The 57671-nt window shown below is 69.1% G+C and carries 48 protein-coding genes and 2 pseudogenes (1 of these 50 only partly in view); 35 read left to right on the top strand and 15 right to left on the bottom strand.

From position 1 onward, the window contains the following. The first annotated feature begins 23 nt into the window (after positions 1-23). The 5 genes and pseudogenes from nirD to ABZ382_RS11450 all read left to right on the top strand — a co-directional run bounded on the left by nirD (position 24) and on the right by ABZ382_RS11450 (position 3824). Entirely contained in the window at positions 24-419 is a 396-nt protein-coding gene (gene nirD / locus ABZ382_RS11470; RefSeq protein WP_357086984.1) for a nitrite reductase small subunit NirD, read from the top strand. Continuing rightward, a pseudogene (locus ABZ382_RS11465) lies at positions 416-1561 on the top strand (uroporphyrinogen-III synthase); the annotation flags it as partial. The gene nirD and the pseudogene ABZ382_RS11465, both read left to right, overlap by 4 nt. A 560-nt stretch (positions 1562-2121) precedes the next feature. Beyond that, positions 2122-2946: a CbiX/SirB N-terminal domain-containing protein gene (locus ABZ382_RS11460; protein WP_357086981.1), complete on the top strand. Its 825-nt coding sequence runs from the start codon at positions 2122-2124 to the stop codon at positions 2944-2946. A gap of 134 nt (positions 2947-3080) precedes the next feature. Further along, the gene (locus ABZ382_RS11455; RefSeq protein WP_357086979.1) at positions 3081-3293 is read left to right on the top strand and encodes a hypothetical protein; all 213 of its coding nucleotides are present in this window, start codon (positions 3081-3083) and stop codon (positions 3291-3293) included. A gap of 123 nt (positions 3294-3416) precedes the next feature. After that, entirely contained in the window at positions 3417-3824 is a 408-nt protein-coding gene (locus tag ABZ382_RS11450) for a nuclear transport factor 2 family protein (RefSeq protein WP_357086976.1), read from the top strand. Here ABZ382_RS11450 and ABZ382_RS11445 read toward each other — a convergent pair. Next, positions 3821-4459: a TetR/AcrR family transcriptional regulator gene (locus tag ABZ382_RS11445; protein WP_357086973.1), complete on the bottom strand. Its 639-nt coding sequence runs from the start codon at positions 4457-4459 to the stop codon at positions 3821-3823. The two genes, ABZ382_RS11450 and ABZ382_RS11445, sit on opposite strands and share 4 nt — an antisense overlap. Before the next feature lie 116 nt (positions 4460-4575). Between ABZ382_RS11445 and ABZ382_RS11440 the strand changes: the two genes are divergently transcribed. Genes ABZ382_RS11440 through ABZ382_RS11415 form a run of 6 tightly spaced genes read left to right on the top strand, consistent with a single transcriptional unit; the run spans position 4576 to position 12296 of the window. Beyond that, positions 4576-5958, top strand: a complete 1383-nt coding sequence (locus ABZ382_RS11440) for an NAD(P)-binding domain-containing protein (RefSeq protein ID WP_357086970.1) — start codon at positions 4576-4578, stop codon at positions 5956-5958. A gap of 16 nt (positions 5959-5974) precedes the next feature. After that, complete coding sequence (locus ABZ382_RS11435) at positions 5975-7123, top strand: serine hydrolase domain-containing protein (RefSeq protein WP_357086968.1); 1149 nt, start codon at positions 5975-5977, stop codon at positions 7121-7123. A gap of 58 nt (positions 7124-7181) precedes the next feature. Beyond that, positions 7182-8843, top strand: a complete 1662-nt coding sequence (locus ABZ382_RS11430) for a class I adenylate-forming enzyme family protein (protein WP_357086966.1) — start codon at positions 7182-7184, stop codon at positions 8841-8843. Positions 8844-8849: 6 nt separating this feature from the next. Next, positions 8850-10595, top strand: coding sequence for an amidohydrolase family protein (locus ABZ382_RS11425; protein WP_357086964.1), 1746 nt, complete (start codon positions 8850-8852; stop codon positions 10593-10595). Next, on the top strand, positions 10592-11371 hold the full coding sequence (locus ABZ382_RS11420; RefSeq protein WP_357086961.1) for an SDR family NAD(P)-dependent oxidoreductase: 780 nt from the start codon (positions 10592-10594) through the stop codon (positions 11369-11371). Before ABZ382_RS11425 ends, ABZ382_RS11420 begins: the two co-directional genes overlap by 4 nt. 10 nt (positions 11372-11381) lie before the next feature. Then, positions 11382-12296 carry an SDR family NAD(P)-dependent oxidoreductase gene (locus ABZ382_RS11415; protein ID WP_357086959.1) on the top strand — a complete coding sequence of 305 codons (915 nt, stop codon included), beginning with the start codon at positions 11382-11384 and terminating at the stop codon, positions 12294-12296. Here ABZ382_RS11415 and ABZ382_RS11410 read toward each other — a convergent pair. Next, positions 12277-12858: a helix-turn-helix domain-containing protein gene (locus tag ABZ382_RS11410; RefSeq protein ID WP_357086957.1), complete on the bottom strand. Its 582-nt coding sequence runs from the start codon at positions 12856-12858 to the stop codon at positions 12277-12279. The two genes, ABZ382_RS11415 and ABZ382_RS11410, sit on opposite strands and share 20 nt — an antisense overlap. Before the next feature lie 188 nt (positions 12859-13046). Between ABZ382_RS11410 and ABZ382_RS11405 the strand changes: the two genes are divergently transcribed. The 8 genes from ABZ382_RS11405 to ABZ382_RS11370 all read left to right on the top strand — a co-directional run bounded on the left by ABZ382_RS11405 (position 13047) and on the right by ABZ382_RS11370 (position 22024). After that, positions 13047-15134, top strand: coding sequence for a CocE/NonD family hydrolase (locus ABZ382_RS11405; RefSeq protein WP_357086954.1), 2088 nt, complete (start codon positions 13047-13049; stop codon positions 15132-15134). Between the two features lie 256 nt (positions 15135-15390). Continuing rightward, positions 15391-15786, top strand: coding sequence for a hypothetical protein (locus tag ABZ382_RS11400; protein WP_357086951.1), 396 nt, complete (start codon positions 15391-15393; stop codon positions 15784-15786). Positions 15787-15870: 84 nt separating this feature from the next. Further along, entirely contained in the window at positions 15871-16722 is an 852-nt protein-coding gene (locus tag ABZ382_RS11395; protein ID WP_357086948.1) for an SGNH/GDSL hydrolase family protein, read from the top strand. A 175-nt stretch (positions 16723-16897) separates the two neighbouring features. Continuing rightward, entirely contained in the window at positions 16898-17290 is a 393-nt protein-coding gene (locus ABZ382_RS11390; protein WP_357086946.1) for a hypothetical protein, read from the top strand. A gap of 38 nt (positions 17291-17328) precedes the next feature. After that, the gene (locus ABZ382_RS11385) at positions 17329-18234 is read left to right on the top strand and encodes an SGNH/GDSL hydrolase family protein (RefSeq protein ID WP_357086943.1); all 906 of its coding nucleotides are present in this window, start codon (positions 17329-17331) and stop codon (positions 18232-18234) included. Continuing rightward, the gene (locus tag ABZ382_RS11380; protein ID WP_357086940.1) at positions 18231-19583 is read left to right on the top strand and encodes an acyltransferase; all 1353 of its coding nucleotides are present in this window, start codon (positions 18231-18233) and stop codon (positions 19581-19583) included. The genes ABZ382_RS11385 and ABZ382_RS11380 overlap by 4 nt, the downstream gene beginning before the upstream one ends. 154 nt (positions 19584-19737) lie before the next feature. After that, a complete protein-coding gene (locus ABZ382_RS11375) occupies positions 19738-21273 on the top strand; it encodes an alkaline phosphatase family protein (protein ID WP_357086937.1) in 1536 nt (511 codons plus the stop codon). Between the two features lie 100 nt (positions 21274-21373). Beyond that, positions 21374-22024: a hypothetical protein gene (locus tag ABZ382_RS11370; protein WP_357086935.1), complete on the top strand. Its 651-nt coding sequence runs from the start codon at positions 21374-21376 to the stop codon at positions 22022-22024. On the opposite strand, the gene ABZ382_RS11365 is transcribed toward ABZ382_RS11370, so the two are convergent. The 7 genes from ABZ382_RS11365 to ABZ382_RS11335 all read right to left on the bottom strand — a co-directional run bounded on the left by ABZ382_RS11365 (position 21970) and on the right by ABZ382_RS11335 (position 29683). After that, a complete protein-coding gene (locus ABZ382_RS11365; RefSeq protein ID WP_357086932.1) occupies positions 21970-22206 on the bottom strand; it encodes a hypothetical protein in 237 nt (78 codons plus the stop codon). The two genes, ABZ382_RS11370 and ABZ382_RS11365, sit on opposite strands and share 55 nt — an antisense overlap. Before the next feature lie 4 nt (positions 22207-22210). Further along, a complete protein-coding gene (locus ABZ382_RS11360; RefSeq protein WP_357086930.1) occupies positions 22211-22516 on the bottom strand; it encodes a hypothetical protein in 306 nt (101 codons plus the stop codon). A 125-nt stretch (positions 22517-22641) separates the two neighbouring features. Beyond that, positions 22642-23376 (bottom strand): respiratory nitrate reductase subunit gamma, encoded by a 735-nt coding sequence (gene narI / locus ABZ382_RS11355; protein ID WP_357086927.1) that lies wholly within the window; start codon positions 23374-23376, stop codon positions 22642-22644. Further along, on the bottom strand, positions 23373-24053 hold the full coding sequence (gene narJ, locus ABZ382_RS11350; RefSeq protein ID WP_357086925.1) for a nitrate reductase molybdenum cofactor assembly chaperone: 681 nt from the start codon (positions 24051-24053) through the stop codon (positions 23373-23375). Before narJ ends, narI begins: the two co-directional genes overlap by 4 nt. After that, positions 24050-24244 carry a hypothetical protein gene (locus ABZ382_RS11345; protein WP_357086923.1) on the bottom strand — a complete coding sequence of 65 codons (195 nt, stop codon included), beginning with the start codon at positions 24242-24244 and terminating at the stop codon, positions 24050-24052. The genes narJ and ABZ382_RS11345 overlap by 4 nt, the downstream gene beginning before the upstream one ends. Then, positions 24241-25941 carry a nitrate reductase subunit beta gene (gene narH, locus ABZ382_RS11340; protein WP_357087337.1) on the bottom strand — a complete coding sequence of 567 codons (1701 nt, stop codon included), beginning with the start codon at positions 25939-25941 and terminating at the stop codon, positions 24241-24243. The genes ABZ382_RS11345 and narH overlap by 4 nt, the downstream gene beginning before the upstream one ends. A gap of 10 nt (positions 25942-25951) precedes the next feature. Beyond that, positions 25952-29683, bottom strand: a complete 3732-nt coding sequence (locus tag ABZ382_RS11335; protein WP_357086920.1) for a nitrate reductase subunit alpha — start codon at positions 29681-29683, stop codon at positions 25952-25954. A gap of 315 nt (positions 29684-29998) precedes the next feature. Here ABZ382_RS11335 and ABZ382_RS11330 point away from each other — a divergent pair, with 315 nt between their 5' ends. Both ABZ382_RS11330 and ABZ382_RS11325 read left to right on the top strand, forming a co-directional pair. Then, complete coding sequence (locus tag ABZ382_RS11330; RefSeq protein WP_357086917.1) at positions 29999-30244, top strand: DUF1905 domain-containing protein; 246 nt, start codon at positions 29999-30001, stop codon at positions 30242-30244. A gap of 209 nt (positions 30245-30453) precedes the next feature. Then, the gene (locus ABZ382_RS11325; RefSeq protein ID WP_357086915.1) at positions 30454-31905 is read left to right on the top strand and encodes a DUF222 domain-containing protein; all 1452 of its coding nucleotides are present in this window, start codon (positions 30454-30456) and stop codon (positions 31903-31905) included. 378 nt (positions 31906-32283) lie between these two features. On the opposite strand, the pseudogene ABZ382_RS11320 reads toward ABZ382_RS11325, so the two are convergent. Next, a pseudogene (locus tag ABZ382_RS11320) lies at positions 32284-34594 on the bottom strand (arylsulfatase). Between the two features lie 138 nt (positions 34595-34732). On the opposite strand from ABZ382_RS11320, the gene ABZ382_RS11315 reads away from it, so the two are divergent. The 5 genes from ABZ382_RS11315 (at position 34733) to ABZ382_RS11295 (ending at position 40852) form a co-directional block, all read left to right on the top strand. Continuing rightward, the gene (locus ABZ382_RS11315) at positions 34733-36319 is read left to right on the top strand and encodes an ABC transporter substrate-binding protein (RefSeq protein WP_357086913.1); all 1587 of its coding nucleotides are present in this window, start codon (positions 34733-34735) and stop codon (positions 36317-36319) included. After that, on the top strand, positions 36316-37275 hold the full coding sequence (locus ABZ382_RS11310) for an ABC transporter permease (RefSeq protein WP_357086911.1): 960 nt from the start codon (positions 36316-36318) through the stop codon (positions 37273-37275). Before ABZ382_RS11315 ends, ABZ382_RS11310 begins: the two co-directional genes overlap by 4 nt. Further along, positions 37272-38183 (top strand): ABC transporter permease, encoded by a 912-nt coding sequence (locus tag ABZ382_RS11305; RefSeq protein WP_357086908.1) that lies wholly within the window; start codon positions 37272-37274, stop codon positions 38181-38183. The genes ABZ382_RS11310 and ABZ382_RS11305 overlap by 4 nt, the downstream gene beginning before the upstream one ends. Further along, complete coding sequence (locus ABZ382_RS11300; RefSeq protein ID WP_357086906.1) at positions 38180-39862, top strand: ABC transporter ATP-binding protein; 1683 nt, start codon at positions 38180-38182, stop codon at positions 39860-39862. Before ABZ382_RS11305 ends, ABZ382_RS11300 begins: the two co-directional genes overlap by 4 nt. Positions 39863-40069: 207 nt before the next feature. After that, positions 40070-40852: a helix-turn-helix transcriptional regulator gene (locus ABZ382_RS11295; protein WP_357086904.1), complete on the top strand. Its 783-nt coding sequence runs from the start codon at positions 40070-40072 to the stop codon at positions 40850-40852. Between the two features lie 26 nt (positions 40853-40878). On the opposite strand, the gene ABZ382_RS11290 is transcribed toward ABZ382_RS11295, so the two are convergent. Continuing rightward, positions 40879-42627, bottom strand: a complete 1749-nt coding sequence (locus ABZ382_RS11290; protein ID WP_357086903.1) for an NTP transferase domain-containing protein — start codon at positions 42625-42627, stop codon at positions 40879-40881. A 342-nt stretch (positions 42628-42969) separates the two neighbouring features. On the opposite strand from ABZ382_RS11290, the gene ABZ382_RS11285 reads away from it, so the two are divergent. Further along, entirely contained in the window at positions 42970-43812 is an 843-nt protein-coding gene (locus ABZ382_RS11285) for a helix-turn-helix domain-containing protein (protein WP_357086901.1), read from the top strand. A 43-nt stretch (positions 43813-43855) separates the two neighbouring features. Here the strand turns inward: ABZ382_RS11285 and ABZ382_RS11280 are convergent, their stop codons facing one another. Further along, on the bottom strand, positions 43856-44725 hold the full coding sequence (locus tag ABZ382_RS11280; RefSeq protein ID WP_357086899.1) for an alpha/beta hydrolase: 870 nt from the start codon (positions 44723-44725) through the stop codon (positions 43856-43858). A gap of 251 nt (positions 44726-44976) precedes the next feature. Between ABZ382_RS11280 and ABZ382_RS11275 the strand changes: the two genes are divergently transcribed. Together ABZ382_RS11275 and ABZ382_RS11270 are read left to right on the top strand one after the other, a co-directional pair. Then, on the top strand, positions 44977-45411 hold the full coding sequence (locus ABZ382_RS11275; protein WP_357086897.1) for a hypothetical protein: 435 nt from the start codon (positions 44977-44979) through the stop codon (positions 45409-45411). A 53-nt stretch (positions 45412-45464) separates the two neighbouring features. After that, positions 45465-45749, top strand: a complete 285-nt coding sequence (locus ABZ382_RS11270) for a WhiB family transcriptional regulator (protein WP_357086894.1) — start codon at positions 45465-45467, stop codon at positions 45747-45749. A 103-nt stretch (positions 45750-45852) separates the two neighbouring features. On the opposite strand, the gene ABZ382_RS11265 is transcribed toward ABZ382_RS11270, so the two are convergent. Next, positions 45853-46152, bottom strand: a complete 300-nt coding sequence (locus ABZ382_RS11265; RefSeq protein WP_357086892.1) for an MGMT family protein — start codon at positions 46150-46152, stop codon at positions 45853-45855. Positions 46153-46170: 18 nt separating this feature from the next. Beyond that, positions 46171-46947, bottom strand: coding sequence for an alpha/beta hydrolase (locus ABZ382_RS11260; protein WP_357086889.1), 777 nt, complete (start codon positions 46945-46947; stop codon positions 46171-46173). Positions 46948-47098: 151 nt separating this feature from the next. Between ABZ382_RS11260 and ABZ382_RS11255 the strand changes: the two genes are divergently transcribed. From ABZ382_RS11255 to nudC, 4 genes are all read left to right on the top strand, one after another. Beyond that, positions 47099-50554: an ATP-dependent DNA helicase gene (locus tag ABZ382_RS11255; protein WP_357087334.1), complete on the top strand. Its 3456-nt coding sequence runs from the start codon at positions 47099-47101 to the stop codon at positions 50552-50554. Beyond that, complete coding sequence (locus tag ABZ382_RS11250) at positions 50551-54543, top strand: UvrD-helicase domain-containing protein (RefSeq protein ID WP_357086886.1); 3993 nt, start codon at positions 50551-50553, stop codon at positions 54541-54543. Before ABZ382_RS11255 ends, ABZ382_RS11250 begins: the two co-directional genes overlap by 4 nt. A gap of 120 nt (positions 54544-54663) precedes the next feature. Continuing rightward, positions 54664-55722 (top strand): potassium channel family protein, encoded by a 1059-nt coding sequence (locus ABZ382_RS11245; RefSeq protein WP_357086884.1) that lies wholly within the window; start codon positions 54664-54666, stop codon positions 55720-55722. Positions 55723-55748: 26 nt separating this feature from the next. Further along, positions 55749-56669: an NAD(+) diphosphatase gene (gene nudC, locus ABZ382_RS11240; protein ID WP_357086881.1), complete on the top strand. Its 921-nt coding sequence runs from the start codon at positions 55749-55751 to the stop codon at positions 56667-56669. 78 nt (positions 56670-56747) lie between these two features. Here the strand turns inward: nudC and ABZ382_RS11235 are convergent, their stop codons facing one another. Continuing rightward, the gene (locus tag ABZ382_RS11235) at positions 56748-56999 is read right to left on the bottom strand and encodes a mycoredoxin (RefSeq protein ID WP_357086879.1); all 252 of its coding nucleotides are present in this window, start codon (positions 56997-56999) and stop codon (positions 56748-56750) included. Between the two features lie 130 nt (positions 57000-57129). On the opposite strand from ABZ382_RS11235, the gene ABZ382_RS11230 reads away from it, so the two are divergent. Further along, entirely contained in the window at positions 57130-57552 is a 423-nt protein-coding gene (locus ABZ382_RS11230) for a hypothetical protein (RefSeq protein ID WP_357086876.1), read from the top strand. Then, positions 57549-57671: the beginning of an EVE domain-containing protein gene (locus tag ABZ382_RS11225; RefSeq protein WP_357086873.1), read on the top strand. 303 nt of this gene lie beyond the right edge of the window; only the first 123 of its 426 coding nucleotides appear in the window; its start codon is at positions 57549-57551; its stop codon lies beyond the right edge, outside the window. The genes ABZ382_RS11230 and ABZ382_RS11225 overlap by 4 nt, the downstream gene beginning before the upstream one ends.

The following is a 57671-nucleotide window of genomic DNA, read 5'->3' as shown; positions in this document are numbered from 1 at the left end:
AGGCGTTCGGAGGAGAGTTACCGATGACCGTGATCGACACACCCGGCACCGCAGTCACCACCACCTCGGGGTGGACCCAGGCCTGCCGGCAGGACTATCTGATTCCCGGCCGCGGCGTGGCGGTGCTGCTGAAGGGCGGCCGCCAGGCGGCCCTGTTCCTCACCACCGACGGCACGCTGTTCGCCGTCGGCAATATCGATCCGTTCGGGCGCGCGGCGGTCATGTCGCGCGGCCTGGTCGGCGACCGCGGCGGCGTGCCCGTCGTGGCGTCCCCGCTGCTCAAGCAGGCGTTCTCGCTGATCGACGGGCGCTGCCTGGACGACGACACCATCTCCCTGCCGGTCTACGCGGTGCGCGTGGAGGACGGCGTGGTCGCGGTGTCGAACGACCCCGTGCAATTCGTCGGCGGTACCGCATGACCGAGGTCGACGGCGGTACTCCGCTGGCCGGTTTCACGGTCGGCATCACGGCTGCCCGGCGTGCCGACGAACTCGGCACCCTGCTGGCCCGCCGGGGCGCGAATGTCGTGTCCGCCCCGGCCATCCGGATCATTCCGCTGGCCGACGACAACGAGCTGGAGCGGGTGACGCGACAGCTGGTCGCCGACCCGCCGCAGATCGCGGTCGCCACCACCGGCATCGGTTTCCGCGGCTGGATGGAGGCCGCGGAGGGCTGGGGCCTGGCCGAGGAGCTGCGCTCCACGCTGGCCTCGACCCGCATGCTGGCCCGCGGCCCCAAGGCCAAGGGCGCCATCCGCGCGGCCGAGCTGCGCGAAGAATGGTCTCCCGCTTCGGAATCCAGTGCCGAGGTGCTCGATCACCTGCTGGCGCAGGGCGTCGAGGGGGTGCGGATCGCGGTGCAGCTGCACGGCGCGACCACCGAATGGGAGCCCGTCCCCGACTTCTGCGAGGTGCTGCGCTGCGCCGGAGCCGACGTGGTTCCGGTGCCCGTCTACCGGTGGATCCCGCCGGACGACCGCACCCCGATGGATCGCCTCATCGAGGGGATCGTCACGGCCGGACTGGACTGTGTGACCTTCACCAGTGCCCCGGCCGTTGCCTCACTTCTCATGCGCGCCAAGGAAACCGGTCTGCTGGAGGCGGTACTGCACGCCTTCCGCACCCGGGTGCTGCCCGCCTGCGTCGGCCCGATCACGGCCGCACCGCTGGAGGAGCTGGGCGTGCCCACCACGAGCCCCGGCCGTGCCCGGCTGGGCGCCCTGGCCCGGCACGTCGCCGAGGAACTGCCCCGGCGCGCCAACCGGATCCAGGCCGCCGGTCACGTTCTGAGCGTCCGCGGCGGCTGTGTCGTGGTGGACGGTCAGGTGCGGCAGCTGGCTCCCGCGCCGATGGCGCTCATGCGTTCGCTGGCCCGTCAGCCGGGCCGTGTGGTCTCGCGCGAGGACCTGCTCGCCGCTCTCCCCGGCGGCGGCGACGACACCCACGCCGTGGAGACCGCCATCGCCCGGCTGCGGGCGGGTCTGGGCACCCCCAAGGCCATCCAGACCGTCGTCAAGCGCGGGTACCGTCTCGCCCTGGACCCGGCCGAGTGCATCGACAATCCGCACGAGGCCGCGAATCCCGTTGCCCGCCAGCCTGGTCCGGCGCGCGGCGCCGGTCCGGTCGCCCGCCGCGAGGTCCCGCCGTCGCGGATCCCGGGCGCTCGGCAGCCGCTGACCGACACCCCGCCCGCCGTGGCTCCCCGCCGCCCGGGCGCCCCGTCGGCCGTCAACGGCACGGCTCACCCGGCCGCGGCTCCGTCGCCCGTGGCCCGGTCCACCGCCGCGCCGCTGCGATCGGCGCCCGCTCCGGCGGGCCCGAGCACCGGGGCGGCGCGACCGGGCGCGGCCCCGGTGCGATCGGCCTCCCCGACGAATGATGTTCGCCCCGTTGGTCTTCCGGTGCAGCCGGGCGGTGCGGCGCCCGCGACCCCGGTCGCGGGTCCGGCGGCCGGTGCTGCCCGGTCGGCGGCCGCCGCTCGCGCCGTGTCGGCGTCGCGCCCGTCGAATCCCAATGCCACACAGTCGAGTTCGGTGTCACGGCAGGCGTTCCCGCCCCGCTCGTACGGCTCTCCCGGCACCCCGCCGGGGTCGGGAGCCGTCCGTCCGCCGCGGGGTGCGTGGTGAGCGCCCCCGCGCTGGTGCTGGTCGCCCACGGCACCCGCAGCGCGCGCGGCGTGGAGATGATCGCCGAGCTGGCCGAGGCGGTCGCGCGGGAGCTGGGCGCCTCGGCGCTCGCGCACGCGGCCCGGCTGTCCGGGACAGGTGCCGGTGCCGATTTCGGGGCCGCATCGGCATCGTTGCGTGAAGTGGCGATCACGGCCGCGCCGCAGGTGCGGACCGCGTTCGTGGATGTGCTGGGCCCGTCCCCGGCCGAGGTGTTGCGGGATCTGGATCCGGTTCCCGCCGTGGTGGTTCCGGCCTTCCTGGCCTCGGGCTACCACGTGTATCAGGATGTGCCGCGAGAGGTGGCCGCGAGTGCGCACGACGCGGTCGCGGTCACCCAGGCCATGGGTCCGGACCCGGCGCTGGCCGAGGTCATGCACCTGCGGCTGCGGGCTGCGGGCTGGCGGCCGGGGGACGCGGTGGTCTTCGCCGCCGCGGGCTCCTCGGACGCCCGGGCACGCCAGGATGTGCAGCGCGCCGCCAACCTGCTCTCCGAGCGGGTCGGCACGCCCGCCCACCTGGCCTACATCGCCACCGGCGAGCCCAAGGTCCCCGAAGTGGTGGCCCGGGTCCGGGCCGCGGGCGCGCGCCGCGTCTTCGTGGCCTCGTACCTGCTCGCGCACGGGCTGTTCCATCAGCGCCTGCACGAGGCGGGCGCGGACGGCGTCGCCGAGCCGATCGGCGTGCACCCGTCCGTGGTGCGCCTGCTCGCCGATCGCTATTACGCGGCCGTCGAATCCTTGACAGCCGGCATCTCCGCGGCCGACGTCCGAGTTGCCTGATCGGTCCCTTCCGTCCGGTGGGGATTAGGGGTTCTGCCCTAATTCCCACGCCGAATTCCCGTACCGCTTGGTGATTTTCGGATTCGCGTGGCAACCTTTACCGCAATTCGGTAAAGACTCTGGAGGATTCCCACGTGAAGAAGCTTGTCGTCGCCGCAGTGATCGCGGGCGGTATCGCCGGCCCGGCCGCCACCGCCGCCGCCGATTTCCCCACGATCTACGACCCGTGGGCGGCCTGCATCCGGTCGGGCCAGACGGTCGAGCAGTGCGAGGCGCTGGTCAACGGCACCCAGCCGTCCGACCAGGGCGCGGGCTTCGGCTGGACCGGCTCCGCCGCCGGCCGCTGATTTCTCAAACAATTCAATTTCAGATTTCGGGCCGACGCCTTATGGCGTCGGCCCGAGGTCTTTTCATCCCGCTCACCGGTATTCGCCGATCCGGCCCGCCGACGGCCCGGTGAGGATGGCGGGATGTCGCCCGAACATCCCGCTCGCCGTGCCGGACTCGCCTCGCAGGCCGCGGTGCGCGGTAAGCGCAAGGCCGAATGGCTGGCATTGTTCGCCGACGACGCCCGCGTGGAGGATCCGGTCGGGATTTCCCCCTACGACCCGGTGGGGGAGGGGCACTCGGGACACGCCGCCATCGCGGCGTTCTGGGATATGGCGATCGAGCCCAGCCGCATCGAATTCACCTGGGCGGATTCCTTCGCCTGCGGCGACGAGGCCGCCTTCACCGGAACCATTCGCAGTACCCGCCCCGAGGTGAGCGTCGAGGTGGATCTGGTGGCCGTCTATCGCGTGAACGCGGACGGGAAAGTCATTGCGCTGCGCGCGTTCTGGGAACTGGATCGCGCCCGCGTCACGCCGGTCTCGGATTAGTCCTTCGGCGTCTGGAGCGCCGGATACCAGATGTCGGTGAGGACGGCCGCGGCCTCGTCGGCCGAGACGTCGATGGTGCCCTGCATGGCCCAGCGGGTGAAGAAGCGTTCCAGCTGGGCGACCAGGAGTTCGACGCGCAGCCGCGCCTCCTCCTGGCGGTCGGCGGGCCAGCGCGACAGGTAGGAGCTCATGACGCTGGGCAGCGACATGATGCCCTCCTTGGCCACTTCGCGGAATTCGGGTTCGAGGGTGGTGGCCTCGTCCCAGGCGGGGAGCAGGTCCTTGTATTCCTGGAACCAGTCGATGGCCCGGCGCATCCACGCCGCGAATTCCTCGCGCGAGCCGGTGTCGAGCACGTGGTCGAGGTCCTCGTAGAAGTTCCGGACGCTGGGCAGCGTGCCCTGTTCGGCGATTGCCCGCAGCACGTCCGGTTTCCCGGTGAAGTGCAGGTAGAAGGTGGCGCGGCTGCAGCCGACGGCGGCGGCGATGTCGTCGACGCGGACCGGCGCGTAGCCCTGCTCGGTGAACAGCTGCTTGGCGGCGTCGATGAGCCGGCTGCGGGTGAGCCGTTTCTGTTCGTCGCGCAGCGAGGTGCGCCGCGGGGTTTCGGGGTGGTCTACATCGGATCGGGTCACGCTTGAATGATAGACGCAAGTTCACTCACTAGACACACTGTCTAGTGAGTGTTAGCGTGTGTGGCACGTCACGTCCGGCAGGGCTCTCAGACCCGTCGCCGAATCAGGAGAGTGAATTGGCTGCGAAATCCGCACAGAACCGCGAGCTACCCCGGGTCGCCATCATCGGCGCGGGCCCGTCGGGCATCACCGCCGCGAAGCGCATGGCCGAATACGGCATCCCCTTCGACTGCTACGAAGCCTCCGACGAGGTGGGCGGCAACTGGTACTACAAGAACCCGAACGGGATGTCGGCCTGCTACCAGAGCCTGCACATCGACACCTCGAAGTTCCGGCTGCAGTTCGAGGACTTCCCGGCGCCCGACGCGTGGCCGGACTTCCCGCACCACAGCCAGCTGCACCAGTACTTCAAGGATTACGTCGAGCACTTCGGCCTCCGCGACCGAATCCGGTTCAACCACAAGGTGACCTCGGCCGATCGTGCCGCCGACGGCCTGTGGACGGTCACCACCGACCAGGGCACCGTCGAGACCTACGACGCCCTGATCGTGGCCAACGGCCACCACTGGGATCCGCGCACCCCCGACTACCCGGGCGAGTTCGACGGCACCCTGATCCACTCGCACTCCTACAACGACCCCTTCGACCCGATCGACATGCGCGGCAAGCGAATCGTCGTGGTGGGCATGGGCAATTCGGGTCTGGACGTCGCCTGCGAGCTGTCGCAGAAGTTCATCGCCGACAAGCTGTGGGTCTCGGCCCGCCGCGGCGTGTGGGTGCTGCCCAAGTACGTCGGCGGCAAGGTCGGCGACACCCAGGTGGTGCCGTCCTGGATGCCACCGAAGCTGGCGCTCAAGCTCAAGCAGCGCTTCGTGGTCAAGAACCGCGGCCGCATGGAGGACTACGGCCTGCCCAAGCCGGATCACCTGCCCTTCGAGGCGCATCCGTCGGCCAGTGAGGAGTTCCTGCACAAGGTCGGTTGCGGCGATATCGATTTCAAGCCCGCCATCACCAAGCTCGACGGCAAGGTCGTGCACTTCGCGGACGGCTCCACCGAAGAGGTGGACGTGGTCGTGTGCGCCACCGGCTATCACATCAGCTTCCCGTTCTTCACCGATCCGGTGCTGGTGCCCGATGCGGCCAACAAGCTGCCGCTGTGGCGTCAGATGGTCAAGCCGGATATCGACAATCTGTTCTATCTCGGTCTGGCCCAGCCGATGCCGACCTTGGTGAACTTCGCCGAGCAGCAGTCCAAGCTGGTCGCTGCCTACCTGACGGGCAACTACCGGCTCCCGTCGCAGGCCGATATGACCGCCGCGGCGGCCAAGGCCGAGGCCGAGCGCGCCGAGCGCTACTACAACTCGCCGCGGCACACGATCCAGATCGACTTCGACGTCTACGTGCGCGAGCTGAAGAAGGAACTCACCGATGGCGCGCGCCGCGCGGCGGCGGTGGGCAACAGCCTGCCGGTCCGCGGTCGCGCGCTGGTCGAAGCGTAGGGAGGGAACGGTCGGGATGAGCAACGTCGCTGGATTCTGCGCCGACGAATTCGAAGCTGTCCGTGCGGCTTTCACCGAGCAGGTGGAGTCGGGCGCGGAGCTGGGCGCCTCGGTCTGCGTGACCGTGGACGGCGAGCCCGTGGTGGATCTCTGGGGCGGATACGCCGACCCGGGCAAGACCACGCCGTGGGCCGCGGACACCGTGGTGAACACCTTCTCCATCACCAAGACCATGGTCGCGCTGAGCGTGCTGCTGCTGGTCGACCGCGGTGAGCTGGACGTGCACCAGAAGGTGGCCCACTACTGGCCCGAGTTCGCCGCCAACGGCAAGGCCGATATCGAGGTGCGGCACCTGCTGTCGCACACCTCGGGCGTCTCCAGCTGGGAGGCCCCGATCGTGCTGTCGGACATCTACGACACCGACGCGGCCACGGATCGCCTTGCGGCGCAGACGCCGTGGTGGGAGCCGGGCACCGCGTCGGGCTATCACGCCATGAACTACGGCCACCTGCTGGGCGCGCTGGTCAAGCGCGTCACGGGTCGCCCGCTGGGCCGCTTCTTCGCCGAGGAGCTGGCGGGCCCGCTGGGCGCGGACTTCCACATCGGCATGGCCACCGAGGATCTGGGCCGCATCGCGACCCTGGTCCCGCCGGAGCTGCCGGACTTCGATCCGTCGCTGCTGCCGCAGGACAGCGTCATGTTCAAGACCCTGTTCCAGCCGCTGCTGGACTTCGCCGAATGCGGGACCCCGCAGTGGCAGCAGGCCGAGCTGGGCGGCATGGGCGGGCACGGCAATGCCCGTTCCATCGCCCGGTTGCAGTCGCTGATCAGCAATGGCGGCGAGCTGAGCGGCCGGAAGCTGTTGTCGGACAAGACCATCGACCTCATCTTCGAGCAGCAGTCCGACGGCGTGGACCTGGCCATCATGGTGCCGCTGAGCTTCGGCATCGGCTACGGCCTGCCGCAGCCGCAGACCGCGCCGCACGTGCCGGACGGCCGGGTGTGCTGGTGGGCCGGGATCGGCGGCTCGATGGTGGTCAACGACCTGGACCACCGGGTCACCTTCGCCTACGCGATGAACCGGATGGAGGCGGGCCTGATCGGTTCTCCTCGTGCCGACACCTACCTGAAAGCGACCTTCGATACAGTCCGGGGGGCGGCGTGACCGGCCTCACTCCGATCACCCGCCACGGTTCGCGCACAAGGATTCGAGGACTTGATTCATGACCAACGCAGTTGACCTCCAGGCGCTCGCCGCGCAGGTCGCCGGAAAGCTGACCGGCCCGGGCGGTCCGTTCGAGATGACGGTCGAGCAGGTGCTGGGCGTGCCGCAGCCGGTGTTCAAGCACCGCCACGCGTCGCTGCTGGAACTGCTGGACGCCTCCCGCGAACTGGGCGAACTCGACTACCTCGTGTCCGCGCGCACCCGCTACACCTTCGCCGAGCACTACGCCGCCGCGGGCGCGCTCGCGGCCGCGCTGGCCGAGCGCTACGGCGTCGGCAAGGGCGACCGGATCGGCATCCTGGCCGCCAACACCCCCGAATGGGTGCTGACCTTCTGGGCCGCGCAGCGCCTGGGCGCGATCCCGGTGGGCTACAACGCCTGGTGGGTGCCGCGCGAGATCGAGTACGGCCTCGAGCACTCCGCCCCGACGGTGGTGATCGCCGACGCCAAGCGGGCCGCGCTGGCCGCCGAGACCGGCACCGACATCCCGGTGCTGACCATGGAGACCGACCTGCCCGCGCTGATCGCGGAGTTCGCGGGCGGCAACCCGGCCGCCGAGGTGACCGAGGACGATCCGGCGATCATCCTCTACACCTCCGGCACCACCGGCCGCCCCAAGGGCGTGGTGCACACCCAGCGGAACATGGTGGCGGTCGCCGACTACCACCGCTTCATGGACGCGCTGGCCGCCGGCTTCCGCGGCCAGGCCTGGGACGGTTCCCCGGCCGGCCGCCGCTACCTGGCCACCATGCCGCTGTTCCACATCGCGAGCCTGCACAACCTGTCGATCCCGCGCCTCACCACCGGTGACGCCGTGGTCTTCCCGACCTCGGGCGAGTTCGACGCGGAATCGCTGCTGCGGCTGGTCGAGACCGAGAAGGTCACCAACTGGGCGGCCGTGCCGACGCTGGCCAGTCGCATTCTGGGCGTGGACATCTCGAAGTACGACCTGTCCTCGCTGACCGCGTTCTCGCTGAACTCCGCGCCGTCCTCCCCGGCGCTGGTGCAGCGTTTGCGCGAGAAGTTCCCGGTGGCGCTGCAGGGTCTGACCACCAGCTACGGCTGCACCGAGTCCGGCACCGCCGCGACCGTGGCCACCCCGCCGGAACTGGCCGCCGACAACGAGACCGTGGGCCGCGCGGTGGTCGGCGTCTCGCTCGAGGTCCGCGACCCCGACGGCAAGCCCGTGGCCGACGGCGAGGAAGGCGAGATCTGCATCCGCAGCCCCTACGTCATGCTCGGCTACTGGAACAACGACGACGCCACCAAGGCGGCCATCGACGAGAACCGCTGGCTGCGCACCGGCGACTTCGGCACGCTGCGCGGCGGCAAGCTCTACATCTCCGGCCGCCGTTCGGATCTCATCCTGCGCGGCGGCGAGAACGTCTACCCGCAGGAGATCGAGAACGTCCTCGACGAGCACCCGCTGGTGCGCGAATCGGCCGTGATCGGCGTCCCGCACGAGGATCTCGGCCAGGAGGTGGCCGCCATCGTCGTGGTCGACGATCCGGAGGCGCTGACCGAGGACGAACTGCGCGACCACGTGGCCAGGCAACTGGCCTACTTCAAGGTGCCCGCCCGCTGGCTGGTCACCGCGGATCCGCTGCCGCGCAACGCCACCGGCAAGGTGCTGCGCCGCGACCTCACACTGGGGAAGTGAATTCCTGTGTACGACACCATCATCAAGAACGGCCGCTGGTTCGACGGAACCGGCGCTCCGTCGGCCATCCGCAATCTCGGCATCCGTGACGGCCGGGTGGCGACGGTCTCGGCCGCGCCGCTGGACGAAACCGATTGCGGGCGCGTGATCGACGCGACCGGCCGCTGGGTCATGCCCGGCATGATCGACATCCACACCCACTACGACGTGGAGGTGCTGCTCGACCCGACGCTGTCGGAGTCGCTGCGGCACGGCGTCACCACCCTGCTGCTGGGCTCGTGCTCGCTGTCCACCGTGCACGTCGGCGGTTCGGACGCGGGCGACCTGTTCGGCCGGGTGGAGGCGATTCCGCGCAAGCACGTGGTGGAGGCGGTCGACGCGCTCAAGACCTGGAACAGCGCGCACAGCTATGTGGCGGCGCTGGAGTCGCTGCCGCTGGGCCCGAATGTGGCCGCGTTCATCGGTCATTCGGACATCCGGGCGGCGCAGCTGGGTCTGACCCGCGCCACCGATCCGAAGGTGAAGCCGACCGAGAACGAGCTGACGGCCATGGAGCACAAGCTGACCGAGGCCCTGGACGCGGGCTTCGTCGGCATGTCCTCGCAGCAGCTGCTGTTCGACAAGCTCGACGGCGAGGTGTGCCGCTCGCGCACCCTGCCCTCGACCTATGCCACCGCCAAGGAGCGGCGTCGCCTGAATCGCATTCTGCGCGACCGCAAGCGGGCGTTGCAGGGCGGTCCGGACGTGGCCAAGCCGCAGAGCCTGATCGGCATGGCGGCCAGCAGCCTCGGCTTCTTCCGGCCGCACCTGAAGGTGAGCCTGCTGTCGGCGGCCGACATCAAGGCGATTCCCGGTGTGGTGAAGGTCTTCCCGCTGCTCGGCAAGATCATCAACAAGCTGGGCGGCGACTTCCGCTGGCAGCACCTGCCGGTGCCGTTCGAGGTGTACTCCGACGGTATCGACCTGCCGGTGTTCGAGGAATTCGGTTCCGGCGCGGCGGCTCTGCACCTGTCCAACCAGATCGAGGAACGCCGCGCGCTGCTGGCCGACGAGGAATACCGGCGCTGGTTCCGCAAGGACTACGACAAGAAGTGGGGCCCGCGAGTCTGGCACCGCGACTTCTTCGACGCCGAGATCACCGAATGCCCCGATGAGAGCGTGATCGGCAAGACCTTCGGTCAGGTCGGCGTGGACCGCGGCGGCGTGCACCCCGTCGACGCCTTCCTGGATCTGGTGGTGGAGTACGGCCCCAAGGTGCGCTGGCGCACCACCATCTCGAACCACCGGCCCGAGGTGCTGAACGTGCTGGCCGCGGATCCCAGTGTGCAGCTGGGCTTCTCGGACGCCGGCGCGCACCTGCGGAACATGGCGTTCTACAACTTCGGGCTGCGGCTGCTCGAGCGGGTGCAGCGGGCGCAGCAGGCGGGCACGCCGTTCATGACGCTCGAGCATGCCGTGCACCGGGTGACCGGTGAGCTGGCCGACTGGTACGACCTCGATGCCGGACATCTGCGCGAGGGTGACCGGGCCGATGTGCTGATCATCGATCCCGAGCGGCTCGACGACAGTCTCACCGCCTACGCCGAGAACCCGGTTCCGGAGTACGACAACCTCTCGCGCATGGTCAACCGCAATGACGAGACCGTCACCGCGGTGCTGGTCAACGGCGAGTTCGTCTTCGGGCTCGGCGAGAAGGCCGAGACGCTCGGCACGGAGCGGACCGGCGAGTTCCTGAAGGCGGGCGCCCGATGAACGCACGCAGATTCGAGGGCCGCACCGCGGTCGTCACCGGCGCCGCCTCCGGCATCGGTTCGGCCATCGCGGCAGCCGTGATCGCCGAGGGCGGGAATGTCGTCGGCCTCGACATCGACGCGGCCGGACTCGAGAAGCGGGCGGCCGAACTCGGCGCCGCCTTCGTCCCGGCGGTCACCGATGTCACCGACGAGGCGCAGGTGGAGGCGGGAATCGCGGTCGCCGCATCGCGATTCGGCGGTCTGCACGCCGCCTTCAACTGCGCGGGCGCGTCCCGCATCGGGGCGGTCACCGACCTCACCGAGGCGGATTGGGACTTCACCATCGACCTGATCCAGAAGAGCGTCTTCCTGTGCACCAAACACGAAGCGCGCCTGATGAAGTCGACCGGTGGCGGCTCGATCGTCAATATCTCGTCCCTGGACGCCCGGGTCCCCATGCCCGGCGGCAGCCCGTACTCCACGGGTAAGGCGGGCGTGGTCATGTTCTCCAAGAACGCGGCCCTGGAACTGGCGCAGCACCGCATCCGGGTGAACGCCGTGCTGCCCGGCCTGGTGGACACCCCGCTGGTGGCGGCGGTCATGGGGTACGAGCCCGCCAAACAGATGTTCCTGGACCGCATTCCGATGGGCGCGCCCGCGACCCCGGAACAGATCGCGGGCCCGTGCCTGTTCCTCGCCTCCGACGAGGCCTCCTATGTCACGGGCATCGACATGGTGGTGGACGGCGGCTGGGAACTGAGCAATTTCCCCAACCTCGCGAAGCTCGCGGGCTGAGCGGTACGCGATGCACACCGATGAGGTCATCGCCGGAATCGACCTCACCGGTCGCGTAGCCCTGGTCACGGGAGCCACGGGCGGTCTCGGAGCCGAGACCGCCCGTGCCCTCGCGGCCGCCGGCGCCACGGTCCTGCTCGCCGCGCGCGACACCGCCGCGGCGGGCACGGTCGCGGCCGGTATCCGTGAGCACTGTCCCGGTGCGACAGTCGATGTCGTCGGGCTGGACCTGAGCGATCTCGGCAGCGTCCGCGCGGCCGTGCGGGCCGTCGCCGAGCGCGCGCCCGCGCTGCACCTGCTGATCAACAACGCGGGGGTGATGTACACGCCGTTCGGCCGCACCGCCGACGGCTTCGAATCGCAGTTCGGCACCAACCATCTCGGCCACTTCGCCCTCACCACCAGCCTGCTGCCCGCGCTGTCGGCGGGTGCGGACCGGTCCGGTGTCGCGAGCCGCGTCGTCACGGTGTCCTCGGCGGCGCATCACGCGTACCCGGCCGACCTCGACGACCCGAACTTCGAGCGCCGCGAGTACGACAAGTTCGCGAGCTACGGGCAATCCAAGTCCGCGAACATCCTGATGACGGTGGAACTCGCGGCTCGCGGCGTGGACCGCGGCATCCACGCCTATGCCGTCCACCCGGGGGTCTGCGCCACCGACCTGTCCCGGCACATGTCCCGCGCCGACTTCGCCGAGATGCGCAAGCTCACCGCCCGCAACCCCTCGGCCGTGACCACCCTGAAGACGATCCCGGAAGCGGCCGCGACCTCGGTCCTGGCGGCGACCGCCCCCGACCTGACCGCGCATTCGGGTGCCTACCTCGCGGATTGCGCTGTCGCCCAGGCCAGTCCGCACGCCACCGACCCGGCCACCGCCGCGACGCTGTGGGAGCTCTCCGAACGCCTCATCGCCCCGTCGTCGTAGGCCGGTCGAAACCGGTTCCGGCCCCGCGTGGTTCGACCGCGCGGGCCGCGTTCCGGACCTGTTGCGGCGTCCGGCCGTACCAGCGCCGCACCGCCCGGGTCAGGGCGGACTGTTCACGCAGCCCGATCAGGGTGGTGATGCGGCTCATCGGCAGATCGGTCTCGCACAGCAGCCGGTGCGCGATATCGCGGCGGGCCGCGTCGAGCAGGGCCGTGAAAGTCGTTCCCTCGGCGGCCAATGCGCGTTGCAGGGTGCGCTCGTGCACGGTGAGCATGCGGGCCACGGTGTCGATGTCGGCCCGGGATTCGAGCAGGGCGCGGTCGATGGCCGACCGGACCCGTGCGGCCATGGTCCGGTCGGGGCCGGGGTAGTTGCGGTCCAGGAACTCCATGGCGACTTTCAGCGCCTGGCCCAGGGATTCGGCGGGGACCAGGGCGTCGCCGTCGGCGAGAGCCTCGGGGGTGATCCCGAATCGCCGGAGCAGGGCCGCGCCGTCGCCGCCCAGTTCGTCGATGAGTTCGCGGTATCCGCGCAGGCTCGCCGCGCGCGCCATGATCGCCATCGGCCGGTCGCCCTCCCGCCGGTTCTTCGTCTGCGCGGGGGATCGTAACCCGGTCCGCCGACTGTCTGGGACGGAATGGCCGAATGGGCTTGTCGCGCTGGGGTAAAACGATGTCGCCCTGGGGCGAGTCGTTATTACCCGCCAGTAGCAACAATCTGTCCCAACAATGGTGCGAGAGGTGGGACTCAATGCTGAAGGCGCGATGGCGAACCCGGAGATCGGCCGGGAAAGTGCTGGTGATCATGGCCGCGGTGGTGGCGGGAACCCAGTTCCTCGCCCCGATGGCCGTGTCGGACACCGCATTCACCGGAATCGACGGCGCCCCCTACGCGGCGGGCTGGACCGACGCGGTGGACGGACCGCAGCCGCACAACGGGATCGTCCCCGATCTCGCCGTGCCGATCACCATGTCCGACGGCGTCGTGCTGAAGGCCGACATCATTCATCCCGCCGACAACGGCCGTGTCCCGGACGGTCGCCGGCCGGTGATCCTCCAGATGCAGGGATACGGCAAGCTGCCGCTGCTGATCGGCGAGGCGGTGCTCAGCGCCGCCGACGGCCTCGGCATCAAACAACCGCTGGAAACGTGGGCGGCGTCGCTGAATCTGCCGGGCGTCGGGGTGGACGGCCTGTTCGACATGACCCGGCAGCTGGATTCCGGTGCGCTGGAGGCGGCCGCGCAGGACTGGGCGCTCGCCCAGGCGGGATACACCCTGGTGCAGGTCGACACCCGGGGCACCGGCACCTCCGAGGGCGCCTGGCAGGTGTTCGGCGACCGGGAGAAGCAGGATGTCGCCGAGGTGGTGGACTGGATCACCCGCCAGTCCTGGAGCGACGGAGCCGTTGGGGCCATGGGGATCTCGTTCACCGCGATCACCGCGCTGGAGGCCACCGACCGGATGCCGCCGGGCCTGAAGGCGGTGTTCGCCTACGAGGGCAGCGCCGACATCTTCACCGATATCGCGGGCCCGGGCGCCGCGGTGGGCGTCGGCTTCCTGGTGCCGTGGCTGCTGGGGGTCAACGCGCTCAAGATGATTCCGGACGTGACCGCGCTGCTGGTCGGAAAGTTCGATCCCGCACAGCAATCCCGCTGGCTGCGCGACCGCCTCGCCGATCCGCTGACCCTGGTCGACATGGTCGTCAACGGCTACACCGCCATGACCCCCGATCAGCTGACCGCGCGGACTCGTGAACTGGTGGACCCGAATTCGGGCTTCCGGCGCGGCCTGAAGACCGACATCGCCCACATCCAGGTCCCGACCTTCATGGTGGGGGCGTGGTTCGACATCTTCGGCACCACGCCCACCGACACCTTCGCCGCCATCCCGCTGCCGCCCGAGCAGAAGAAGCTGATCATGGGCGACGGCTACCACCTGGGTTCCGGAGTCGGCGGTTTCGGCCATCCGGGGATGCCGCCGCGCCTGGATGTGTTGCAGCGGGCCTGGTTCGACCACTGGCTGCGCGGAATCGACAATGGCGTGGACAGATTCACGCCGCTGATCGTGAAGCAGCAGGGCGGTGGCTGGACCGACGCGCCGGAGTTCCCGCGCGCGGACGCCGTCCACCGCCGGATGTATCTGAACGACATCCCGTCCGGCACCGGTCCCGGCTCGCGCTACGACGGCGGCCTGTCCGCCGAACCCCGGCAGCCGGCCGTGCGCGATCTGACGGTCACCCCGGCCCTGTCGAGCCTGTGCGGCCGCGACACCGCCCGCATCACGGCGGGCCTGACCGCGATTCTCGACCTGTGCGCCAACGATTCCCGCGTCTGGGAGAACGACGGCCTGTCCTTCACCAGTAGTCCGGTGTCCGCCCCGACCACGGTGTCGGGCCCGATCAACGTCCACCTGAACGTGGTCGAGGACGCCGCGGACGGGTACTGGGTCGCGACGGTCAACGATGTTGCCCCCGACGGTGTCTCGCACGAGATCGCGACCGGCCAGTTGGTCGCCTCCATGCGTCAGATCGACGAGGACGCCAGCCTCCGCTCCGCCAACGGCGACTACACCGAACCCCACTACTACCTGGACCTGGCCCGGCGGCAGCAGACCGTCCCCGGCGTCCCGGTCACCCTCGATATCGCCCTGACCCCGATCGAGGCCGTCCTGCAGCCCGGCCATCGGCTCCGGATCGACGTCTACGCGAGCAATTTCCCCAAGGCCCTCCCGCCGATGATCTTCCTGGCCGATTCCGGTCTGAAGCCCGAGCATCTGCGGCTGGATCCCGACGCCCCCAGCTGGGTGAACCTCCCGTCGACGGTCGCGATCCCGGACTAGTTCCGCGGCGCGCCGAGGGGTCCGGGGCTCGCTGGGGGGTAGCCCCGGACCACTGGGTGGGATAGTTTCGGGTGCCGACCGACTGGAACCGGTGCTTGCGGGTACGGTTTGCCTGATCAGGGCGGACCGGATCCGATGCCCCCAGTAGTCGGGGCCAGTTTTCCGAATCCGGGCGGGTAGGGGTGGCTGGTTTTGTACACTCCCCGCTGAAGTGAACATCTATCACTTCAGTTTTGAGCTCCGATTCGAGGTACTGATGAAGTCTGCTACACCAGGGGTGTTCGCCGTTCGTGCCGCCGCGGCAGTGCTCGGCGGGGCGTTGTTGTTCGCGGGGGTCACAGGGTGCGGCAGCGACAAGTCCTCAGAGGGCTCACCGACCGGTGGTGCGGTGGTGTCGTCGGCGGTGAAGGCCACGGGCGCGCCCGCGCCCACCACCACGGCCGCCGCTCCCGCGCCCGCCGAGTCTCCCGCGCCCGAGCCCGCGGCCACCGAACCGGCCGCCCCGCAGCCCGTCGCGCCGGAAGCCCCCGCGCCGCAGCCGGTCGCCCCGCAACCGGTGGCGCCCAAGCCCGCTCCGCAGGTCGAGCAGCCCGCGAAGCCCGCCCCGCCCACCCTGGACGCACCGGGCTTCGAACCCCGCGCCGGATACTGAGAGAGCTGGACTAGTCAGTTGCTGGGCAAGAATGGACGGTGGCTGTGTGCTGCCGTCGTCGCGGTGGCGGCCTCGGTCTCCGCGATGAGTACCACCACCGCCGGCGCCGATCCGGGCGCCGGGGGCAGAGAGCTTGTGACCCTGGGCGATTCGTTCTCCGCGAACGCCTGGGACTTCATGGACGCGGACAACTCCTGTAATCGGCACGGGCGCACCGCCTGGCCGGTGCAGCTGGCCGAGCTGATGGGCGTGCACGGCACCGACCGGGTGTCGGACCCGTCGTGCCCCGGTTCGTCGATCGACAGCGGGCCGGGCTGGACCATGGCCCAGCAGGCGCAGAAGGCCGACAAGGAAGGCGCGTTCGGTCCCAAGACCAAGCTGGTGACACTGCAGTTCAGCCTCAACGACAAGTGGGGCAAGAACGATCAGACGCTGTGGGGGTCGTTGCAGAAGTGCGTGTTCAACCTTCCTCTCGGCTGTGACCCCGAGGCCGTCGACGAGGACCGTTTCCCCGACTACAACGGGGTCTCCGGCGCGCTGATGGCCAAGCGCATGAGCAATGCCGTCACCTACATCAAGTACTACGCGCCGAACGCGAAGATCGTCCTGGTCGGTTACCCGGAGCTGTTCACGCCGGGCACCAGCACGGTCTGCCTGAGCATCGGCGGCGTCGCGCCCTTCATCCAGTCGCGCGGTCGCGCGGTGGTCGAGTACTTCGACCGCATCGACAAGGCGGAGCGAGAAGCCGCCCAACTACTCGGGATCGAGTTCCTCGATGCCCGCGGGCTCACCACCGGTCATGGGCTGTGCTCGTCGCAGCCCTGGCTGAACGGTGTGTTCGACCCCCGGACAGATCTCGACGGTCTGTTCTTCCATCCGTCCACCCAGGGTGACACCGTCGTCGCCCGTGCCATCTACGACCGCTACGGTCACTGACCGTGTGCACAGCCGGTTATCGACGGTTTGTCCGTCGGTAGCTACTCGTCGAGTCTGCTGGTTGCGCAGGGGTTTTGCAGTTTGCCGAACCCCTGTCGCGGCTCTCGCAGCCTCTTGTACACTCCGCGCAAAAGTGAAAAATCCGCAGTTCAATTTGCGATACGAGGGTTCCAACATGAACATCCGCATCACCGGCAAGTCGACCGCTCGCGCCACCGTGGCCGCCATCGGTTCCGTCCTGCTCATCGGTGGACTCGCTGCGTGTGGCAGCGACAAGGCCACCGACTCGCCCGCCACCACGACCACCTCCGTGGTCGCCCCGGCGAGCAGCTCGGCCGCTCCCGCGAGCAGCGCGGCCCCCGCGCCCGCCGCCCCGCCGGCCACCACCGAGGCCCCCAAGGCCGAAGCCCCCGCCCCGGCGCCCGCGCCGCAGGTCGAGGCCCCCGCGCCGCAGCAGGTCGCGCCGCAGCCGGTCGCGCCCAAGCCCGCGCCGCAGGTCGAGGCGCCTGCCAAGCCGGCGCCGCCGACGCTGGACGCCCCCGGCTTCGAGCCTCGCGCAGGGTACTGACGCACCAGCGCAGGTTCTGAAAGACGGAGATAGAGCACGTGTCGGGAAACAACGGACGGTGGCTGTGCGCCGCGGTGATGGCAGTCGCCGCGGCCATGGCGGGAACTTCGGGGGCACAGGCGGATTCGACTCCGCAAGGTAGAGAACTGGTCATTCTGGGTGACTCGTTCACCGCGAACGGGTGGGACCCGCTGGGGCAGGACAAGACCTGTCAGCACGGCGCCACCGCCTGGCCGGCGCAGCTGCGGGACCGCTTGGGCCTGCACGGCGACGGACAGGTGTGGAACCAGTCCTGCCCGGGCGCGTCGATCGACACCGGGAACGGCTACATCCTGAAGGTCCAGGCGAGCAACGCCGACAAGGCGGGCGCGTTCGGTCCGAAGACGAAGCTGGTCACCCTGCAGTTCGGTCTCAACGATGTGTGGGGCGGCTCCTCGAAGTCGCCGTGGGACTCGATGCAGGCCTGCTTCTACGACCCCGCGGGCGGCTGTGGGGCCGACGCGGTGGCCGACGGCCGGATGGCCGACCCGAAGAACGTGACCGGCGCCGAGTACGCCGCACGGATCAGCGCGGTCGTCGCCTACGTCCGTTATTACGCCCCGAACGCGCGCATCGTGATCGTCGGGTATCCGGAGTTGTTCACGCCCGGCCAGGACGCGATCTGCTTCGACATCGCCGGTCTCGAGATCGGCCAGCCCAAGGGTCGCACGGTCGTCGACTACCTCGATCGATTCGATCAGGCGCAGCGGGAAGCCGCGGCCCTGTTGAAGATCGAGTACCTCGACAGCCGGGCGCTCACCCGCGGGCACGGGCTGTGCACACCCGACCAGTGGGTCAACGGCGTGTTCGACCCGAAAGTCAATGTCGCCGGTCTGCCGTTCCATCCGGCTCCGCAGGGCGACGCCGTGATTGCCAACGCCCTGCAGGAGAGGTACGCCCGATGACCCGACCACCCGAAGTCGTGCCCGGCACGCGGGAGGATCCCACCGCGCTCGCGGTGGAGTCCTTCTCCACCCGAGTGATCCAACCGGCGCCCGCGGCCCGCCCCGTCGAAACCGCCACGCCCGCCGTCGAATCCGTCATCGAGCGGGCCGCCCGGGTCCGCCCGCCGCTGCCGTCGCTGACCGGCGCGCGCTGGTGGGCGGCGTTCGCGGTGTTCGTGCTGCACGCGCTGGTGTTCCTGCCCGTGTACCCGTTCCAGAAGTCGGAGATGTTCCGGAACATCCACGCCTGGATTCCGATGCAGCTCGGCGCGGCGGGGGTGACCTTCTTCTTCGTGCTGTCGGGCTTCATCATCTACTGGTCGTTCCGGCCGGGCATGGCGAAGGGCGCGTTCTATCGCCGTCGCGTGCTGAAGATCTACCCGTCGCATCTGCTGGCGGCCGCCGCGTTCATCGTGGTGGCGAGCGTGCCGCTGCACCGCGCGGTGGTGTGGGTGCCGAACCTGCTGCTGGTGCACACCTACGTGCCGAAGTGGACCACGGTCGGCGGCCTGAACGTGCCGTCCTGGTCGCTGGCCGCGGAAATGCTGTTCTACCTGAGCTTCCCGCTGGTGCTGCCGCTGATCATGAAGATCCCCACGCGCCGGCTGGTGCTGGCGGCGGCGGTCCTGCTGCTGGGCATCGCCGCCCTGCACACCTCGTACTTCCTGTTCTTCGACGGCCCCAAGGGCATCGCGAACGCCTTCGCGCCGCGGCTGGTCCCGGGCACCACGTCGCCGTACTACGAGCTGCACGCCTCCCCGGCGTGGTTCCAGCAGGCGAACATCCCGGTGTCGCTGTCGTATTGGCTGAGCTACACCTTCCCGCTGTCGCGCCTGCCGGAGTTCTTCCTCGGCGTGCTGGCCGCGCGCATGGTGCTGGAAGGCAAGTGGCGCAACACCAACCTGCTGTGGCCGATGGTCGCCCTGACCATCTCCTACGCGTTGACCTGGGTCGTGCCGGTGAACTACAAGATGTCGGTCCTGATGCTGGCCCCGATGACCGCGGTGGTCGCCACCATGGCGAACCGTGATCTGCACGGCATCGGCAAGGTCAATTCCCATCCGCGCGTGGTGTGGCTGGGCAATATCTCCTTCGCCTTCTATCTGATCCAGTTCCCGGTCATGGTGCTGATCACCCGATACCTGATCGGCGGCAAGGAGTTCGGCGTCGTCGGCTGGGCGGGCTTCGCCGTGCTGAGCCTGGTGGTGTCGACGGTGATCGCGGCGGCGCTCTACCACTGGGTGGACCTGCCGATCATGAACAACTGGGCCCGTTCCAAGAAGAAGAAGCCCGCGAAGGTCGCCGCCTAGCCGGGCAGTGCGTGCCGCACCACCGCTTCCGCCTATTGGTCGAATGACCAATAGGCGGTTCGCGTTCATCACCCGGTCACTGTGGAGCGGGTGGCTCGACATCTGAAACGTGTTCCATTCGGGTCGCATTTGTAACGACCCGTAAGGAACAGCTATGCGCCACAACGGCGTTCGACAACACCTCGGCAAGGTCCTCGCCCTCGCGGCAGCGGCCGCACTGTCCGTCCTGAGCGGCTCGGCCGTCATCCCCACCGTGGCGCAGGCCGCGGTCACCAGCCCGAACCTGATCGTGGACGGCGATGCCGAAGCGGTGGCACAGTGCTCACCGCGCGGGCTCGACGGCATGACGCTGCCCGGCTGGAACGCGGGCAAGGGCGAGCCGAACGCGGTGTGCTACGGCCAATCCGGCTGGCCCGGACCGTCCACGACCGGCCCGTCGAACCGCGGCGCGAAGTTCTTCACCGGCGGCGGCACCGGCAGCTCCGAGATGGATCAGTGGATCGACATCTCCGGCGCCGCCGCGGCCATCGACCAGGGCGGCGTGAGCTTCGACCTCAATGGCTGGCTGGGCGGCTACGGCGCGCAGCTCGACAAGGCCGGCCTGACCGTGACCTTCCTCGACGCGTCGCGTTCCAAGCTCGGTTCGGCCGACGCCGGAAGCGTGAGCAGCATCGACCGCGGCCTCAAAACCGAACTGCTGCAGCGTGATACGAAGGGCACCCTGCCCAAGGGCACCCGCTCGGTGCGGGTCGCGGTGGACTTCACCTGGACCAATGGCGACACCACCGACGGCTACGCCGACAATCTGTCGTTCACCATCGGCGCTTCCCTGCCCGCGCCGTCGCTGAGCCAGTCCACCACCACGGTGCCGGGCTACGACCACGTCTTCATGGTCTACCTGGAGAACCAGGACTACGACGGCATCAGCGGCATCATCGGAAACTCCCAGGCCCCCTACATCAATGGCCTGCGGCCGCAGGGCGCGACCCTGAGCCAGTCCTTCGCCACCACGCATCCGAGCGACCCGAACTACGTCGCGCTGGCGGCGGGCGGACTGTACGGGCTGGTCGACAACAGTGTGACCACCACGACCCTGAACGCGCGCCACATCGGCAACAGCGTCGACGCCGCGGGCAAGACCTGGAAGGGCTACGCCGAGGACGCCAACGGCAACTGCGACCAGACCGCGCACGGCGAGTACTACCAGGACGACCTGCCGTTCCTGTACTTCCAGAACATGAAGTCCGATCCGGCCTACTGCGCGGCGCACCTGCAGCCGCTCACCCAGATGAAGACGGATCTGCAATCCGCCGCCACCACACCGAATTTCGTGTGGTTCGCGGCCAACGAATGCCACAACATGGAGGGCTGCGGCGTCGCCTCGGGCGACCAGTGGCTGAGCGCCACGCTGCCGTCGATTCTCGAGTCGCCGGCGTGGAAGACGCAGCGTTCCCTGCTGATCGTGACCTTCGACGAGGGCACGGTCAAGGCGTTCGGCCCGATGTACCCGAACCGCGTTCCGACCATTGTGCTGGGCTCGCAGAACACGGTGAAGGCCGGGTACACCAGCTCCCAGCGCACCGACCAGTACGGTCTGCTCCGCACCATCGACACCGCTCTGGGTCTGCAACCGCTCACCAATAACGACCGCTACGCGGGCACGGTGAACGACATCTATTCCGGCCACTGACATCTGGCCCCGGGCGCGGCGTGTCCATTGCGACGCGCCGCGTCCTGGGCGGATGACGGAGGTCCGGGATCCTGTCGGCCGCCACCGCTAATCTGCGAGGATGGTGAAACCGGAATCGGCCCTGCGCCGCTTGATGCGCGACACGGGGAAGTTGCTGCAGCCGTACGGTTTCGAGGGGGCCGAACCTACCTGGACGCGGGTGCTGCCCGAGGGCGTGGCCACCATCGCCCGGACCCGCACCTTCCGCACGTTCACCGGCGGGCAGCAGGTGCTGCGCTTCGGATTGGGCGCGTGGGCGACTCCGGCGGGCTGGCAGGAATTCCGCGCGTGGCGCACCGAGCGCTACGGACTGCGGCCCCTCGCCCCCGAGGCGGCCACCGGTCCGGGTCTGCTCCCCGGCGAGGGCCTGCCCGGTGAGTCCGACGACCTGTGGTCGGTGCGGCTGGATCGCTACCAGCATGGCCACGTCCAGTCCGAGGACATCGAGGCCATCCGCGCCGAGCTGCCCCGCCGCGTGCACGCCCACGCCCGGCGGGCGCTGCGCCTGCTCGAACCCGGCAGCTACCTGGAAGAGCTACTGGCCCAGCCGAATCCGCGCATCGAGACCTGGGAGGCGATCGTGGTCCTGCTCGCCGACCAGGGGCCCGACCCGCGGCTCGACGAAGCCCTGGACCAGCTGCGCGACCAGCCCGGCACTCAGGACGTCGTCGACTTCATCGCCGCGCGGACCTTGTCGAGCCGGTCGGCGTAGAAGAACACCCGCCCGCAGCCGATGCACAGCAGGGCGAGCAGATCCGAGAGGGCTCGCCCGCCCTCACGGCGCACCAGGTACATGTCCATGCTGCCGCTCACCAGGACGCGGCGTTCGCCGCAGTCGGGGCAGGGCGTTTCGGGCGGCGTAACCCGCTCGGGCTCGGTCTTTTTCGAGAACACGCGGTTATTGTTGCCCGTTCGACTTCTGGTATTCGCGCCAGGCCTTCTGGGTGTCGGTGAGTTTCGGCTTCGGCGTGCGATTGCGGAAGAAATTGACCACCATCACGACCGGCAGGATGAAGGCCTGGAAGAAGATCAGGTAGGAGTCGCCGTCGAAGAGGAACGCGAGGTAGAAGGCGTAGCCGAGATAGACCAGCCCGAAGACGGCGTCGATGGTGCGCGCGGTGTTGCCCTGCCCCTCCCGGACGGAGGCGAGCACCAGCATGATCACCCCGCTGAGCGCGAGCAGACCGACATACCAATTGAACATGGATTCCCCCGAAGACAATTCAGCCCCGACCAGTCGGTTGGGCCGGGCCGAACGATAGCACCGCACGAAAACGGGCGCCATCGATTAGTCGATGGCGCCCGTTTTCCTGACGTGCGAAATCCGTCTCAGCGGCGCGGAATGGCCGGGGTCTCCCAGGCTTTCGCGTAGCGCTTCTTGTCCGCGGACTTGTCCGGCTTGCTGCGGTAGACCACGTACGGCCGCACCAGGTAGCCGACCGGCGCCGAGAACATGTGCACCAGGCGGGTGTAGGGCCAGAAGGCGATGAGCGCCAGCACGACCAGCCCGTGCAGCTGGAAGGTCCAGGGCGTGCCGACCATCAGCTCCGGCTCCGGGTGCAGGGTGAACAGGCTGCGGAACCACGGCGATACGGTCTCGCGGTAGTTGTAGGTGCCCCACAGCAGGTTGCTGCCCCAGGTGTTGAGCAGTCCGGTGACCAGCGCCGCGGTCAGCAGGACGTACATGACCTTGTCGTTGACCGAGGTGGCCTGCCGGACGGCGGACACGGTCAGGCGGCGGTAGGCCAGGATGGCGACCCCGGCGATGACCGCCAGCCCCGCGACCGAACCCGCGGACACCGCGACCACGTGGTACACCTCCTCGGAGATGCCGAGGGCATTGGTCCACGACTCCGGGATGAGCACGCCGAGCACGTGGCCGCCGATCACGCCGAGCATGCCGAAGTGGAACAGCGGACTGCCCAGCTTCAGCAGCCGCGACTCGTGGATCTGCGACGACCGTGTGGTCCAGCCGAACTGGTCGGTGCGGTAGCGGTACAGGTGGCCCAGCACGAACGAGGTGAAGGCGATGTAGGGGAGCATCAGCCAGAGCGCGGAGCTCATCGGCGGGCCTCCGTTCCGGAGAAGGCGAGCGGGTCCATGGCGAAGGGGTCGAGGCCGACCTCTTCCTCCGGCGGGCCCTGGGCGGCGAGTTCGGCGATGCGCCGGCGGTCGGCGGTGGTGACCGGTGGCAGGGTCGCCACCACCGACGCCAGCACCCCGGCATAGGGAGATCCGCTGTCGGAAAGCGACAACCGCAGCAGTTCCAGGACCGGGACGTGTTCGCCCAGCAGCCGTTCGCCGCCGATCGGGTCGACGGTGGCGGCGAATTCGAGCAGCACAGGCAGGTGGTCGGGCAGTTCCTCGTCGCCGAGTTCGACCCCGGCGTGGCGGTAGGCGTGCTTGAACCGCAGCAGCGCCATCCCGCGTTTACGGGTGTCCCCGTAGGCGTAGAAGGTCAGGTGCAGGCTGGCCCGGCGGCGCATGTCGAAGGTCTCGACGTACTCCTGGGCCAGGGCGATCGGGTCGCCGGTGCGCAGATGGGTGAGGAAGCCGGCCAGCAGCGGGCGCACCGAGTCCGGCAGTTCCGCGGCGGCGGCGTCGAGTTCGTCGAGCAGCGCGAGGGTCTGCGCGTTCGGGTAGTCCAGCAGCAGCGCGCTCAGCCGCCACACCAGCCGCCGGTCCCGGTCGCTCAGGGCGACGGCGGGCTCGGGGCGGCGGCGCAGTTTCAGCAGGCTCATCGCGACGCCCCGGTGGATTCCGATGCGGCGCCACCGGTTTCGGAGGTGGCGTCGAGCTCGTCGAGCAGCGCGCGGGTGCGCGGGTGCGGGTAGTCCAGCGACAGCGCGTCCCGCCGCCACACCTCACGCCGCTCGTTGTCGCTCGCGGTGACGGCGGGTACGGAACGCCGCCGCAGTCTGAGCAGGTTCATCGCGCCGCTCCCGTCGGTTCGGGCTCGATCGATTCGGTGTCGACGGCGGGGGAGTGGTGCCCATTTCCGTTGGCTCCATTGCCATTCCCAGCGGCGCCGTTGCCGTTGGTCGAAGTGGGCACCAGCCCGCTGGTGCTCTTGCCGTCCCAGTTGAGCAGGTTGATCCGGTTGGACTTCTGCTCGGGCGCGGCGGCACCGTTGGTATCGGTGAGGTGGAACTTGTCGGCCATGTAGTCGAAGGCCGTCATACCCGGCCCGCCGTCGGTGTCCAGGGAACAGCCGGTGGCGAGCGAATCCAGTTCGTGCGCTTTGGATGTCGCGCCCGAGGGGATCACGTAGCGGTGCTCGTACTTGGCGATGGCGAGCAGCCGGTACATGGCCTCGATCTCCTCGGGCTCCAGGCCGACCGCGTCCGGGATGGACAGGTCGGGCTCCTGGCCGAGGTTGATCGAGCGCATGAACGACCGCATGCCCGCCAGCCGCTGCAACGAGGCGCGCACCGGGCCGATCTCACCGGCGGTGAACAGTTCGGCCAGGTACTCCAACGGAATTCGCAGCGCGTCGATCGCACCGAACAGGTTGTTGTGGTTCTCGCCGTCGTGCCCGGTCTGGGTGAGGGTGTCGACCACCGGCGACAGCGGCGGCACGTACCAGACCATCGGCATGGTGCGGTATTCCGGATGCAGCGGCAGCGCGATCTGGTAGTCGACGATCAGCTTGTAGACCGGCGAATCCTGTGCGGCGGCAATCCATTCCGGGGAGATCCCGGCCCGTTCGGCCTCGGCGATGACGCGCGGGTCGTGCGGGTTGAGGAACACGCCCAGCTGCGACGGGTACAGGTCCTGGTCGTTCTCGACCGAGGCGGCCTCGAGCACCTTGTCGGCGTCGTAGAGCATGACGCCGATGTAGCGCAGCCGGCCGACACAGGTCTCCGAGCACACGGTCGGGATGCCGACTTCCACCCGCGGGTAGCAGAAAGTACATTTCTCCGCTTTGCCCGTCTTGTGGTTGAAGTAGATCTTCTTGTACGGGCAGCCGGTCACGCACTGCCGCCAGCCGCGGCACTTGTCCTGATCCACCAGCACGATGCCGTCCTCGGCGCGCTTGTAGATCGCGCCGGAGGGGCAGGACGCCGCGCAGGACGGGTTGAGGCAGTGCTCGCAGATGCGCGGCAGGTAGAACATGAAGGTCTCTTCGAACTCCAGTTTCACCTGCTCGGACAGCTTGGCCAGCAGCGGGTCCTTGCCGACCTGCTCGGGACCCGAACCCAGTGAGTCGTCCCAGTTCGCGCCCCAGGTGACCTTGGTGTCCTCACCGGTGATCAGCGACTTGGGCTTGGCCACCGGCGTGGTGTCCATCTGCGGGGCCGACAGCAGGTTCTCGTAGTCGTAGCTCCACGGGTCGTAGTAGTCCGACACGGTGGGCAGGTCCGGGTTGGCGAAGATATTGAGCAGCCGCTTCATCCGGGAACCGGACTTGAGCGTGAGGCGGCCCTTCTTGTCGAGGGTCCACCCGCCCTTCCACTTCTCCTGGTCCTCGTAACGCCGCGGATAACCCTGTCCCGGACGGGTTTCCACATTGTTGAACCACACGTACTCGGTGCCCGCGCGGTTGGTCCAGGCCTGTTTGCAGGTGACGCTGCAGGTGTGGCAGCCGATGCACTTGTCCAGGTTCATGACCATGGCGAGCTGAGCCATGACGCGCATATCAGTACTCCACTTCCTGCGAGCGCTTACGAATCGTCGTGACCTCGTCGCGCTGATTTCCGGTGGGGCCGTGGTAGTTCAGCGCGAACGACTGCTGCGCGTAACCACCGATGAGATGCGAGGGCTTGATCATTATCCGGGTCAGCGCGTTGTGGATGCCACCGCGCTTGCCCTTGCCGACCTTGGTGTTCTCGCTGCCTTCGATCCGGGGGACGTTCACCGCGCGGTCCTGGGCGTGATACATGAACACGGTGCCCTCGGGCATGCGGTGCGAGACGATGGCGCGCGCCACCACGATGCCGTTGCGGTTGATCGCCTCGATCCAGTCGTTGTCGGCGACGCCGATCTTCTTGGCGTCCACGTCCGACATCCAGATCGCCTGCCCGCCACGCGAAAGCGTGAGCATGTGCAGATTGTCCTGATACGCGGAGTGGATGGACCACTTGGAGTGCGGCGTCAAATACCGAACGGTCACCCCGTTGCCATCGACATTGCCGATGCCGGGTTCGGCGAACAGCGCGCTCATGTCCAGCGGCGGCCGGTAGATCGGCAGCTGCTCGCCGAGCTCCATCATCCAGTCGTGGTCGAGGTAGAAGTGCTGGCGGCCGGTGAGGGTGTGCCAGGGCTTGGACCGCTCGACATTGATGGTGAAGGGGGAGTAGCGGCGTCCGCCGGTCTCGCTCCCGGACCATTCCGGTGAGGTGATCACCGGAACGGGCCGGGCCTGCGTGTCGGCGAAGGTGATTCGCTTACCCTCGTGCTCGGCAGCCAGATCGGCCAGCTCGGTTCCGGTGCGCTCTTCGAGCGCATGGAACCCTTCCACCGCGAGCCGGCCGTTCGTGGTGCCGGACAGTGCCAGGATCGCCTCGGCCGCGTGGGTGTCCTTGGCCAGAGACGGACGGCCCTGCGCGACACCGGAAACCACCGTGCCGTTCACGCCGCGCAGGTAATCTACCTCGACATCGGGAATTGTGGTGACACCCTTCGTGGTGAGTCCCAGGGTTTCCACGAGCGGTCCGAGCGCGGCCATCTTCTCCGCGACCTTCGGGTAGTCGCGTTCGACGACAACGAGTTTCGGCATGGTGACACCTGGAACGGGTTCGCATTCACCGTATTTCCAGTCCAGTACCCGGCCACCGGCCTGCGCCATGGCGTCGGCGGTGTCGTGCTGCAACGGCATCGCGACCAGGTCCTTGCGCACGCCGAGATGCTTCTCGGCCAGCCAGGAGAACCCGCGGGCGATGCGGTGGAAGGCCTCGAAATCGGTCTTGGCCTCCCACGGCGGGGAGATCGCCGGGGTGAAGGCGTGCACGAAGGGGTGCATGTCGGTGGAGGACAGGTCGTGCTTCTCGTACCAGGTGGCGGCCGGGAACACGATGTCGGAGAACAGGGTCGTGGACGTCATGCGGAAGTCCATCGACATCAACAGGTCCAGTTTCCCGGTGGCGGCCTCGTCGCGCCATTCCAGTTCCTGCGGGCGAATGCCGGTGGCCTCGGTGGTCTGCAGGTTGGAATCGGCGCCGAGCAGATGCTTGTGGAAGTACTCGTTGCCCTTACCGGACGAGCCGAGCAGGTTGGCGCGCCACACGGTGAGGACACGCGGGAAGTTCTCGGGCGCGTCGGGGTCCTCGCAGGCGAAGCGCAGATCGCCGGACTTCAGGCCGTCGACCACGTAGTCGGCGGGAGGCTTGCCCGCCGCGTCCGCCTCGTCGACCAGATCCAGCGGATTGCGGTTCAGCGTCGGGTAGGACGGCATCCAGCCCAAACGCGAAGCGAGCGCGATATTGTCGGCCGCGGTCCGCCCGGCGAACGCGCCCTTGCTCAGCGGGGAGGCGAACGAGTCGCTGGTGAACGGGTCGTAGCGCCACTGGTTGTTGGCCAGGTACCAGAACACGGTGCCCTGCATCTGGCGCGGCGGCCGCTGCCAGTCGGAGGCGAAAGCCAGTGTGGCCCAGCCGGTCACGGGACGGCACTTCTCCTGGCCGACGTAATGCGCCCAGCCGCCGCCGTTCACGCCCTGGCAGCCGGTGAGCAGCGTCAGGGTGAAGAAGGAGCGGTAGATCTGGTCGCTGTGGAACCAGTGGTTGGTGCCCGCGCCCATGAGGATCATGGACCGGCCCCGGGAACGCTCGGCATTGTCGGCGAATTCGCGCCCGAGGCGTTCGGCTTGTTGGGCGGGGACGCCGGTGATCGACTCCTGCCAGGCGGGAGTGTACGGCTGAGTCGCATCGTCGTAACCGGTCGGCCAATTGCCGGGCAGGCCGGACCGTCCGACGCCGTACTGCGCCAGCAGGAGATCGAACACCGTCGTCACCCGTCGCCCCGCGATGACGGTGGTCGGCACGCCGCGGGTGAGGACAGCCGCATCGCTGCCCGCGGAGAGCCCGTCGAAGCGGGGGAACTGCACGGCCGCAACATCATCGGTGCGGCCGTACAGGGTCAGCAGGGGATCGATGTCCCCCAGATCCAGATTCCACCGGCCCTTGCCCGCTTCGTTGAAGCGGTGGCCGAGGGAGCCGTTGGGCACCCGGGGAGCGCCGTCCGCGTCCAGCAGGACGGTCTGGTGCTCCACGCCCTCACCGGTGTGGCCGAGGTCGGCGGCGGTGAGGAACTTGCCGGGGGTGAAGGTGTGGCCGCTGTAGTCGCCGTCGGTGTCCCAGCCGCCGTCGTGCTCGTCCAGCGCCACCAGGTACGGCAGGTCGGTGAAGCGCTTGACGTAGTCGTCGAAGTAGGGAGTCTGCTTGTCCAGGAAGAACTCTCGCAGCACCACGTGACCCATGGCCATGGCCAGGGCGGCGTCGGTGCCGGGGCGGGCGGGCACCCACTCGTCGGCGAACTTGGTGTTGTCGGCGTAGTCGGGGGAGACCACCACGACCTTCTGGCCGCGGTAGCGGGCCTCGGTCATGTAGTGCGCGTCCGGGGTTCGGGTGACCGGGACGTTGGAGCCCCACATGATCAGGTATCCGGCGTCGAACCAGTCCGCGGACTCGGGCACGTCGGTCTGGTCGCCGAAGACCTGCGGGGAGGCGACGGGCAGGTCGGCGTACCAGTCGTAGAACGACAGCATGGAGCCGCCGATGAGCGAGATGAACCGCGCGCCCACGGCGTGCGACACCATCGACATGGCGGGAATGGGGGAGAAGCCCGCGACCCGGTCCGGGCCGTACTTCTTGATGGTGTGCACGTGCGCGGCCGCGGCGATCTCGGCGGCCTCCCACCATTCGGCGCGGACGAAACCGCCCTTGCCGCGCGCGGACTTGTAGGACTTGGCCTGGTCGGCGTCCTCGACGATGGACTCCCATGCCAGCACGGGATCCTTCAGCCGCTCCTTGGCCGCGCGGTACAGCTCGAGCAGCGCGCCGCGCACGTACGGATAGCGGATGCGCGCGGGGGAGTAGGTGTACCAGGAGAACGACGCGCCGCGCGGGCAGCCGCGCGGTTCGTACTCCGGCTTGTCCGCGCCCACGCTGGGGTAGTCGGTCTGCTGCGACTCCCAGGTGATGACCCCGTCCTTGACGTAGATCTTCCACGAGCAGGAGCCGGTGCAGTTCACACCGTGCGTGGAGCGCACCACCTTGTCGTGCGACCAGCGGTCCCGGTAGAACTCGTCGGCCTCGCGGCCACCGGTCTTGTGCAGGGTGCGCAAGTCACCGGACACTTCGCCGCGGTTGAAGTACTTCCCCAGTCGAAGCAGCGCATCGGCGGACGAGTGTCCGTTCTGCGTGATGGTCATAACGCCCCCTTCGAGCTGGAAAACCGGGCTGCTGGCTCGACTGTAGGGACGTCGGGGGAGGCATCAAAACGGTTTGCTCACAATGCTCGAAAGGAGTTTGTGAGCTGTGAGATCGCCGCAATGTTCCGGTCACTGAGGGGTAGCGGCCGAGGTCACACCCTCAGGTCGCGACCTGGGAAAACCCTTCCACGGCCGGTGAAACGTGTTCCCGTGAAGGTGTTTCGGACCAGTGGCGGTGAAGCTTCCGAAACGGTTGGTTCTCGCTTACTTAATATTTGTTAACACACCTTCGAATAGCTGGATGATCGCTATATCGTGCGCATCCCGGTCCGGGCCGGTTTCGACGGCATCCCGTACCGGGGATCCATCGCGAACATGGGAGCCGGGCCGTGCCTCGGCCTGTTGAAGGCCATCCGGGAAGAACTCGGCAAGGGGCCTGGCGATCGGGTCACGGTGACGCTGGAACGCGACAGCGCCGAGCGGACCGTCGCCGTGCCCGAGGATCTGGCGACCGCCCTGGCCGCGGCGGACGCGCGGGCGGCGTTCGACGCGGCCGTGTGAAACAGGCCGCGGAACCGTAGTAGTGAGATTCGGATGTGGAGGGCCGCGAAGAAGATTCGAGGAGCGGCCGGCTGATTCGGCGACCTATTCGGAACCGTATCCGAAATGGATGGCGATGGGGTTGTGAAACATCGCCGAAACGCCGAAATATGAAGGGAGAAAGTACATTTCGGGTTCCCTGGGTGATCATGTGAGCGTAAAATAGGGGTATGGATTCGAATGGGGTGACACTCGACGACTGCGGCATCGCTGAATTGGCGGCCGCGGTCTCGACCCTGACCGAATCCCTTCAGGGTGGGAAGATGGCGGACTTCTCCGATGAAGACGTCGTGGTTTTGATGCGGCAGCTCGAAACTTGCAAGCGTCAGCTCGCTGCTCTGGATACGGTCCTGATCATCGAGGCGGGGGAGCGGTCCCTGCATTCGCGTAGTAGGGCGGGGAAGATGGTGCCTTTCCTGCGCCATACCCTTGGGCTCTCCCGGTATGACGCGTCGGTGCGGGTGAAGATCACCCACCACTGCGGGGAATTCGTGCAACAGACCGGCCATGTCGCCCCACCAGTACTGCCGGTGACTGCCGAAGCGTTTGCCACAGGAGAGATCTCGCGTGATCACGTGCGTCACATCATGGATGTGATGAACCACCTCCCTTTGGATGTTCCCGCTGAGGCGCGGGCCGAGGCCGAGCAGATCCTTGTCGACTACTCGCGTAGCGGGTGGCCCGATGATTTGTTGAAGATCGGGCGAGACATCCTCGCCCGCCTGGATCCCGACGGGAAGGTTGTTTCCGATGCCGATCGGCGTCGCCGTCGTGGGATCACCCTGTGCCGTCCGGGTGTGGATGGCATGACGCGGATCGAGGGGTGGATCACCCCGGAGCTGCGTGCGTGCCTGGATGCGGTGTTCGCGAAGCTCGCCCGGCCCGGCATGTGCAATCTGGAGGACCCGGAAAGCCCTTCCGCTGCGGGTGGGTTCATCGCCGACAGTGTTCTCGATGCGGCTGCACGTCGTGACCGTCGCGATGCGGGACAGCGCACCCACGATGCGCTGCTCGCCCTGGTGCAGCCCGGCGTGAACATGCGGACCCTCGGTATGCACCGTGGCCTGCCGGTCGAGGTCGTGCTCACCATGAGCCTGACCGACCTCGAGAACGGGACCGGGGTTGCGACCACCGCGTCCGGCACGCAGATCTCGATCAACGAGGCCCTGAAGATGGCCGAAGGAACCCGCCCGGTGATCGCGGTCCTCGACGGCGACGGGATGCCGATCTACCTGCAACGGTCGCGCCGCACCGCCAACCGCGCCCAACGCCTCGCGCTCCTGGCTCGTGACAAGGGATGTACCCGGCCGGGGTGTGAACAACCCGCCAACATGTGCGCCGCCCACCACATCACCGATTGGGCCAAGGGCGGACCCACCGATATCAACAACCTCACGTTGGCGTGCGATCACTGCCACGCGTTGATCAACGATGGGCCCGAGGGGTGGAAAACCGTTGTGATGGGTAAAGACTCACCGCATCCCGGCCGGACAGGGTGGATCGCACCGAGGAGTGTTGACCCCACCGGTACCCCGCGCGTGAACGATCGTCATCACGTGGGGCAGGCGATCGCGGCTGCCATCGATTCCAGTTGCCGAACGTGGCGCTCACGGGCAGCGTGACACCCGTGCTGCTCGTGTCCTGCTGGCGTCCGCAAAACTACGCGGAGTGTGGTCGCCTCGCCTGCCCTGCCGGACTGTGGCTGACGCCGGGTTGGGAGCCGTGACCTGCCGATCCCGGCCCAGGGACTGCACGCATCACCTCTCGAGACAACACGACAGAGACCTCCCCGCGTATCCCTCCTATGACGGGATGCTGCACGGCCGAGCCGTATTCGGTCCCGGAAGGTGAGGGGCCTCGTAAACTCGGCCACCCTTCTTCCTTCTCCTGTTCCTACCGGAGGGGGCTGGTGGGTGAGGGGCCTCGCAAGCTCGGCCACCTCTCTTCCTTCTCCAGGCATCTTTTATCTTTTCTCTCTTGTTGTTTGGTCTTCGCGCGTCTTACTCCGCAACCAACTCGGCCTCAGAATCCAACGCCTGCTGCTCTTCCTCGGACACCCCGACAGCCCCGGGCCGATACGTGACCGCCCGCAACTCGCCGCTGTAGCGGAACACCCCCCGACGCTCGCGCAAATCCCATGACACCGGCCCACGCGCGTCGAGGCCCACCGAGATCCCGGTCCACGGCGACATCCCAACCAACTGAACCTGATTCGACAGCTCCCCGGCCCGCGTCCCATCGATGCCGAGCGAAATCCCATCGCAGGTGCGGACGAACGGTCGCAGACAGGGTGAGAAGAGTACTGCCGATGGGGATTTCGCCGGCATCGACCGTCGTATACCGCCCATATCCGTTGTAACCGAAGATCAGCCGGCCACCCTCGACGTACAGAATGTATCCACCGAGCGGATCCCCGTGCGCAACCAGCACACCCTCGTCGCCCGACCGATACCCGCCGAGCTCGACGTCGATGCTGAAATCGCGATACGCGATGAGCCGCTGCGAACGATAGCGCTCGAGGGTAGGTGTCCCGGGCAGGATCCGAACCTGATCGCCCAGCCGCGCTTCCTCGGGCCGCCGCCGCGCCAGGTCCTGCCGGGTGAGGAGCGGGAAAACCGTGTTGTGCCAAGCCGCTTCGTCCCATGCGGCGGCCAGCTCCGCCACCTTGTCGGGTAGCCGCTCGGAGAGATCGTGCAGCTCGGTGGGATCGGTGCGGACATCGAAGAGCTGCCAGCGCGGATTGTCGATCCCGCGCTCGGGCTCGTGCAGGGCGAGGAGTTTCCAGCCGTCGCGGTAGAAGCCGCGATGGCCGGTCATTTCCGAGTACTGCTCGACGTGCCGGGAGACAGCGGCCGAGTCCCGGAGGATGCTCGCCGCGGACACTCCGTCGAAGTCCTTGGCGGGTAGCCCATTACGAACGCTCGGCCGATCCAGTCCGATCAGTTCCAGCAGTGTCGGGGCCAGGTCGGTGATGTAGACGTACTCCTGGCGAACTCCGCTGTCGCCGTCCGCGCGCGGCAACCCCTGCGGCCAGGACAGGACGAACGGTACTCGGACGCCGCCCGCGAAGGTCTGGCCCTTGTAGAACCGGAACGGCGTGTTCGAGGCCTGTCCCCAGCCGCGCGGATAGTGCACGCCGAGCTTGGCGGTGCCGATGAGCTCGTCGTCGTGTGGGACGTCGCGCTCCCACTCCGGCTCGTCAACCTGGGCGAACTGCGCGAAGTAGGTGCGGGTGCCCTCCGGCCCGCCCTCCGCGGTGCCGCCGTTGTCGGAGGTGAACACGATGATGGTGTTGTCCAGCTCGCCGAGCTGTTCCAGGGTGTCCACGATCCGGCCCAGGCTCTGGTCGATGCTGTCGACCATGCCCGCGTACACCTCCATGTACCGCTCGAACCGCGACCGCTGCTCGTCGGTCAGCGCCTCCCATTCCTGGGCCTCGTAACCCGGCTCGGTATTGCGCGGCTTCTGTTCGGTCCCGGGCGGGAACAAGCCCTGCGCGAGCTGTGCGGCGAATCGGCTCTGCCGCAGTCGATCCCAGCCCTCACGGTAGCGCCCCCGATATTTGGCCTGATCCTCCGGCTTGGCCTGCAGCGGACCGTGCATGGCGGTGTGCGCGAAGTATAGGAAGAACGGCTTGGTGGCGTCGTGCGCGCGCAGTTCCTTGATGTAGCCGACCGCGCGATCGGTGTAGTCGTCGGTGAGGTAGTAGTCCTCGGGGTACTCCTCGATATTCACCGGCGAGCTGTCCGAGATGAGCTGATTCGGGTAGTAGAAGGAGTTCAGGCCTTCCAGGGATCCGTAATACCGGTCGAATCCGCGCCGCGTCGGCCAGGAATCGCGTCGCGCGGCCGGGTGCAGCGTGGCGTCGCGTACCAGATGCCACTTCCCGACCGCGTAGGTCGCATATCCGTTGGTGCGCAAGATTTCCGGCAGCGTCAGCACATCGTCGGCCAGTTCCAGCCGCAGCCCGGGATACCCGGGATCGGCATTGGCGACGAATCCGAAGCCGGCCCGATGGGAATTGATTCCGGTCAGCAGCGCCGCCCGCGACGGTGAGCACAGTGGCGTCGTGTGGAAGTTGGTGAGCCGCAATCCATTCGCGGCCAGCCGATCGAGAACCGGGGTGTCGATCTCCGACCCGAACGGGCCGATATCGCTGAACCCCATATCGTCGACCAGCACCACCACGACATTCGGCGCACCGGCGGGCGCGACCGGCGGATACTGCCATTCCGGTGTGGAATCGGCGGTGGTGCGGCCGATCTCACCGGAGAAACTCTCATAACCACGGGCATGGGCGGGGACTGACATGCTCCCCAGCAAAGGCCGCCTGCCGGGTTGACGGCCAGGGTTTCACTCTGGCTGCGTGCAACCGGTGATCCGTCATGCATTCGCGGTTAGCGTCGCCGCACACAATCCAGCGATCGGTCCACACTCGAGGATTTCCAGATGAATTCGTCCCCCGGCGCCCTGCACCGCCGTACATTCCTGCGCGGCTCGGCCGTCGCCGCCCTGGCGATCTTCGGCGGCGGGGCGCTGGCCGCCTGCACCTCGGCGGTGAGTCAGCAGAAGGGCGGCGACGACAACGCGCAACCCGTGCGCGGCGGGACCCTGAAGTACGGCGTGCTGGTCGACCTGGTGCCCGCCAACCTGCTCACCAATACCGGCACCACGCCGTACGTGGTCGGCCTGGTCTTCGAGACTCTGGTGCGGTACCCGCACGACAAGCTCGAACCACAGCCGCTGCTGGCCAAGAGCTGGACCGTCACGCCGGACGGCAAGTCCATCACTCTCGACCTGCGCGACGACGTGACCTTCCACAGCGGCCGCCCCTTCACCTCCAAGGATGTGGAGTTCTCGCTGCGCACCTACGCCGACCCGAAATGGTCGGGCCAGCTCAAGAGCACCGCCGCCGCGGTGACCGGCATCGACGCCAGCGACCCGCACCGGGTCACGCTGACCCTGGCGCACCCGCTGAGCAATCTGTTCGACCTGCTCGACACCGTGCCCATCCTCGACAGCGAATCGATCGAGCAGCTGGGCACCGGCGAGAAGATCGTCGGCACCGGGCCGTTCCGATTCGTACAGCGAATCCCCAACCAGCAGTTGGTGTTCGAGAAGAACACGAACTACTGGGTGCCGGACCGCCCCTACCTGGACCGGGTCGAACTCACGATCATCTCCGACAACCAGGCGCAGCTGAACGCCCTCAAAACCGGGCAGATCCACCTCGCCGACGGCGTCACCTACCGCGACAACGAGAACCTGGCCAAGACCGACGGCTACCGCGTCTACACCTACGAGGGCGCCGAGATCGAGATCTACGCCGGCGCGAACGTCGCCGACCCGGTGCTGTCGGACGTGCGGCTGCGGCAGGCCATCGCCTACGCCGTCGACCGGGAGCGCATCATCGCCGAGGTGTTCCGCGGTGCGGGCTACGCCGCGAACCTGCCGTGGCCCAAGAACTCGCCGGCCTTCGACGCCGCCCGCAACACCCGGTACTCACGAGATGTGGCCAAGGCCAAGCAGATCCTGGCCCAGCTGCCGAAGCCGCCGAAGATCCCGCTCACCTACAACACGGCGGTGTCGGCGTACGAGGCCGCCGCACAGATCGTCCAGGCCAACCTCGCCGAGATCGGCATCGAGGTGGAACTCGCGCCCACCGACAACGCCACCTTCGTCAAACAGCTGATCGGCGCGCAGTTCCCGGGCCTGTGGATCACCGACCACTCCTGGGCGCAGTTCGTGCCCTCCACCCTGACCGTGAGCGCCTACCCGTTCAACGCCCGGAAGAACGCCTCCCACTTCGAATCGCCCGCCTACGTGGCGGCCGCCGACGCGGCCTGGCAGCTGCCGCAGAGCACCGGCCCGGACGCGGTCCGCGCCTACCAGGCATTGAGCGATCAGCTGCTCGACAGCCTGTTCCTCATCGAGATCGGCGTCCGGTACTCGCAGGGCTCGGCGACCCGGAAGCTGCACGGCTTCAACTGGACCAAGCGCCGCGAACTCGCGTTGACCGAGGCGTTCCTGGCATGACCGCCTATCTGCTGCGCCGGGTCCCCTCCGCGCTGGCGGTGCTGTTCGGGGCCTCGGTGCTGATCTTCCTGCTGCTGCGGCTGGTGCCCGGCGACCCGGCGACCATCCTCGCCGGAGCCGACGCCACGCCGGAAACCGTCGCGGCCATCCGGCATCAGCTCGGGCTGGACCGCTCCATCCCCGCGCAGTACCTGTCGTGGCTGCGCGGCGTGGTGACCGGCGACCTGGGCCGGTCGTATCTCATCGGCGGCCAGATCTCCGACCTCATCGGGCGCGGGTTGTCCAATACGCTCATCCTCGCGGGCGCGGCGCTCGTGCTCGCGGTCGTCGTGAGCCTGGCGGTGTCGGTCGCGTCGGTGCTGTGGGATCGCCGCTGGCTCAATGCGATCGTGGCCGCCGCCAACACCGTCACCGTCGCCATCCCGGTCTTCGTGACCGGCGTGCTACTGGTGCTGGTCTTCGCCGTGACAATCCCCGTCCTGCCCTCGGGCGGCCTGCCGCCGGACGGCTTCCTCGCCCGGCCCGACATCGCCGTGCAGTACCTGCTGCTGCCCGCGGTGTGCCTGGCCCTGCCGGTGTCGGCGGCGCTGACCCGGTTCCTCACCGAGGCGCTGCGCACCGAACTCGCCAAGCCGTACGTCCTCACCGCCCGCGCCCTGGGCGTGCCGCGGCGCCGCATCGTCACCCACGACGCCCTGCGCAACGCCCTGCCCGCCATGCTCACCACCCTCGGCATCCAGGCCGGCAATCTCCTCGGCGGTGCGGTCCTGGTCGAGGCCGCCTTCGCGTGGCCCGGCATCGGCCGCCTCATCGAAGAGGGCATCAATCGCCGCGACTACCCGGTGGTGCAAGCCCTGCTGCTGTTCTCGGTCGCGGTGTTCGTGGGCCTCCAACTGCTCACCGACATCGCCCACGCGTACCTCGATCCCCGCATCCGCATCGGAGGCCGCGCATGAGCGAGTCCACCGCAGCCTTCGACACGCTGCCCGCCGACCCCGCCGCCCAGCCCATACCGGCCACGGAAGATCCGGTGCCCGAATCGGGTCCGGGGCGCTCGCCGTGGCGCGCTCTCACCCGCGGTCAGGGCTTGGCCGGCGTGCTGCTCGTCGCCGTCATCGCGGTCGCGGCGCTGGCCGCCGGGTTGCTGACAACATATGGTCCGCTGGAGCAGATTCCGGGGGCGAATCTGCTCGGCCCGAGTGGGGAGCACTGGCTGGGGACCGATCACCTCAATCGGGACGTGTTCACCCGCCTGCTCTACGGCATCCGCGTCGACCTGCTGATCGCCTTCCTCGCGGTTCCGGCGGGCGCGGTCCTCGGCTCGGTCATCGGGCTGGCCGCCACCGTGAATCCGGTCGCGGATGTGCTGGCGCAGCGCGTGTTCGACCTGATCCTGGCGTTCCCGGCGCTCATCTTCGCGATCGCGCTGACCGCGGTCACCGGGCCGGGCGCGCACGCGGTCGCCATCGTGATCATCGCCGCCGAAGTCCCCATCTTCGGCCGGCAGATCCGCACCGCCGTGCTGGCCGTGCGCGAACAGCCCTTCGTCGAGGCCGCCACCGTGATCGGCGCGAGCACCGCCTGGACGCTGCGCAAACACGTGCTGCCCAATGTGATCGAACCGCTCGGGGTCCAGCTGGCGCTGTCGCTGTCGCTGGCCGTGTTCGTGGACAGCGCCATGAGTTTCATCGGCATCGGGGTGCGGCCGCCGAACCCGTCGCTGGGGTCGCTCATCGCCGAGTCCACCCGCAATCTGGACGCCAATCCCGCCATGGCGGTCGGGCCGCTGCTGGTGGTGTCGGCGCTGACACTCGGATTCCTGTTGATCGCCCAGGCTCTGGGCCGCGCCCGGAGGGTGATATGACCGCCGAGACCTTGCTCGACATTCGTGACCTGGCAGTACGTTTCGGTGCGCGGAAGGTCTTGCACGGCGTGGACATCCAGGTGGCGCGCGGGGAGACCGTGGCGCTGGTGGGTGAATCCGGCTCCGGCAAATCGCTCACCGCGCGCGCCGTGCTCGGGCTGCTGCCCGCCGGCGCCACCGCCACCGGCTCGGTCCGGCTGGACGGGACCGAGATCGTCGGCGCCACCGAGGACGAGCTGCGGCCGCTGCGGGGCACCCGGGCCGCCATGGTCTTCCAGGAACCGCAGACCGCACTGAACCCGGTGCGCCGCATCGGAAGCCAGATCGCCGAGGCCCTGCGCGCCCACCGGCCGATCGGCAAGGCGCAGGCCCGCGCCCGCGCCATCGAACTGCTCGGAATCGTCGACATCCCCGAGCCGGAGACGCGGGTCGACTGGTATCCGCACCAGCTCTCCGGCGGGCAGAAGCAGCGGGTCGTGATCGCGCTGGCCCTGTCCGGCGAACCGGACCTGCTCATCGCCGACGAACCCACCACCGCGCTCGACGTCACCGTGCAGGCCGAGATCCTGCACCTGCTGCGGGACCTGCAGCGGCGCAACGACACCGCGATCCTGTTCATCACCCACAACCTGGGCGTGGTGGCCGCCATCGCGGACCGGGTGGTGGTCATGCGGGCGGGGGAGGTGGTCGAAACCCAGCCGGTCCGTGAGCTTTTCGCGAGCCCCCGGGAGCGGTACACGCGGGAACTGCTGGCCGCCGTCCCGGTGCTGCCGGAGGACAGCGCGACGCCGGCGCCCCCGGTGGCCGTGGTGACCGCGGAGCCCGAGCCGGATACGACCGCCACGCCCGATCCCGAACCGGTGTTGCGCGTGCGCGATCTCTCGGTCGTCTACCGCCGCCACGGCAAGCAGTTCCAGGCCCTGCGGGACGTGTCGTTGACGCTGGCCCCGCGCGAGGTGATCGGCCTGGTCGGGGAATCCGGTTCGGGCAAGAGCACTCTCGGCCGCACCGCGCTCGGCCTGGTGCCCGCGACGTCGGGAGAGGTGGTGTTACAGGGAGTCCCGCTCACCGGGCTACCGGGCCGCGAACTGCGCGGGCTGCGCAAGAACGTCGCCCTCGTGCATCAGGACGTCACCGCCTCACTGGATCCGCGGCGGTCGGTCGAGGACGCGATCGGGGAGCCGCTGCGGGTGCACCGGGCGGCCTCGGGCGCGCTGCTCCGCGCCAAGGTCGGCGAACTGCTCGAATCGGTACGGCTGCCGCGGGAGTACGCGACACGCCGCCCCGGCGAACTGTCCGGCGGGCAACGCCAGCGTGTCGCGCTGGCCCGCGCCCTGGCCCTGGCCCCGCGCCTGCTGGTGGCCGACGAGCCCACCAGCGCGCTGGACGTCTCGGTGCAGGCGCGGGTGCTGGACCTGTTCGCGGACCTGCGCGCCGAGTACGGATTCGCCTGCTTGTTCATCAGTCACGACCTGGCCGTCGTGCATCAGGTGGCCGACCGGGTGGCGGTCCTGCGCGAAGGGCGTATCGTCGAATCGGGCCCGGTCGACGCCGTGTTCGGCAGTCCGCGCGAGGAGTACACGCGCCGCCTGCTCGACGCGGTGCCCGCCCCGGATCCGGTGCGTTCACGGGAAGTGAAAAACTCTTCCGTGGAACCGCCCCTGGCTTTGGGGGCTTGACGGTAGTTTGGAGATCGGACTCCCCGCCGTCCATCGCCGATCCCGTGTCACATATACCAACAGGATTATTCGGTGATACTGATTGGATTTGCGGCGCTGAGAGGTTCATATACCGATCTGTGTAAGTATCCGTCCTGAAGCGGATCTCAGTGGTGCCTCTATGGGGAGGCGAGGTGGGCCACCGGGATTCCGAGAAGGAGGGAACCAGTGGGCGCGAGAGCGGTATGCGGACAGGATTTTCGGGAACTCGAAGCACCCACGTTCGGAAACCTGCTGCGGCGGCTGCGTGACAATCGCGGTGTTTCCCGCGAACGGCTGGCATTCAATGCCGGCGTAAGCGCCAGCTACATAACGCATCTGGAGAAGGGCGACCGCGGAAACCCCACTCGCGAAGTGGTGACCGCGCTCACCCGCTATCTGGACCGGCTGATCCCGCTCTCCAGTGAGGACCGTCGCCAGCTCGACGATCTGGCCGGCCTGGGATCGGACCAGGTTCCGTCCCCGGCGGAACTGCGCGCGGTCATCACCCCGGAGATGGTCCGCACCCTCGATCTGCACAGCCCGAATATGGCCGCCCTCCTGGACATTCGGTCCAACCTGCTGGCGTGCAATGCCGCCTGGCACGACGCGTTCCCGGGCCTGCCCCCGCACGGCAATATGCTGCGCTGGTTCTTCGGTCATGAGCTGGCCGCCAAAGTGATGGTCAACTGGGAGTCGGACGCCCGGCTGATCGCGGGCTGGATGCGCGCATTGATCGGCCGCTCCGGAAATACCGAGGGATTCACCGATCTGATCCGGGAGCTCGGGGAATTCCCGAAATTCCGGCAGGCGTGGTCCGACGGCGGCGTCGCGTTCGCACCCCACGTCTTCACCCTGCACATGCGCAACCCGGTCACCGGCGTGCGCCGCCGGATCCTCGCGCAGACCGGCCGCATCGACGGCGCGGCCTACCCGGGCCAGCTGTTGACCGTTCTCGGTCTCCCCGGCTGAGCCCGGTGGAACGGGGGACGCTGCTCTCAGCCTCGCAGCGGAATGAACTCGGCCAGGACGCCGTCCTCGGCCTCGGCCGGAACGATCACCAGGCCGTCACGGTCCAGCAGATCGGCCAGATGGGCCGTGTGCAGCCGCAGATCGCCCTGGAAGCCGCCACCGGGCAGCGCCCGCGCCGGGACGATGCGGGCCACCGGAGCGGTCAGCTCGGCCGCGTTGGCCAGCGGGCCCAGCACCCGGCGCGCCGGTGCCGCACCGGTCATGCCCTCCACGGTCGCGCCGATCAGCGCCAGCAGCGTGGAGATGGCCGCGAAGGGGTTGCCGGGCAGTCCCAGAACGACTGTGCCGGAAGCCAGTTGGGCGGCCACGGTGGAGCCGCCCGGCCGCAGCCGCAGCCGGCGCAACAGCACGGTGGACTCGGTCCGGTCCAGCGCGGAGCGCAGCTGGTCGGCCGCGCCGCCGCCGGTCGCGCCGACGATGACGAGCAGATCGCAGTCGGCCGCGGCCGCCAGCACCTCGTCGAAGGCGTTCTCGGTGTCGCGCAGGTGAACCCGGTCGATCGTGGTGACGCCGTACCAGGCCAGGAAGTCGGGCAGCACCGGGCCGATGGCGTCGCGGGTCTGGCCGGTGTGCAGCGGGCCGTCCCCGCGAATCTCGTCACCGGTCATCACGATTCGCGCCCGCACCGGGCCGCGGACCGACGCCGTGGCGACCTCGGCGCTGGCGGCCACCGAGATGAGCGCGGCGGTGACCGGGGTGCCCGCGGGCGCGACTTCCGCACCGGGCAGCCAGTATTCGCCGCGGCGGCGCACGTCCTCGCGGATCGGCGTGTCCGGCAGCCGGTACAGGGTGCCGTCCTCGCCGATGTGCACGAACTCGTCGCGCACCACCGAACTGGTCCCGTCGGGCACGTGCGCGCCCGTCGCGATGCGGACCGCTTCGCCGTCCAGCAGGCCCACCGGCCGCTCGCCGCCGGCGAACCCGATATCGCGGCGCAGCTGCCACGGCCCGTCGCCGCTGACGGCGTAGCCGTCCATGGCCGACACGTCGAAACGCGGCAGCGCGTCCGCGGCCAGCAGCGGGGCGGCCAGCGTCGCGCCGCGCGCCGAGCGCAGGGTGGCGCGGCGCGCCGGCAGCGGGGAGATGCTCCCGCGCAGCACATCCCGCGCCTCGTCGAGCCACAGCGGCTCGGCCGTCCGGACCGCGCCGGTGCGCGCCCGGCGCACATCCTCGGGGGTGTCGCAGTCCTCGACGCCGGGCAGCGCGACCATGGCGGTGTCCACCGGCACCAGCGCCTTCATCGGCCGATTCACCAGGGAGTCCAGGGAATTCAGCGCCGCGTCCAGGGCGGCGCGCCGCCACACACCGACCAGGTACTGCGGGCGGCCCGAGGCATCGGCGGCGAATACCGCGTCGCTCCCGGATTCCCTTGCGTGGGACAGCAGTTCACTCACCGCGGCCGCGGTGAGGAAGGGCATGTCGGCGGCCAGCACCACGATCAGCCCGGCGGGGAACTCACACCCGGCCAGGGCGCCCAGACCAGCGGCGATGGCGGCGACGGGGCCCGCCCCGGCCGGTATCTCCTGTGCCTGAAGGACTTCCGGCGGCAGTTCGGGCCGGTGCGGTCCGACCACGACCGTGCGCGCGCAGCCCGCCACCGCGGTGAGCGCCGCGTCGAGCATGGATTGCCCGCCCACGACCAGCGCGGGTTTGTCCACTCCGCCCATCCGGCTGGCCTTTCCTCCGGCCAGCACGATGGCGTCGACGGGTGTCACGATCCCGTTCCGGGGTGGGGGAGTGTCAGGGCCTCACTGCGCATGGTTGAAGATCGTAGTGGCACCCTGTTCAGGGGTCGCCGGGCACGCCGGAAACCTGCGCTTGCTAAGCAATTGCCGATAGTCGTTACGTTATGAGATGTGGCACGACACATAGTAGAAATGGTCTTGTTTTAACCTTCAGAACAATCGCATATGGCAGTATCCGAGTCGAGAACTGGCGGAGTATGCGGCGTTCGTCACAGTTCGCACCAGGCGTCACACCGGGTCCCACTGTCCGGAACCAGGAGGACTCAGAGCGATGAAGGTTGGTTTGCTGAGTGTTTGTGGAGAGGGAACGGCGTGGTGCTGGGCGTGAAACCGGATAGGGACTCGGACGATCTGAAGCCGCCGACTTTCGGATTGCTGCTGCGCCGCCTGCGTGATGCACGGGGCGTATCACGCGAAAGGCTCGCGTTCAACGCCGGTGTGAGCGCCAGCTACATCAGCCATTTGGAGAAGGGCGATCGCGGCCACCCCACCCGGGAAGTGGTGGATGCGCTGCTGCGATATCTGGACCGAATAACCCCGTTGTCCGCCGTCGAGCGCCGCCATCTGCTCGATCTGGCCGGACTTGGGGTGAGCGAATTCCCGTCCGTGGAGCAACTGCGCGCGGAAATCACCGACGACATGCGCCGCGCCCTCGATCTGCACGAGCCGAATCTGGCCGCCTACGTCGATACGCGCTGGAATGTGCTGGCGTGCAACGAAAGCTACGCGCGAGCATTCCCGGGACTGGAGCGCGACACGAATATTCTGCGCTGGTTCCTGGGCAACGACGCGGCGCGCGAGGTGATGGTCGAGTGGGAGGAAGAGGTCCGGCTCACCGTGCACTGGTTGCGCGGGCTGATCGCGAGCTCTGGAGATACCGCCTGGTCGGTTGAATTCCTCGCAGAACTCGGACGTTTCGGACTATTCCGGGAAATGTGGGACGAGGGCATCGCCGCCTACGGACGGCCCCGCGCCACCATGCGCCTGCGCGAGCGGCAGACCGCCCGGCGCTTCGATATCGCGGTCCAGCTGTTCAGCGTCTTCAACGCCGCCTACCCCAGTCAGATCCAGATCTTCCTCGGCATCCCGAGCTGGCACGAGGCCGGGATGTCCCCCGATGGGACCGCCTTCGACGAGGGCACCGGCCGGCCGTGACCGCCATGGGCACGGCCCGCAGGGCTCCTGCGCTGGCGACCGGCTACTGCGCGGCCTGAATCTCGCGCGCGGCCCGATTCTCACGCTGACCCCGCTGGGCCGGCCACTGCGCCGACAGCGCCCGCGCCAGCCGGCTCTCGCGTCGCGCGGTGGACTGCTCGACCAGCCGGATCAACAGGGGCGCAACGACTTCCGGATGGGTCCAGGCCGCACCGTGCCCGGCGCCGGGAATGGTCACCACGCCGTCGGCTCCGGACAGCCCGGCGGTGAGCGCCTCGGACTTCTGGGACGTGCTGTTGCCGTCCTGGCTCCCGCGCACCACGAGGGCGGGCGCGGTGATCTCCGATAGTCGGTGCAGCACCGAACGCCGCTCCATCAGGCAGCGGGCCGCGGGCAGGATGGCCTTGCGGTCGGAGCTGTACCAGCGACTGGTCCAGGCCCGCCACTGCCGCGGATCGGTGCCGCCGATGAGCTGCGGGGCCAATTCGGCCACCAGCGGGGCCATCGGCTCCTCTCCGGTCCAGCGTTCGAAGAATTCGCGGTAGTAGGCCAATTCGGCCGGGGTGCACGCGGTCGCCTCGGTATCGATCAGGGCGAGCCCCTGGACGCGTTCGGGCGCGAGCAATGCCATGCGCAATGCGGAGTAGCCGCCCTGACTCATTCCGCCGATGACCGCGCGCTCGATTCCGAGATCATCGAGCACCGCCAATCCGTCGGCCGCGAGATCCCAATAGCTGAACGGTTCGCCATCGGGTGTCTGTGTCCGTCCATGGCAACGCGCGTCGACCGTTACGAGATTGATACCGGCGGCTGCCAGGGATTCGCGCATCGGCTCGAACATCGACTCGTCCATGAAGAATCCATGGGCGAGCAGAAGCGTGGGGCCGCTGACCTGGCTGATGTTGTAATGCACTGTTGCTGAACCTGATCGCACATAAGGCATGGTCAGACCATAAACGGCGGAACGCGCCACTCCCTATATGTTTGCCCGCGTGGTGCCAGGCACCCTGCGGTGCGGTTCCCGGCGGGTACCCACACTGGCCAGTGTCAGTACTGCTAGGGGTTTGCCCCAGATTGCCCCAAAACTGGACAACAAGATCACGGGCCCATTTAAATCAGCGCATGGCGCTTTTGGGACAAGCGCATTTTCAAGGGAGGAAACAAATGTTCGACGTCACCACGGCCCGGCGGAACGACTTCCGGATCGACCGCGGCGCGGGATTGCGGGAGTCGCTCGAAGGCCTGTTGCTCCATGACGGTGTCGGCCTCGATGCCCGTATGCGCCACGCGATCGCCGCGGTCGTTCACCTCGCGGTAGACGCCCCGCTGGGCGTTCCGGAAGACGCCGAGGAATTCCTGGGCCGGCTGGATGCCTCGTGGTTGTTCGCCGCGTGGAATGACAGCGATCAGGAACTCTCTCTTCTGAATACCCTCGCGGGCGGCGAGGTTCCGGCATTGAGCTGGTGCGAACTCATGTTCACCACCGCGCTCGCGCCGTGGTCGGCTGCTCCGGCGGCCGTGCACGCCCGTCGCATCTTCGTCAATGGTGAGCAGGCGCGGTTGGCTGCGGTCAGTGGTGACTGCGGCATGGGTCGGTAAAAACCATACCGCGCGTTTTTCTTTCTGATACTTGTATTGAAGGGATGGGGATAGTGAAGCTGCTTTTCACCAATTTCGATGCCATGTTCGAATCTCTCGCCCGCCGTGACGGAGCCGACTCCGAATCCTGGCACCAGCAGGCCCTGTGCACCCAGACCGACCCCGAGGCCTTTTTCCCCGACAAGGGCGGCTCCACCCGCGAGGCGAAGCGCATTTGCTCCTCGTGCGACGTGCGCAAGGAATGCCTCGACTACGCGCTCGCCCATGATCAGCGTTTCGGCATCTGGGGCGGACTCTCGCCGCGCGAACGCCGCCGCTTCGAGCGCGGCGCGGCCTGATGGCCGTTCCGGCCCGGCAATTTCGTCGATCCGGCCGGAGTTTTTCGATGATTTTCGTTTGTGAGGGACAGAATTCCTCCGTGGCCCGGGGCCGGTAGCCGGTTCAGTCCTCGAACCGGAACCGGGCCCGCCGCAGGTCCACGCGATCCCCGGCCAGCGGGCAGCCCTCGGCGGCCAGCTGGGCCAACTGCCGATGCGCCAAATGTGGTGCGGGCGTACCGTTTGCGCGCAGCACCCGATGCCAGGGCAGATCCGCGGCGTCGGTGCGCATGATCCAGCCCACCGTGCGCGGTGTGGACAAGCCCGCCGCGGCCGCGATATCGCCGTAGGTGGCGACCCGGCCGGGCGGAATCGCCGCCACCAATTCCCGCACTCGCTCGATTTCGGTTTCGCTGGTGGGCATTTCACGCCTTCCGTGGGATCAGAGCAGTGTGCGGACCAGTTCCGCGGTTCGCGCGGGGCGCGCCTGCGACACCATGTGGTCGCAGTCGAACTCGTGAACGGTGAGCCGGTCGCCCAGATGCGCGGACAGCGCCGCCCGGAAGTCCGGGGACACCAGCGGCGGATCCACCTTCATCGCCTGCACCATGACCGTCGGCAGCTCCCGCGGCGGCAGCACGAAGTCGCGCGCGATCTCACCCCAGTAGGCGATGATCGCGGGCAGCGTCATCCGCCAGCCCACCCGGCCGTGCGCGGTCGGCACCAGATGCTCGGCCAGCTCGGCATCCAGCACCGCGGGGTCGACCTCGCCCCACGCGGTCTCCAGCTTGTCGAAACGGGCCTGCTCGACACTCTCGTAATCCGGCGACGCCAGCATGGACGTCGCGATGCTCAGCATGCGCTCGGCGTCCAGACCGATGGCCGGATCCAGCAGCACCAGACCGCGCACCAGATCCGGGCGGCGATGCGCCAGATGTACCGCGACGGCCGCGCCGAACGAATGCCCGAGCGCCACCACCGGTTCGCCGGTCCCGAGTTCCGGCAGCGCGGCGAGATCATCCACGATCGCCTCGAAATCCCAGGGCGGCACGCCGGGCGACCTCCCGTGCCCGCGCAGATCCGGTGCGATGATCCGGACGTCGGGGAGATGTTCGTCGGCCAGCACCTGCCAGCGCTGGCCGTGACCCGTCAACCCGTGCAATGCCAGCACGACCGGACCGGTCGGGGGACCGAAACGATGAGTATGAAGCTCCACCACACGCCCATTCTGCTGCCTGCCCGCGCCACGGGAAATCGCGGACCGTGCTCGCCCCGGCCGATCATGAACGCCTCATGGAATGTGACAGGCAGCACGGACAACTCATGGCAAACGAAAACTGTCGGGCCGGTCTGTTGAAATAGCCGACGTGATGCGATCGGATAGCTCGGTGCAATTGGTGCGCCGAGCCGAGGCGGAGACACTCCCCCGGGAGTGGGACCCCGCCCTCCGGCCGCTCTTCCGCGAGCTCGGCGCCGACCCCGGCTGGCAACCCTGGCACGTGCTCGGCGGGCCCGGCACCGGGAAGACCACGCTGCTGGCCGAGGTGGCCGCCGCTCGCATCCTGGCCGGGGCCGCGCCGGAGTCGGTGCTGGTCCTCACCTACACCAAGCGGGCCGCCACCGCCGTGCGCGCGGCGATCACCGCCCGCGTCGCCGCGGCCGCCGCCGATCCGGCCGGATTCGATGCCGCCGCGTTCGATCCGGACGTGGCCGGCGTGCCCGGCGCGACCCGGGGGCCGCTGGTGCGGACCGTCCACTCCTACGCGTTCGGCCTGCTGCGCACCTTCGCGGCCGCCCACGGCAATCCGCCGCCGCGCCTGCTCACCGGATCCGAACAGGACATCGTGATCCGCGAACTGCTGCGCGGCGACCTCGCCGACGGCGCCGCCGGATGGCCCGAACGCCTGCATCCGGCCCTCACCGCCGCGGGGTTCGCCGAACAATTGCGGGACCTCATGCTGCGGGCCACCGAACGGGGTCTGGGACCCGAGGATCTGATCGAACTCGGACGCGAACATCGGCACCCCGAATGGATCGCCGCCGGTTATTTCGCCGAACGCTACGAGCAGATCATGATGCTGCGCTGGTCGGTCGGCATGGACGTGCCCGAGGCCAGCGCGCCCGCCCTCGATGCCGCCGAACTCGTCACCGCCGCCCTCGACGCCTTCCACACCGACCCGGAACTTCTTGCCGCCGAACGTGATCGGCTGCACTGCGTCCTCGTCGACGACGCCCAGCACCTCGATCCCCATGCCGCCCAACTGATCCGCCGGCTGGGCTCGGGCAATGCCGCCACCGTCATCGCCGCCGATCCCGACCAGGCCGTCTACGCCTTCCGCGGCGCCGACCCCCGCTTCGCCGCCGACCCCGGCGCCCCCGCGGACCGCCGCCTCGTCCTCCGTCGAAACCATCGCTCGGCCACCGCTGTCCAGGAAGTAGCCGACCGCATCGCTTCCCGTCTCCCCGGCTCCGCGACCCATCGCACACCGCCCGGTTCCGGGAGCGCTGCGCCCGAAATGTCCGAAACATATTGGGGTGCGCCGCACATGGACGGCGAGGTGCGGGTGCAGGTGCTCACCACGCCCGCCAAGGAAGCCGCGCTGATCGCCGACCATCTGCGCCGCGCGCACCTCACCCACGGCGTGCCCTGGTCCCGCATGGCCGTGATCGTCCGTTCGGTGCCGCTGTCGCTGGCCCCGCTGCGCCGGGCGCTGCTGGCCGCTGGAGTGCCGGTGCGGCAGCCGCCCGCCGACGTCCCGCTCGCCCGGCGACGAGGCGCGGCCTGGATGTTGTTGGCGCTGCGCGCGATCACCGCCGGGGACCCGACCGCCGTCCGCCACCCGCGGCCCATCGCGTTCACCGCGGACGACGCGCTCGACCTGCTGGCCGGACCCCTGGGCGGAGCCGACCAGATCAGCCTGCGCCGACTGCGGCGCGGCATCCGGCGCACGGTGACGGAGCTCGGCTATCCGCAGCGTGACGTCGCGGACGACGCGGTCATCGCGCCGGGTGACACGGCGGAACATGTTGTGGTGGAGTCGGATTCCGATCGTTTCGCCGACCTGGACCGCTCGTCGGCGGAGATCCTCCGGGATCTGCTGGTCGGCGCCGGGAACCGCGTCGTGCTCGAGAAGCTCACCACCGTGGAGGCCGCGCCGCTGCGGCGTGTGCTGAAGGCGCTGGGCCGGGCACGGAAGCTGCGCCGCGAAGGAGCCGGGCTCGAAGACGTGATGTGGGGCGTGTGGACCGCCTCCACCCTGGAGCGGCGCTGGGTGGGCCAGTCCGAGCGCGGCGGCGCGGGCGGCATGCAGGCCGATCGCGATCTCGACGCGGTGGTCGGGCTGTTCGAGGCCGCCGCGGCCTACGTCGACCGGCTGCCACGCGCCACCGTCGAGGGCTTCGTGGAATACCTGGAGCAGCAGGTGATTCCGCAGGACAACGCGCCGATCACCGACCCGGGCGAGGCGGTGACCATCTGCAGCGCGCACGCGGCCACGGGCCAGGAATGGGACACCGTGGCGGTCGCCGCCGTTCAAGAGGGGATCTGGCCCGACCTGCGACTGCGCGGCACCCTGCTGGGCGTCGAGGAACTGGTGGACCTGCTCGCGGGCGTGGGCGGCTCGGGGGAGAAGGTGAGCCGGTCCGCGCCGCTGCTGGCCGAGGAGCGGCGGCTGCTGCTGGTCGCGTGCAGCCGGGCCCGGCGGTCGCTGCTGGTCACCGCGGTCGAATCGGTCACGGGCGACCAGGATCTGGTGCCGTCACGCTTCCTCGGCGAGCTGGACGCCGACGCCGCCGACGGGCGACCGGGCAAGATCCCACCGGCCGTGGACCCGGGCCGCGCCCTCGCCATGCACGCCCTGATCGCCGAATTGCGCACCGCCGCTTGTGATCCCGAGTCGGCGCCCGAACGCCGCGCCCGTGCGGCCCGGCAACTGGCGCGGCTGGCCCAGGCGGGCGTACGCGGCGCGCACCCCGACGACTGGTACGGCACCGCCGAACTCTCCTCGGTGAATCCGTTGTGGGACAGCGAATCCGGGGTCATCTCCCTGTCCCCTTCCACCGTCGACCAGCTCGAGACCTGCCCGCTGCGCTGGGCGCTGGAACGCCACGGCGGCAGCGACGCCGAGAACCCGCACGCCCTCAAGGGCAATCTGGTGCACACCCTGGTGCAGGCGCTGGCCGGGCAGGTCAGCGAGATCCAGGTGAAGCAGGCCCTGGTGAAGGCGTGGAAGAAGGTCGACCCGACCGCCCGCGACGGCGAGAACTGGCATTCCCGGGCGGAATTGCGCCGCACCGAGACCATGGTCGACACCTTCCTCGCCTGGCTGCGCAATACCCGCGACGAACTCACCGCCATCGGCGTCGAGGTCCCGGTGGACTGCGTGCTGCCCGCCCGCGGCCCCGGCGAGGTGCCGGTGCGGATCACCGGCCGGGTGGACCGGGTGGAGCGAGATGCCTTGGGCCGCTTCGTCATCGTGGACGTCAAGACCGGCAAGACGCCCATCTCCAAGCAGGCCGCCGAGGAACACGCGCAGCTGGCCACCTACCAGGTCGCCGCCGCGGAGGGCGCGCTCGGCGAGGGCGAACCCGGCGGCGCGCGCCTGGTCTACGTCGCCAAACCCAATGCCAAGGAAGGCGCCACCCAGCGCACCCAACCGCCGCTGGACGCCGCGGGCGTCGACAGCTGGCGCGATATCGTGCACCACGCCGCCGACGCCTCGAAAGGCCCCAGCTACCTGGCCATGCGCAACGACGGCTGCCGCCACTGCAAGGTGGCGGGCAGCTGCCCCGTGCAGGACCGCGGCCGCCAGGTGACCGACGAGTGACCACCGCATCGAACGGCGATCCCGCGGCGGGCGAGGGCCGGGCCGCCGGCGGCCGCGTCACCCCGCGCCAACTGGCCGACGCACTCGGCCTGCCGCCGCCCACCGACGAACAGGCCGCCGTCATCGCCGCACCGCCCGGACCCACCCTGGTGGTGGCGGGCGCGGGCGCCGGCAAGACCGAGACCATGGCTGCCCGCGTGGTGTGGATGGTGGCCAACGGCCTGGTCGAACCCGATCAGGTGCTGGGCCTGACCTTCACCCGCAAGGCCGCCCAGCAGCTCACCACCCGCATCCGCACCCGCCTGGCCCGGCTCGCGGGCGCTCCCGTCGTGCGCGACCTCGACCCCGCCGGGCACCTGCGCGCCCAGCTCGCCGCCGCCGAACCCGAGATCAGCACCTACCACTCCTACGCGGGTCGCCTGCTCACCGAATACGGCCTGCTGCTGCCGGTGGAACCCACCGCCACCCTGCTCACCCAGACCCAGCTGTGGCAGCTCGCCTACCGCGTCGTCTCCACCTGGGACGGCGACCTGGACACCGACCGCAGCCCCGTCGGCGTCACCGAAGCCGTCCTCGCCCTGACCGGTCAGCTCGCCGAACACCTCGTCCATCCGCGTGAATTGGCCACGGCCCACCTGGAATTGGAGCGCCTGGTTCACACCCTCCCCGCCGGGCCCCGCCAGAAGGGCGGCCCCAAACGTGCACTGCTCGACATCATCGAAGCCCAGCAGGAGCGCGTCGCGCTACTGCCCTTGGTCGACCGCCTCGCCGACGAACTGCGCCGCCGCGGCGCACTCGACTTCGGCGCGCAGATGTCGCTGTCGGCGCGCCTGGCCGCCACCCACCCCGAAGTCGGCGCGGCCGAACGCGACCGCTTCCGGCTGGTACTGCTCGACGAATATCAGGACACGGGCCACGCCCAGCGCATTCTGCTGTCCGCGCTCTTCGGCGCGGCCTCCGACGACACCGCATCCGGACCGGAATCACCTGCGCCACAGAGTGATATGGCGGGGGAATCCGCCGGACAGCCCACCGGCGCGGCCGGCGCCGGAAGGCAGCGCGAGTCGGAAGGCTCGACCGCCGAACGGCCGCACCCGCATCGGCTGGCGGTCACCGCCGTCGGCGACCCGATGCAGTCCATCTACGGCTGGCGTGGCGCGTCGGCGGCCAATCTGCCGCGGTTCACCACCGACTTCCCCAGTGCGCCAGGCGTTCCCGCGCCGGTGTTGCCGCTGCTCACCAGCTGGCGCAATCCGCCCGAAGCGCTGGATCTGGCCAACCTGGTGTCGGACCCGCTGCGCGAGCGGGCCGCGCGGGGTGGGGGAGTGACGGTGGACGCGCTGCGGCCCCGGCCCGACGCCACCGACGGCCTGGTGGCGCTGGCGTTGGCGGAAACCGTTGCGATGGAACGGGAATGGGTGGCCGAACGGATCGCCGCCGAATGGTCCGAGGCGGCCGAGGCCGAGAACCCGCCGCCCACCTCCGCGGTGCTGGTGCGGCGCAATGCCGATGCCGCGCCGCTCGCCGAGGCGCTGCGGGAACGCGGGCTGCCGGTGGAGATCGTGGGCCTGGGCGGGCTGCTGCACACGCCGGAGGTCGCCGATATCGTCGCCACCCTGCGCCTGATCGCCGACCCGGCCGCCGGCAGCGCCGCGGTGCGCATCCTCACCGGCGCGCGCTGGCGGATCGGCGTCTCCGATATCGCGGCCCTGTCCCGCCGCGCCCGCGAGCTGTCCATTCGCCGCCCCGCCGGGCAGGCCGACGCCATCACCGACACCGCCACCCTGGACGAGGCGCTGCGCGAGGTCGCCCCCGAGCCCGCCGAGAAGGCGGGGCTCGGCGACGCCATCGCGGATCCCGGTGAGGCGGAACAGTATTCGCCGCAGGGGTTCGATCGGATCGTGGCGCTGGGCCGGGAACTGGGCGCGCTGCGCGAACGCTCCGGACAGCCGCTGGCCGAACTGGTCGCCGACGTCGAGCGGACCATCGGCGTCGGCGTGGAGACCCAGGCCCGCCGCACCCACGCCGCCGCCGGGCGCGAACACCTCGACGCCTTCGCGGAGGTGGTGGCCGGCTACACCGCCGACCACCGCTCCTCCCTGATCGGTCTGCTCGACTTCCTGGCCGCCGCCGAGGAGGTCGAGAACGGTTTGGAGCCGGGCGAAGTCGAGGTCGCCCACGACCGGGTCCAGGTCCTCACCGTGCACGCCGCCAAGGGCCTGGAATGGGAGGTGGTCGCGGTCCCGCACGTGGTGGACGGCACCTTCCCCTCCGGCACCGGCACCGCCACCTGGATGGGCGCGCTCGCCGAACTCCCCACCTCGCTGCGCGGCGACCGCGCCCAGGAGGACGCCACCGACGGCGTGCCCGTCCTGGACCTGGCCGACCTCTACGACCGCGCCGACCTCGAACGCGCCCTCGACGAACACAAGAAGGCCCTCGCCGCCCGCCGCCTCGACGAGGAACGCCGCCTGTTCTACGTGGCCCTCACCCGCACCGAACGCGCCCTGTTCGTCTCCGCCCACCACTGGGCCGAGACCGGCTCGAAACCCAAGGGCCCCTCCGGATTCCTGCTCGAACTGAAGAACGAGACCGAGACGCCGGGCTCGTCACTGTCCGGCGGCGTGCAGATCGACCGCTGGGACGACCCGCCGCTGCCCGGCACCCCCAACCCCTTCACCGACAACCCGCAGACCGCCACCTGGCCCCGCGACCCGCTCGGCGCCCGCCGCGAATTCGTGGAGGAGGGCGCCGCCCTGGTCAAGGCCGCCCTCGACGTCCTGCGCGACGAATCCCGGCCCGAACAGATCGAACTCGACTTCGGCCCCGGATTCGGCGACCCGGCAACCGATCCCGAGACCACCGAGGGCGCGACGGACGACCCCGGCGACGAGGACCCCGAGGGCTGGGCCGAGGACGTCGACGCCCTCATCGCCGAGCATCGCGCCGCCGAACAATCCACCCGCGAGGTCGAGCTCCCCGGCCAGCTCGCCGCCACCGCCCTGGTCGACCTACGCGCCGATCCCGCGAAACTCGCTGCGCGCCTGCGCCGTCCGCTGCCCTACCCGCCCAGCCCCTACACCCGCCGCGGCACCGCCTTCCACGCCTGGCTGCAACGCTGGTTCGCGGGCGCCCGCCTGCTCGGCTTCGAAACCCTGCCCGGCGCGGCCGACACCGGCGACACCGACGCCGACCTGATGCGACTCCAGGAAGCCTTCCTCGCCTCCCCGTGGGCCGACCGCAATGCCGTGGAAGTCGAGATCTCCTTCGAGACCACCATCGCCGGCACCGTGATCCGCGGCCGCATGGACGCCGTCTTCCGCCGCCCCGACGGGGCGTGGGTGATCGTGGACTGGAAGACCGGCGCGGAACCCCGGCGCGGCGAAGAGGATTCGGTCGCCGTGCAGCTGGCCGTCTACCGGCTGGCCTGGGCCCGGCTGGAAGCCGCGCGCAGCGGCCGCCCCGAAGCCGAGGTGCTGGCCGAGACCTTCGCCGCCTTCCACTACGTCCGCTCCGGCCGCACCATCGCGCCCGCGCACCTGCCCGGCCCGGCCGAACTCGCCGCCATCATCACCACCGCGGCTCCCCGCCGCGCGCCGCAAGCGCCGCCGCTGCCCGACGAACCCCCGCTGCCGGACGAACCGGACTACGACGACCTCGGGCCCACCGAACCCGTCGAGGTCGAATTGCTGCGCCCCCGGCCCACTTCGACGCGGCCCGGGACTCCGGAACGCCCCGAGCCCGCGGCACGCCCGGGAGTCTCCGCGTCGGAGGACGCCGCCGCGCCGCCGTCGGGCGCAGAAGCGCCACTCGGCCCGGATGCGCCGCCGGACGTCGAACCGCCCACCGACGCGGACACGGGTTCCCGGTCCGGCACGCTCCGGGATCCCCTGCCCGACTTCGACTTCCCGCTGTCCGACTTCGATCTCCCACCGGATTTCGAGCCGCCACCGGACCCGGAGTACCTGCCGCCGGACCTCCCGGGATGAGTCCCCGGTCGCGGCCCGAGTTCGCGACGCGCCCCGCTGGGAACCGCCGGGCCCTGGTTCGCCCGGTACGCTCCGGACCTGTGCCGCTGCCAGAAGTGCCAGAAATGAACGGTGATTCGCGTGTTGGGTGATTCTTCGCGCGGACTGGCCGGGCTCACCGATCGGCCCGACTTCGCGCTCGTCGGTGTGCTGCGGATCCCGTCCGCGCAGTCCAGCCCCTGGTATTCGCTGCTGCGGCGGCTCGGCCTGGCGGTGCTGCTGCTGGTCGGGGCCACCCTGGTCGTGTACGTCGGCCGCGACGGCTACAACGACAACGCCCGCGAGCACATGGGTCTGCTGGATTGCGCGTACTACGCGACCGTCTCCCTGTCGACCACCGGCTACGGCGACATCACCCCTGTCACCCCGACCGCGCGGCTGATCAATATTCTCGTGGTCACGCCACTGCGGATCCTGTTCCTCATCGTATTGGTCGGCACCACCCTGTCCGTGCTCACCGAACGATCCCGGCAGGCGTTCAAGATTCAGCGATGGAGGCGCACCGTGCGTAATCACACCGTGGTAGTCGGCTACGGCACCAAGGGCCGCACGGCCGTGGACGCCATGCTCGCCGACGGCGAGCAGCCCAGCAATATCGTCGTCGTCGACACCGACCCGCAGGTCCTCGAATTCGCCGCCAACGCCGGACTGGTGACCGTGCACGGCTCGGCCACCAAGTCGGATGTGTTGCGGCTGGCCGGGGTTCAGCACGCGTCGGCCGTCGTGGTCGCCGCCAACCGCGACGACACCGCGGTGCTGGTCACCCTCTCCGCCCGCGAGATCAACCCCAAGGCAAGGATTTCCGCCGCCGTCCGCGAGGCCGAGAACACCCACGTGCTGCGCCAGTCCGGCGCGGACTCGGTGGTGGTGTCCTCCGAGACCGCGGGCCGGCTGCTCGGCATCGCCACCACCAAGCCCACCGTGGTCGACATGATCGAGGACCTGCTCACCCCCGACGCCGGTTTCGCCATCGCCGAACGCGACGTGGAGACCGAGGAGATCGGCGGCTCCCCGCGCCACCTGCGCGACATCGTGCTCGGCGTGGTCCGCGACGGCAACCTCATCCGGGTCGGCGATCCCGAGACCGACGCCCTCGAGGCCCACGACAAGCTGCTGTATCTGCGGCGCGTCCACGCCTGAGCGGGGCGCCCGTCTAGTCTCGGGGTGTGTCAGCTTTTGAGCTCAATGCCGTTCCGGTGCTGTCGCGGACCTCGCTCGACCGCGCCGAACACCTCCGCTCCGACGAACAGGCGCTGAAAGAGGGCTGGCCCCAGGCCAAACTCCTCCGGATGAACAAGCGCGGCCAGGTCCGCGTCGACAACGGCGGCGTGGTGCTCGAGGCCGCGCTCACCCTCGCCCCCGAACGCGCCCCCGAGGCCGTCTTCCTCGGCGTCGACGGCGACATCCACCTGTGGGCGGTGCGCGACAACACCATCGAGGGCGAACTGGCCGACCTGCGCGCCTTCGGCGCTACCCTCGACCTCGACGACTTCGGCACCGGCCTGCTGGCCACCGCCATCGCGGTCCTGAACTGGCACGACAAGGCCGCCTTCAGCCCGGTCGACGGCAGCCCCACCACGCCCGCCAACGGCGGCTGGTCCCGGATCAGCGAAGCCGGGCACGAGGATTTCCCGCGCACCGACCCGGCCGTCATCTGCCTCATCCACGACGGCGGCGACCGCGTCCTGCTGGCGCGTCAGCACACCTGGCCGCAGGGCCTGTTCTCACTGCTGGCCGGATTCGTCGAGGCGGGGGAGTCGCTGGAACGCTGCGTCGAACGCGAGATCAAGGAGGAGGTCGGCGTCGACGTCCGCGAGATCCGCTACCTGGGCAGCCAACCCTGGCCGTTCCCGCGCTCGCTCATGCTCGGCTTCGCCGCGGTCGGCGACCCGGACCAGCCCCTGGCCTTCAGCGACGGCGAGATCGCCGAGGCGTACTGGTTCACCAAGGCCGAGGTGCGCGACGCGCTCGCGGCCGGCGCGTGGGGATCGCCCACCGGGGCCACCGGCGGCGAGGCGAAACTGCTACTGCCGGGCTCGATCTCGATCGCCCGGACCATCGTCGAATCCTGGGCCGCCGAAGACTGAGGTTCCACAACAGGACTGGGGTTCACAACAGGAAGCCGCACACCAACGGGTGTGCGGCTTCTTCGATATCCAAGGGGCTCAGCCGATGGCGGCGAGGGCTTCCTTGACCTGGTTCAGGCTCGGGTTGGTGGCGGTCGAGCCGTCGCGGTACTTGATGGTCGGCACCACGTGATTGCCGTTGTTGACGCTGCCGACGAACTCGGCGGCCTCGGGGTGGTCCTCGATGTCGATCACCTCGTAGGTGATCCCGGCCTCGTCGAGCTGGGTCTTGAGGCGACGGCAGTAGCCGCACCAGGTCGTCGAGTACATGGTCAGATCGGTAGCAGTCACGGTCGATGCAACATACTCACCGCCGATCGTGTTCCTGCCGCGGGGTCGATTGTGAGCGGATCGACTGCGGCTCGGAACCGATCGCGGACCGGGGGTTGACGGATGAATAGTAAGCGCGCATACTAATTTCATGACGTTCATCGCCGAAGCCTCCGCCACCTCGACCGCCGCTCCCGCCGCCTTCTTCACCAAGTGGGCCGACATGGCCACCTGGCCGGAGTGGAACCAGGACACCGAATGGGTCACCCTCGACGGACCGTTCGTCCAGGGCGCGACCGGCGTCCTCAAGCCCAAGGGCGGGCCCAAGACCAAGTTCGTGATCACCAAGCTCACCGACACCGAATTCATCGACACGTCCAAGCTGCTCGGCGCGCGGCTGATCTTCGCCCACGAGGTCGCCACCATCGCCGGCGCCACCACCGTCACCGTCCGCGTCACCATGGAGGGCCCGCTGCGCGCCCTGTGGATCAAGATCATGGGCGGCGGCCTGCGCGAATCCCTGCAGCGCGATGTCGACGCGCTGGTCGCCGCTGCCGAGGCGGTGCTGGTATGAGCACCCGGTACTGGCTCGCCGTCGTCTCCCGCGACCACGTCCGCCGCGGCGTCGAACTCGGCTTCGCCCAAGCCAATCACGGCAAACGCGCCGCCGTGGAACGCATGCGGGCCGGAGAC

Origin of the sequence: Nocardia sp. NPDC005825 (genome assembly GCF_040630175.1) — a bacterium.
Classification (GTDB): Bacteria; Actinomycetota; Actinomycetes; order Mycobacteriales; family Mycobacteriaceae; genus Nocardia.
This window is presented reverse-complemented; position numbering and strand designations above follow the sequence as displayed.

What these genes read in the sequence shown, in the direction of transcription:
- ABZ382_RS11335 (WP_357086920.1), bottom strand. Translation starts at nt 29,683, where the DNA reads ATGACCATCACGCAGAACGGACACTCGTCCGCCGATGCGCTGCTTCGA.
- ABZ382_RS11380 (WP_357086940.1), top strand. Translation starts at nt 18,231, where the DNA reads ATGACCCGACCACCCGAAGTCGTGCCCGGCACGCGGGAGGATCCCACC.
- ABZ382_RS11265 (WP_357086892.1), bottom strand. Translation starts at nt 46,152, where the DNA reads ATGCCCACCAGCGAAACCGAAATCGAGCGAGTGCGGGAATTGGTGGCG.
- ABZ382_RS11300 (WP_357086906.1), top strand. Translation starts at nt 38,180, where the DNA reads ATGACCGCCGAGACCTTGCTCGACATTCGTGACCTGGCAGTACGTTTC.
- ABZ382_RS11360 (WP_357086930.1), bottom strand. Translation starts at nt 22,516, where the DNA reads ATGTTCAATTGGTATGTCGGTCTGCTCGCGCTCAGCGGGGTGATCATG.
- ABZ382_RS11400 (WP_357086951.1), top strand. Translation starts at nt 15,391, where the DNA reads ATGAAGTCTGCTACACCAGGGGTGTTCGCCGTTCGTGCCGCCGCGGCA.
- ABZ382_RS11375 (WP_357086937.1), top strand. Translation starts at nt 19,738, where the DNA reads ATGCGCCACAACGGCGTTCGACAACACCTCGGCAAGGTCCTCGCCCTC.
- narI (WP_357086927.1), bottom strand. Translation starts at nt 23,376, where the DNA reads ATGAGCTCCGCGCTCTGGCTGATGCTCCCCTACATCGCCTTCACCTCG.
- ABZ382_RS11345 (WP_357086923.1), bottom strand. Translation starts at nt 24,244, where the DNA reads ATGAACCTGCTCAGACTGCGGCGGCGTTCCGTACCCGCCGTCACCGCG.
- ABZ382_RS11255 (WP_357087334.1), top strand. Translation starts at nt 47,099, where the DNA reads ATGCGATCGGATAGCTCGGTGCAATTGGTGCGCCGAGCCGAGGCGGAG.
- narJ (WP_357086925.1), bottom strand. Translation starts at nt 24,053, where the DNA reads ATGAGCCTGCTGAAACTGCGCCGCCGCCCCGAGCCCGCCGTCGCCCTG.
- ABZ382_RS11415 (WP_357086959.1), top strand. Translation starts at nt 11,382, where the DNA reads ATGCACACCGATGAGGTCATCGCCGGAATCGACCTCACCGGTCGCGTA.
- ABZ382_RS11395 (WP_357086948.1), top strand. Translation starts at nt 15,871, where the DNA reads ATGAGTACCACCACCGCCGGCGCCGATCCGGGCGCCGGGGGCAGAGAG.
- ABZ382_RS11305 (WP_357086908.1), top strand. Translation starts at nt 37,272, where the DNA reads ATGAGCGAGTCCACCGCAGCCTTCGACACGCTGCCCGCCGACCCCGCC.
- ABZ382_RS11410 (WP_357086957.1), bottom strand. Translation starts at nt 12,858, where the DNA reads ATGGCGATCATGGCGCGCGCGGCGAGCCTGCGCGGATACCGCGAACTC.
- ABZ382_RS11315 (WP_357086913.1), top strand. Translation starts at nt 34,733, where the DNA reads ATGAATTCGTCCCCCGGCGCCCTGCACCGCCGTACATTCCTGCGCGGC.
- ABZ382_RS11325 (WP_357086915.1), top strand. Translation starts at nt 30,454, where the DNA reads ATGGATTCGAATGGGGTGACACTCGACGACTGCGGCATCGCTGAATTG.
- ABZ382_RS11405 (WP_357086954.1), top strand. Translation starts at nt 13,047, where the DNA reads ATGCTGAAGGCGCGATGGCGAACCCGGAGATCGGCCGGGAAAGTGCTG.
- ABZ382_RS11435 (WP_357086968.1), top strand. Translation starts at nt 5,975, where the DNA reads ATGAGCAACGTCGCTGGATTCTGCGCCGACGAATTCGAAGCTGTCCGT.
- nirD (WP_357086984.1), top strand. Translation starts at nt 24, where the DNA reads ATGACCGTGATCGACACACCCGGCACCGCAGTCACCACCACCTCGGGG.
- ABZ382_RS11420 (WP_357086961.1), top strand. Translation starts at nt 10,592, where the DNA reads ATGAACGCACGCAGATTCGAGGGCCGCACCGCGGTCGTCACCGGCGCC.
- ABZ382_RS11275 (WP_357086897.1), top strand. Translation starts at nt 44,977, where the DNA reads ATGTTCGACGTCACCACGGCCCGGCGGAACGACTTCCGGATCGACCGC.
- ABZ382_RS11230 (WP_357086876.1), top strand. Translation starts at nt 57,130, where the DNA reads ATGACGTTCATCGCCGAAGCCTCCGCCACCTCGACCGCCGCTCCCGCC.
- narH (WP_357087337.1), bottom strand. Translation starts at nt 25,941, where the DNA reads ATGGCTCAGCTCGCCATGGTCATGAACCTGGACAAGTGCATCGGCTGC.
- ABZ382_RS11450 (WP_357086976.1), top strand. Translation starts at nt 3,417, where the DNA reads ATGTCGCCCGAACATCCCGCTCGCCGTGCCGGACTCGCCTCGCAGGCC.
- ABZ382_RS11430 (WP_357086966.1), top strand. Translation starts at nt 7,182, where the DNA reads ATGACCAACGCAGTTGACCTCCAGGCGCTCGCCGCGCAGGTCGCCGGA.
- ABZ382_RS11370 (WP_357086935.1), top strand. Translation starts at nt 21,374, where the DNA reads ATGGTGAAACCGGAATCGGCCCTGCGCCGCTTGATGCGCGACACGGGG.
- ABZ382_RS11390 (WP_357086946.1), top strand. Translation starts at nt 16,898, where the DNA reads ATGAACATCCGCATCACCGGCAAGTCGACCGCTCGCGCCACCGTGGCC.
- ABZ382_RS11310 (WP_357086911.1), top strand. Translation starts at nt 36,316, where the DNA reads ATGACCGCCTATCTGCTGCGCCGGGTCCCCTCCGCGCTGGCGGTGCTG.